This window comes from Terrabacter aeriphilus (genome assembly GCF_039542985.1).
Lineage (GTDB): Bacteria > Actinomycetota > Actinomycetes > Actinomycetales > Dermatophilaceae > Terrabacter > Terrabacter aeriphilus.
In genome coordinates this window covers 1-44,529 of record NZ_BAABIW010000022.1, presented here as the reverse complement: position 1 = coordinate 44,529, position 44,529 = coordinate 1, and the positions used below count along the sequence as shown (strand labels likewise).

The 44,529-nt window shown below is 72.6% G+C and carries 44 protein-coding genes and 1 riboswitch; of the genes, 17 read left to right on the top strand and 27 right to left on the bottom strand.

The features are described 5' to 3' along the window. Positions 1-980: 980 nt before the first annotated feature. Together ABD979_RS16825 and ABD979_RS16820 are read left to right on the top strand one after the other, a co-directional pair. On the top strand, positions 981-2,132 hold the full coding sequence (locus ABD979_RS16825; protein WP_345508664.1) for a methyltransferase domain-containing protein: 1,152 nt from the start codon (positions 981-983) through the stop codon (positions 2,130-2,132). Further along, positions 2,129-3,328 (top strand): DUF2332 domain-containing protein, encoded by a 1,200-nt coding sequence (locus ABD979_RS16820; protein WP_345508663.1) that lies wholly within the window; start codon positions 2,129-2,131, stop codon positions 3,326-3,328. Before ABD979_RS16825 ends, ABD979_RS16820 begins: the two co-directional genes overlap by 4 nt. Positions 3,329-3,381: 53 nt before the next feature. On the opposite strand, the gene ABD979_RS16815 is transcribed toward ABD979_RS16820, so the two are convergent. Genes ABD979_RS16815 through ABD979_RS16805 form a run of 3 tightly spaced genes read right to left on the bottom strand, consistent with a single transcriptional unit; the run spans position 3,382 to position 7,263 of the window. Then, positions 3,382-4,569, bottom strand: a complete 1,188-nt coding sequence (locus ABD979_RS16815) for a Fic family protein (protein ID WP_345508662.1) — start codon at positions 4,567-4,569, stop codon at positions 3,382-3,384. A 59-nt stretch (positions 4,570-4,628) separates the two neighbouring features. Continuing rightward, a complete protein-coding gene (locus tag ABD979_RS16810) occupies positions 4,629-6,587 on the bottom strand; it encodes an alpha-amylase family protein (RefSeq protein WP_345508661.1) in 1,959 nt (652 codons plus the stop codon). 55 nt (positions 6,588-6,642) lie between these two features. Then, the gene (locus tag ABD979_RS16805) at positions 6,643-7,263 is read right to left on the bottom strand and encodes an L-threonylcarbamoyladenylate synthase (RefSeq protein ID WP_345508660.1); all 621 of its coding nucleotides are present in this window, start codon (positions 7,261-7,263) and stop codon (positions 6,643-6,645) included. Between the two features lie 174 nt (positions 7,264-7,437). On the opposite strand from ABD979_RS16805, the gene ABD979_RS16800 reads away from it, so the two are divergent. Next, complete coding sequence (locus ABD979_RS16800) at positions 7,438-7,812, top strand: GNAT family N-acetyltransferase (protein WP_345508659.1); 375 nt, start codon at positions 7,438-7,440, stop codon at positions 7,810-7,812. A gap of 62 nt (positions 7,813-7,874) precedes the next feature. Here ABD979_RS16800 and ABD979_RS16795 read toward each other — a convergent pair whose 3' ends face one another. From ABD979_RS16795 to ABD979_RS16785, 3 genes are all read right to left on the bottom strand, one after another. After that, a complete protein-coding gene (locus ABD979_RS16795) occupies positions 7,875-9,062 on the bottom strand; it encodes a Tle-like phospholipase domain-containing protein (protein ID WP_345508658.1) in 1,188 nt (395 codons plus the stop codon). 93 nt (positions 9,063-9,155) lie between these two features. Next, on the bottom strand, positions 9,156-9,848 hold the full coding sequence (locus ABD979_RS16790; protein WP_345508657.1) for a CE1759 family FMN reductase: 693 nt from the start codon (positions 9,846-9,848) through the stop codon (positions 9,156-9,158). After that, on the bottom strand, positions 9,845-10,939 hold the full coding sequence (locus ABD979_RS16785; protein WP_345508656.1) for an LLM class flavin-dependent oxidoreductase: 1,095 nt from the start codon (positions 10,937-10,939) through the stop codon (positions 9,845-9,847). Before ABD979_RS16785 ends, ABD979_RS16790 begins: the two co-directional genes overlap by 4 nt. Before the next feature lie 100 nt (positions 10,940-11,039). Here ABD979_RS16785 and ABD979_RS16780 point away from each other — a divergent pair, with 100 nt between their 5' ends. Next, positions 11,040-11,813, top strand: a complete 774-nt coding sequence (locus tag ABD979_RS16780; RefSeq protein ID WP_345508655.1) for a TrmH family RNA methyltransferase — start codon at positions 11,040-11,042, stop codon at positions 11,811-11,813. A gap of 175 nt (positions 11,814-11,988) precedes the next feature. On the opposite strand, the gene ABD979_RS16775 is transcribed toward ABD979_RS16780, so the two are convergent. Beyond that, entirely contained in the window at positions 11,989-12,525 is a 537-nt protein-coding gene (locus tag ABD979_RS16775) for a DUF1697 domain-containing protein (RefSeq protein WP_345508654.1), read from the bottom strand. Positions 12,526-12,527: 2 nt separating this feature from the next. Continuing rightward, entirely contained in the window at positions 12,528-13,379 is an 852-nt protein-coding gene (locus ABD979_RS16770) for a PhzF family phenazine biosynthesis protein (RefSeq protein WP_345508653.1), read from the bottom strand. A gap of 71 nt (positions 13,380-13,450) precedes the next feature. Between ABD979_RS16770 and ABD979_RS16765 the strand changes: the two genes are divergently transcribed. After that, entirely contained in the window at positions 13,451-14,080 is a 630-nt protein-coding gene (locus ABD979_RS16765) for a histidine phosphatase family protein (protein WP_345508652.1), read from the top strand. A gap of 39 nt (positions 14,081-14,119) precedes the next feature. Here ABD979_RS16765 and ABD979_RS16760 read toward each other — a convergent pair whose 3' ends face one another. From ABD979_RS16760 to clsA, 11 genes are all read right to left on the bottom strand, one after another. Continuing rightward, complete coding sequence (locus ABD979_RS16760) at positions 14,120-15,607, bottom strand: glutamate-cysteine ligase family protein (RefSeq protein WP_345508651.1); 1,488 nt, start codon at positions 15,605-15,607, stop codon at positions 14,120-14,122. A gap of 118 nt (positions 15,608-15,725) precedes the next feature. Beyond that, positions 15,726-18,698: an aminomethyl-transferring glycine dehydrogenase gene (gene gcvP, locus ABD979_RS16755; protein WP_345508650.1), complete on the bottom strand. Its 2,973-nt coding sequence runs from the start codon at positions 18,696-18,698 to the stop codon at positions 15,726-15,728. A gap of 78 nt (positions 18,699-18,776) precedes the next feature. Beyond that, a riboswitch (glycine riboswitch) is annotated at positions 18,777-18,876 on the bottom strand. Positions 18,877-18,951: 75 nt separating this feature from the next. Then, positions 18,952-19,536, bottom strand: a complete 585-nt coding sequence (locus tag ABD979_RS16750) for a MerR family transcriptional regulator (protein WP_345508649.1) — start codon at positions 19,534-19,536, stop codon at positions 18,952-18,954. Between the two features lie 168 nt (positions 19,537-19,704). Continuing rightward, on the bottom strand, positions 19,705-20,295 hold the full coding sequence (locus ABD979_RS16745) for a bifunctional nuclease family protein (protein WP_345508648.1): 591 nt from the start codon (positions 20,293-20,295) through the stop codon (positions 19,705-19,707). A 49-nt stretch (positions 20,296-20,344) separates the two neighbouring features. Continuing rightward, the gene (gene ftsR, locus ABD979_RS16740; protein WP_345508647.1) at positions 20,345-21,082 is read right to left on the bottom strand and encodes a transcriptional regulator FtsR; all 738 of its coding nucleotides are present in this window, start codon (positions 21,080-21,082) and stop codon (positions 20,345-20,347) included. Continuing rightward, positions 21,079-21,543, bottom strand: a complete 465-nt coding sequence (locus tag ABD979_RS16735) for an FHA domain-containing protein (RefSeq protein WP_345508646.1) — start codon at positions 21,541-21,543, stop codon at positions 21,079-21,081. The genes ftsR and ABD979_RS16735 overlap by 4 nt, the downstream gene beginning before the upstream one ends. A gap of 120 nt (positions 21,544-21,663) precedes the next feature. Beyond that, complete coding sequence (gcvH, locus tag ABD979_RS16730) at positions 21,664-22,053, bottom strand: glycine cleavage system protein GcvH (protein ID WP_345508645.1); 390 nt, start codon at positions 22,051-22,053, stop codon at positions 21,664-21,666. Between the two features lie 178 nt (positions 22,054-22,231). Continuing rightward, the gene (locus tag ABD979_RS16725) at positions 22,232-23,071 is read right to left on the bottom strand and encodes a DUF881 domain-containing protein (RefSeq protein ID WP_345508644.1); all 840 of its coding nucleotides are present in this window, start codon (positions 23,069-23,071) and stop codon (positions 22,232-22,234) included. A gap of 2 nt (positions 23,072-23,073) precedes the next feature. Then, positions 23,074-23,406 (bottom strand): small basic family protein, encoded by a 333-nt coding sequence (locus ABD979_RS16720; RefSeq protein ID WP_345508643.1) that lies wholly within the window; start codon positions 23,404-23,406, stop codon positions 23,074-23,076. Then, positions 23,403-24,353, bottom strand: coding sequence for a DUF881 domain-containing protein (locus ABD979_RS16715; protein WP_345508642.1), 951 nt, complete (start codon positions 24,351-24,353; stop codon positions 23,403-23,405). Before ABD979_RS16715 ends, ABD979_RS16720 begins: the two co-directional genes overlap by 4 nt. Positions 24,354-24,442: 89 nt before the next feature. Beyond that, positions 24,443-25,054 carry a cardiolipin synthase ClsA gene (clsA, locus tag ABD979_RS16710; RefSeq protein WP_345508641.1) on the bottom strand — a complete coding sequence of 204 codons (612 nt, stop codon included), beginning with the start codon at positions 25,052-25,054 and terminating at the stop codon, positions 24,443-24,445. A gap of 166 nt (positions 25,055-25,220) precedes the next feature. Between clsA and ABD979_RS16705 the strand changes: the two genes are divergently transcribed. Continuing rightward, positions 25,221-26,567: a YibE/F family protein gene (locus ABD979_RS16705; RefSeq protein ID WP_345508640.1), complete on the top strand. Its 1,347-nt coding sequence runs from the start codon at positions 25,221-25,223 to the stop codon at positions 26,565-26,567. Between the two features lie 40 nt (positions 26,568-26,607). After that, the gene (locus tag ABD979_RS16700; RefSeq protein WP_345508639.1) at positions 26,608-27,399 is read left to right on the top strand and encodes an acyltransferase; all 792 of its coding nucleotides are present in this window, start codon (positions 26,608-26,610) and stop codon (positions 27,397-27,399) included. A gap of 37 nt (positions 27,400-27,436) precedes the next feature. Here ABD979_RS16700 and ABD979_RS16695 read toward each other — a convergent pair whose 3' ends face one another. Both ABD979_RS16695 and argE read right to left on the bottom strand, forming a co-directional pair. After that, the gene (locus ABD979_RS16695; protein WP_345508638.1) at positions 27,437-28,720 is read right to left on the bottom strand and encodes an MFS transporter; all 1,284 of its coding nucleotides are present in this window, start codon (positions 28,718-28,720) and stop codon (positions 27,437-27,439) included. Between the two features lie 66 nt (positions 28,721-28,786). After that, positions 28,787-29,998, bottom strand: coding sequence for an acetylornithine deacetylase (gene argE, locus ABD979_RS16690; RefSeq protein WP_345508637.1), 1,212 nt, complete (start codon positions 29,996-29,998; stop codon positions 28,787-28,789). A 73-nt stretch (positions 29,999-30,071) separates the two neighbouring features. On the opposite strand from argE, the gene ABD979_RS16685 reads away from it, so the two are divergent. The 6 genes from ABD979_RS16685 (at position 30,072) to trhA (ending at position 37,299) form a co-directional block, all read left to right on the top strand. Beyond that, positions 30,072-31,196, top strand: a complete 1,125-nt coding sequence (locus ABD979_RS16685; RefSeq protein WP_345508636.1) for an Lrp/AsnC family transcriptional regulator — start codon at positions 30,072-30,074, stop codon at positions 31,194-31,196. A gap of 145 nt (positions 31,197-31,341) precedes the next feature. Then, entirely contained in the window at positions 31,342-31,746 is a 405-nt protein-coding gene (locus ABD979_RS16680; RefSeq protein WP_345508635.1) for a hypothetical protein, read from the top strand. A gap of 139 nt (positions 31,747-31,885) precedes the next feature. Then, positions 31,886-32,908: a 3-oxoacyl-ACP synthase III gene (locus tag ABD979_RS16675; RefSeq protein WP_345508634.1), complete on the top strand. Its 1,023-nt coding sequence runs from the start codon at positions 31,886-31,888 to the stop codon at positions 32,906-32,908. A 23-nt stretch (positions 32,909-32,931) separates the two neighbouring features. Beyond that, positions 32,932-35,517, top strand: coding sequence for an alpha/beta fold hydrolase (locus ABD979_RS16670; RefSeq protein ID WP_345508633.1), 2,586 nt, complete (start codon positions 32,932-32,934; stop codon positions 35,515-35,517). Next, complete coding sequence (locus ABD979_RS16665) at positions 35,514-36,521, top strand: NAD-dependent epimerase/dehydratase family protein (RefSeq protein ID WP_345508632.1); 1,008 nt, start codon at positions 35,514-35,516, stop codon at positions 36,519-36,521. The genes ABD979_RS16670 and ABD979_RS16665 overlap by 4 nt, the downstream gene beginning before the upstream one ends. A 100-nt stretch (positions 36,522-36,621) precedes the next feature. Then, positions 36,622-37,299: a PAQR family membrane homeostasis protein TrhA gene (gene trhA, locus ABD979_RS16660; protein WP_345508631.1), complete on the top strand. Its 678-nt coding sequence runs from the start codon at positions 36,622-36,624 to the stop codon at positions 37,297-37,299. Positions 37,300-37,330: 31 nt separating this feature from the next. On the opposite strand, the gene ABD979_RS16655 is transcribed toward trhA, so the two are convergent. Further along, the gene (locus tag ABD979_RS16655) at positions 37,331-38,020 is read right to left on the bottom strand and encodes a TetR/AcrR family transcriptional regulator (RefSeq protein WP_345508630.1); all 690 of its coding nucleotides are present in this window, start codon (positions 38,018-38,020) and stop codon (positions 37,331-37,333) included. Between the two features lie 288 nt (positions 38,021-38,308). Here ABD979_RS16655 and ABD979_RS16650 point away from each other — a divergent pair, with 288 nt between their 5' ends. Both ABD979_RS16650 and ABD979_RS16645 read left to right on the top strand, forming a co-directional pair. After that, positions 38,309-38,941, top strand: a complete 633-nt coding sequence (locus ABD979_RS16650; RefSeq protein WP_345508629.1) for a sigma-70 family RNA polymerase sigma factor — start codon at positions 38,309-38,311, stop codon at positions 38,939-38,941. An 84-nt stretch (positions 38,942-39,025) separates the two neighbouring features. Then, positions 39,026-39,223 carry a sigma factor-like helix-turn-helix DNA-binding protein gene (locus ABD979_RS16645; RefSeq protein ID WP_345508628.1) on the top strand — a complete coding sequence of 66 codons (198 nt, stop codon included), beginning with the start codon at positions 39,026-39,028 and terminating at the stop codon, positions 39,221-39,223. A 105-nt stretch (positions 39,224-39,328) separates the two neighbouring features. Here ABD979_RS16645 and ABD979_RS16640 read toward each other — a convergent pair whose 3' ends face one another. The 4 genes from ABD979_RS16640 to ABD979_RS16625 all read right to left on the bottom strand — a co-directional run bounded on the left by ABD979_RS16640 (position 39,329) and on the right by ABD979_RS16625 (position 41,527). Then, positions 39,329-39,829 carry a DUF4383 domain-containing protein gene (locus tag ABD979_RS16640; protein ID WP_345508627.1) on the bottom strand — a complete coding sequence of 167 codons (501 nt, stop codon included), beginning with the start codon at positions 39,827-39,829 and terminating at the stop codon, positions 39,329-39,331. A gap of 181 nt (positions 39,830-40,010) precedes the next feature. Then, positions 40,011-40,604, bottom strand: coding sequence for a DUF3618 domain-containing protein (locus tag ABD979_RS16635; protein WP_345508626.1), 594 nt, complete (start codon positions 40,602-40,604; stop codon positions 40,011-40,013). Next, positions 40,558-40,983: a phage holin family protein gene (locus tag ABD979_RS16630; protein WP_345508625.1), complete on the bottom strand. Its 426-nt coding sequence runs from the start codon at positions 40,981-40,983 to the stop codon at positions 40,558-40,560. The genes ABD979_RS16635 and ABD979_RS16630 overlap by 47 nt, the downstream gene beginning before the upstream one ends. Beyond that, the gene (locus tag ABD979_RS16625) at positions 40,940-41,527 is read right to left on the bottom strand and encodes an ANTAR domain-containing protein (RefSeq protein WP_345508624.1); all 588 of its coding nucleotides are present in this window, start codon (positions 41,525-41,527) and stop codon (positions 40,940-40,942) included. Before ABD979_RS16625 ends, ABD979_RS16630 begins: the two co-directional genes overlap by 44 nt. Positions 41,528-42,226: 699 nt before the next feature. Here ABD979_RS16625 and ABD979_RS16620 point away from each other — a divergent pair. Then, positions 42,227-42,448, top strand: a complete 222-nt coding sequence (locus ABD979_RS16620; protein ID WP_345508623.1) for a hypothetical protein — start codon at positions 42,227-42,229, stop codon at positions 42,446-42,448. Positions 42,449-42,615: 167 nt separating this feature from the next. Further along, entirely contained in the window at positions 42,616-43,671 is a 1,056-nt protein-coding gene (locus tag ABD979_RS16615) for a GNAT family N-acetyltransferase (RefSeq protein ID WP_345508622.1), read from the top strand. 28 nt (positions 43,672-43,699) lie between these two features. Here the strand turns inward: ABD979_RS16615 and ABD979_RS16610 are convergent, their stop codons facing one another. Further along, entirely contained in the window at positions 43,700-44,080 is a 381-nt protein-coding gene (locus ABD979_RS16610; protein WP_345508621.1) for a hypothetical protein, read from the bottom strand. Positions 44,081-44,529: the final 449 nt, after the last annotated feature.

Genomic DNA, 44,529 nt, shown 5'->3' with positions numbered 1-44,529 from the left:
TCTTCGCCGCGCTGCTAGCCTCCGAAAGTCCGTCCTTGTTGCGACGTTGACTAGAACCCGCCCCGTCGATCAGGGGTCAGTTTTCACCCGACGTCGACAGCGTCACGCCTCTGCGTTTCGTCGTCGGCACGAGCATCCAGAGCACCATCGGGATTGAGGGTTGCGAGGGATATCCCGCGAACTCGCACTACATGACCCCAATGCAATTCAGTTGGACGGGAAGCGACGCGCAAAGCGGAATGAGGGACTTCCAAGTTCAAGAGGTGTTCGGAGAGGCACAAGAACTTGCCCTGACCAGCGCGGGTCCTGGGAGCTACGGAGTGTTCGGTCAAGACACCACGTCGCCTTGCGGGGGTGGCGACGTGGGGTCACGCTTCAGAGTCGTGGCGCGAGACAAGGCGGGCAACTCGGCGTCCTCAGCAATGACCGCCTTCAACACGGCCTTGGTGTGGCAAGAGGATGGCACGGGCGTGTGGCATCAACCTCTGGGCGTGGCGAAGACCGGGGTGTGGAAGTCGTCACCCTGCTCGTGCTCAGACGCCCAGCGCACCTGGTACTCGACGTCATCCGGTAGCTCCATCAAGTACTACCTTCCATCCGTGTCCGCCAGCGCAGATGTCGCGATCGTCATGGGGAAGAACAGCAACCGGGCTCCAGTCGCTCTCAGCATCGACGACGGCCCGGTGCAGATCGTGGATACGTACTCACCTACGCCCGCCAATCGGGTCGTTGTCTGGCGGGCGTCGATGTCGCCCGGGGCCCACACGCTGACGGTCACTAACTACGCAACGTCCGCATCGATGCGAAACCGCATCGATGTCGATGCCGTCATGGTCGCGCCTGGGTGGAGTCCTCAGCCATAATTCCAAGCTCCAACGAACGCCGATAATCGAAATTATGTCACTATGCCGATCCGGAGGCTCCCCTCGTCGTCTACCGGTGGCGCTAGAACGACCGATCTCGCCGTAGCCTTGGGCGCGATGCAGTGTGACTACTTCGACTCCCGCCGGTGCCGCTCGTGCACCCTCATGAACGTGCCGTATGCCGTGCAGCTCGCCGACAAGCAGGACCGTGTCGCGCAGGCGCTGGCCGACGTCGCACCCGACGGGATCTGGCTCGAGCCGTTCGCCAGCGCCGAGTCCGCCTTCCGCAACAAGGCCAAGCTCGTCGCCGGCGGCCGCGCGGGCGCCGTGACCCTGGGCATCCTCGACCCCGAAGGCCAGGGCGTCGACCTGCGCGCGTGCGGCCTGCACGAGCCGGAGCTGCAGGCGCTGATCCCCCGGGTCGCCGACGTCGTCGACGCGCTGGGCCTCGAGCCCTACGACGTGCCCTCGCGGCGCGGCGAGCTCAAGCACGTCCTACTGACGCGCTCACCCGCCGGCGCGGTGATGCTGCGGCTCGTCCTGCGCTCCCGGCGCCACCTCGCGCTGCTCGAGTCGCGCCTGCCGCTCGTGCTCGAGCAGCTGCCGGAGGTGACCGTCGCGTCGGTCAACCTCCAGCCCGAGCACAAGGCCGTCCTCGAGGGCGACACCGAGATCGTCCTGACGCCTCGCGACGTCCTGACGATGCCGGTCAACGGGCTGGCCCTCAACCTCCGGCCCAACAGCTTCTTCCAGACGAACACGGCCGTCGCGGCGGGCCTCTACCGCCAGGCGCAGGACTGGATGCGCGAGTCGACGCCGGATGCGGTGCTCGACCTCTACTGCGGCGTGGGCGGATTCGCGCTCCACGCCGCGCAGGCCGGCGTCCGGCAGGTGCTCGGTGTCGAGCTCTCCCCCGACGCCGTGCGCAGCGCGGAGCGGACGGCCGGCCAGCTGCAGCTCGCACCCGGGGCCCGCGTGCGGTTCCGGGTCGGTGACGCCACCGACTTCTCGACGCTCGAGCCCGACCTGCTCAGCGGCGCTGCCGCGACGGTCGTCGTCAACCCGCCCCGACGCGGCATCGGGCCACAGCTCGCCGGCTGGCTCGAGGGCTCCGACGCCCAGCGCGTCGTCTACTCGAGCTGCAACGTCACGAGCCTCGCGCGCGACCTCGCAGCGATGCCGTCGTTCACGACGCGGCAGGGCCGCCTCTTCGACATGTTCCCGCAGACCGCGCACCACGAGGTCATCGTGCTGCTCGAGCGCCGATGAGCGCCCCCTCCCCCGCCGCCGGCGCCGTCGAGCGGGCCGACCGCCTCGCGCGGATCCGACGTCGCTTCGGCGAGTTCGCGACCGAGTACGCCGAGCTCCCCCTCTACGCGGCGCTGTGCCGGCAGCTGTCGGAGGACGACGATGCGGCGTCACTGTTGCTCTCGGCCCGGTCGGGTCAGGCGCGACCGGTGCTGTGGCTCGCGGCCGTGCACGACCTCGTGCTGAAGCATCCCGATTCGCCTGCTGCACAGTGGTATCCGAGCGTCGTCGGTTCTGGGGCGATCCCGGAGGGTGACCCGTGGCCTGACGTCCGGCAGTTCGCCCTGGCGCACCGAGCCGAGCTGGAGGCGTGCATCGCCACGCACGGCACGCAGACCAACGAGGTCAACCGCTCGGTCTACGTCGCGCTCGGCCTGGCCCTCGCCGTCGCGGACGTGCCCGACCGCCCGGTCGCCCTGCTCGAGCTCGGCGCGAGCGCGGGACTGCTGCTCGGCGTGGGGCGCTACGCGGTCGAGCTCACGACCGCGGACGGCCGGGAGGGTTCGCGCCCTGTCCTCCTCGGCGACCCCGGCTCGACGGTGCGCGGCTCGGGGGTGGACCGTCACGGCGTGGCCCGCCGTCTCGTGGACCACGGCGTCGGCCTCCCCCGCGTCGTGGCGCGCGTCGGCCTGGACCTGGCGCCCGTCGACGTGGCTGACGACGACGCCGTGCGCTGGCTCGAGGCCTGCCTGTGGCCCGACGTGCCCGGTCGGGTCGAGCGGTTCCGGGCGGCCCGGGCGCTGCTGCGCGAAGACCCGCCCACGCTGGTGGCCGGTGACATGGTCGACGACCTGCCTGCAGCGCTGGCCCGGGCGGCTGACGGCGCCGGCCCGGACGGTCACGTCGTCGTGCTCACGTCATGGGCGCTGACCTACCTCGACCCCGCGCGGCGCGCCGACGTGCTCGAGCGCCTCGGGGACGTGGCAGCACACGGACGCGCGCTCAGCTGGCTCAGCGCCGAGCCGCCGAACTGCGTGCCGGGTCTCGTCACCCCGACCGAGAGCCTCGAGGGCAACACCGTGCTCGGGCTGCACCGGTGGCGTGACGGTCAGGCGCTCGAGCCCGTGGTGCTCGGCTCGTGCCACCCACACGGCGCGTGGGTCGACGTGTCCCCTGATGTCGTGGAATCGACTGTCCTGCAACGTTCTTCGCGCTGAACCGCCCCGGCGGGCACGCGTGCCACTCGGCCGGCCCGCCCGGCTCGCCCGGGTCACCGGCGTCGGCGGCCCAGCCCTGCGGCATACGCGTCGAGGGCCCGGAGGACGTCGGGCGCCCGGTAGACGCGGTTGCGCCGGTGGCCCGTCGACTCGAGCAGGATGCCGTCGTCGACGAGCCGACGCAGCGCCGCCTGCGCGGTGGGGGCCGACACCCCGAGCTCGCGCACGACGACGCGCGCCGTGACGACGGGCTGGCGCACGAGCAGGTCGAGCATCGTGCGCGCGGCGGAGCCCGCCCGGGCCTGCACCTGCTCGTCCCAGCCGGTGCGCACGGCTCGCAGCTCGCCGACGAGGTCCTGGCCGATGACGGTGCCGTGCCGCGCGGCGGTCGCCACGCAGCGCAGGATCGGCTCCGCGTCCCCGGCCCGGTAGGCGCCGAGGGCCGCGAAGTAGTCGTCGCGCACGGCGAGCAGGCCCGCCGAGATGGGGACGGTGACCCGGTGGATAACGCCCGTGTGGAGCAGCACGGAGTGCAGCAGGGCCCGTCCGGTGCGCCCGTTGCCGTCGGTGAACGGGTGGATCGTCTCGAACTGGGCGTGGGCGAGGGCCGCCTGCGCGAGCGGCGGCAGGTCGTCCCGGTCGAGGAAGGCGACGAGGTCGGCCATCAGGGCCGGCACGTCGGCGGCGACCGGGGGCACGAAGTCGGCGTCCGCGGGGTGGAGCGGCGAGCCGCCGACCCAGACCTGCTCCTCGCGCCAGCGTCCGGGGCGGTGCTGGCTCTGCTGGGCCATGAGGGCGCGGTGCATCGCGAGGACGGCCTGCTCGTCGAGCCGCCCGGCCAGCTCGAGGGCGGCCTGCATGGTGCGCACGTTGGCGAGGATGACGGAGGCGTTGGCCCGGTGGCCCTCGCCGATCTCCGCCTCGGCGAGGGCCCGTGCGGACGACGTGAGGTTCTCGATCTGCGAGCTCGCCGCGCTCTCGGAGCGCAGCAGCACGGAGGCGAAGGGGGCGATCTCCCCCGCGCCCCCGGCGTCGAAGGCCGCGAGCAGGCGCGTCGCCTCGTCGAGGTCGGCGGCGAGGTCGCCCGAGAGCGTGAGCCCCGCCTCGGCGACGGGCCGCACGACGGCGGCCTCGTAGGTGCGCGGTTGGGCGCGGCGGGCACGGCGGGACACCTCGAGGAGCCCCTCGACGGGGCGCCACTCGAGGGTGCGCGTGCCGAGGGCCGGCCATGCGGTAGCCATGCGCCGACCACCTCCTTGGTAAAGGTTACCGCACAACCTTGACCAAGAACCGTGGTGCGTCAGGTGTGCGGCACCCGGGACGGGGCCTCGACGACCCACCACGCGGCATACGGGCTCAGCGCCGCGCGACCGTCGGGGCCGCCGAAGACGGGGTGCCCGCCCAGCGCGTCGTGCGCGTGGGTGATGCCGGCGCCGTGGACGTGCCGCAGGTCGACGGTCTGCCACGAGGCGGTCACGTTGTAGACGCACACCATGGGCCCGCTCGGGTGGGTGCGCACGACGACGAGCACGCCGTCGTCGCTCTCGCGCACGACCGTCGTCTGGGCCGAGGCGTGCAGCTGGGGCAGGCTCGCGCGCACGGCCGCGAGGTGGCGCAGTCCGCCGAAGACCTTCCCGGCCGTCGTCGTCAGGTCGTGCCGGCGGGCGGCGAGCGACCAGTCGATGCGCTCACGGTGCGCCCAGCGGTTGTCGTCCTCGTGGCCCGGCTCGTCCTGCCAGTGCGGGTCGTTCGGCAGGCCGAGCTCGTCGCCGCTCCACACGACGGGGATGCCGCCCCACCCGGCCACGACGGCGTGCGCGAGGAAGAGGCGGGCCAGGCCGAGGCCGACGCCGACCTCGTCGTGGCGGGTCTCGGCGTCGGAGAGCCCCGTCAGGGCCGCCGCCGTGCCGCTGATCCGCTTGTCGCCGGTGGCCGGGTTGTGCTGGAAGACGAGGCCGTGCGCCCACGAGCCGGGCTGGTCGCCGGCGTACCAGTCGGAGAGGAAGCGGCGGTGCGCGTGACCGTCGAGCCCGGCGGTCGCCGCGTCGCCGTCGTCGATGGCCCACCCGATGTCGTCGTGGCAGCGGACGTAGCAGATCCACGTGCCGCTCGGCGGGGTCGCGGGCAGGGCCGACAGCGCGACCTTGGTCAGGCCGGTACTGCCCGTCGCGAGCATCGACCACACCTGCACCATGAGGCTGTTGTGGTACGCGAGATCGCTGACCCGGCCGGCGTGCTCGCCCTGGCCGAGGTACTGCACGAGGTCGCGCGGACCCACGATGGCCTCCGCCTTGAAGGCGAGCGCCGGGCAGGCGATCCGGGCGACCGCGCGCAGCGCCTGCGTCACGGCGTGCACCTCCGGCTGGTTCTGGCAGTTGGTGCCGAGGCGCTTCCAGGTGAAGGCGATCGCGTCGAGGCGCAGCACCTCGACGCCGAGGTTCGCGAGGTGCAGCACGATGTCGGCGTACTCGACGAGGACGTCGGGGTTGGACCAGTTGACGTCCCACTGCCACTCGTTGAAGGTCGTCCAGACCCAGCCCTCGAGCTCGTCGTCCCACGTGAAGTTGCCCGGTGCGAAGTCGGGGAACACCTCCGGGAGGGTGCGCTCGTAGGCGTCGGGCATGACGCGGTCGGGGTAGACGTGGAAGTAGTCGCGGTAGTGCTCCTCCCCCGCCCGGGCCCGGGCCGCCCAGTCGTGCTCGCGGGCCACGTGGTTCAGCACGAGGTCGAGCACGAGCGAGATGCCCTCTCCCCGAAGGTCGCCCGCAAGGCGCTCGAGGTCCTCGGTGGTGCCGAGGTCGGCGCGCACCGTGCGGTAGTCCTGGACGGCATACCCCCCGTCGTTGTCACCGTCGCGTGGGCGCAGGAGCGGCATGAGGTGCAGGTAGCTGACACCCAGCTCGCGCAGGTAGTCGACGCGTGACCGCATCCCGTCGAGGTCACCGGCGAAGCGGTCGGTGTAGCAGGCGTAGCCGAACATCCCCGGCTGCTGCAGCCAGTCGGGGCGCAGGAGGCGTCGCTCGTCGAGCCGGCGCAGCTCGGCAGGGCGCGCCGTGAAACCGGCCACGGCAGAACCGACGAGGCGCCGCGCGAGCGCCGACACGTCGTGCTCGGGATAGAGCACGCGCAGGGCAGCGACGAGGTCGTCGAGCCATCGTTCGAGCCGGAGCTCGAGCGTCTCGCGGTCGGCGTCGTCGAGGCTCGCCAGCAGCGATCCCATCGACTCGGTCGTCGGTGCGGCGTCCTCGCCTGGGGTCATGGCCCGATTGAACAGCACCAGCGGCCGTCGCGACAGGGTGTCCGACGACGTGTCGCTACTCGAACGGCGTCGGGTCGCCGGCACCGACGCGCGTGACCACCGGGTAGCCGTCCGAGAAGTCGACGACGGTCGTCGGCTCGAGACCGCACTCCCCCGAGTCGATGACGGCGTCGACGACGTGGTCGAGCTGCTCCTTGATCTCCCAGCCCTCGGTCATCGGCTCCTCGTCGTCAGGCATGAGCAGCGTGCTCGACAGGATCGGCTCGCCGAGCGCCCGGAGCAGCTCGCGCACGACGGGGTGCTCGGGGATGCGCACGCCGACGGTCTTCTTCTTGGGGTGCAGCAGCCGCCGCGGCACCTCCTTGGTAGCCGGCAGGATGAAGGTGTACGGCCCCGGAGTGACGGCCTTGATGGCCCGGAACACCGAGTTGTCGAGGTGCACGAACTGCCCGAGCTGGGCGAAGTCGGCGCAGACGAGCGTGAAGTGGTGCCGGTCGTCGAGCTGGCGGATGCGCAGGATGCGCTCCTTGCCCTCCGGGTTGTCGAGCGAGCAGCCGAGGGCGAAGCACGAGTCGGTCGGGTAGGCGATGAGCCCTCGCGAGCGCAGGATCTCGACCGCCTGGCCGATCGCGCGCGGCTGGGGGTCGACCGGGTGCACGTCGAAGTACTTCGCCATGCCCACACCCTGCCACGCGCAGGCCCCGATGATGAACCTGCCGATGACGCTGCCGATGGTGCTGCGCCTGACGGGGTGATCACCCCCTCTGGCGCAGCACCATCCGCGGCTCCATCCGCGGCGCCCCAGGCCGCGGGGGTTGAGCCGGCGCGGGGCGTGCGCGAGGGTGGGGGCATGAGCGAGGACGCGGACGGCATACGCGTCGTCGACGTGCCGGAGCGCGAGCGCTTCGAGCTGCGCGACGGCGACCACCTCATCGGGCTGGCGACCTACGCCGTCGTGCCCGCCGACGACACGGGCGGCGGCGAGCGCGTCGTCTTCTTCCACACCGAGGTGGCCGAGGCGCGCGAGGGTCAGGGCCTCGCCGGGCGCCTCGCCGCCGCCGCGCTCGACTCCGCGGTCGCCGCGGGGCGGGTCATCGTGCCGGTGTGCCCCTACGTCACCGCCTACCTCGAGCGTCACCCGGAGCCGTATGCCGGCCACGTCGCCGCCCCGACGCCGGCAGACCTGCGCGCCGCCGACGAGGCGGCCCGTCGGGCCGGGGCGTAGGTCGAGGGCATCGGGCGACCGAGCGCCGACCCGGGGGCGGGCGAGCCGGCAGACGGGCTCGGTCAGTGCTTGCCGAAGTACTCGCTGGCCTCCATGGCCTCGATGACGGACGGGGCCTGGTGCTGCCCGATGGCGTAGCTGCCGACGTCCCACACGGTCTCGGCCGCACCGATGACCGGGCTGACGAGACCCCACGGCGATGAGTGCACCTCGAGGGCCTCGGCGGGGTCGAGCGCGATCTGGGTGCCGAGGGCGTTGGGCAGGACGTTGTCGCCGAGCCCCGGCACGTGGTCGGTGAAGGAGCCGAGCGGGTTCTGCAGCGTCGTCAGCACCTCGCCGCGCACGTGGTAGTTGCGCACCTGGTCGGGCGTGATGCCGGGCGCCTGGTGCCCGACGACGGCCGCGGCGACGACCGTGTTGGGGTGCACCCCGGCGGCGTTGAAGGTGACGGCCGGCACGTCGGTCGCGACCGAGGCGGTGCTCGCGAGGCCGCCGCCGAGGGAGTGCCCGGTCAGCACCATGTTGTCGCTGCCGACGGCCGTGGCGAGGTGCTGCGCGAGCGCGATGGCCTGCACGTGCTGCGAGCTCAGGCCCCCGACTCCCTGCTGCGCGTTGGCCGCCCAGTCGTCGATGCTCGACGGGTCGGTGCCGGCGAAGGCGAGGACGTAGTTGCCGTCGGCGTCCCGGTAGATGTTGGCGGCGAACCCGCCCGGGCCGTCGAGCGCGGACGGGTCGATACCGAGGGCCTCGAGCTCCGAGGCGTCGAGGGGCGAGAAGTCCTCGGTGCCCGTGCCGTCGTAGACGCCCTGCGCCAGCTCGGCCAGCTCGAGGTCGATCTCGTGCGGCTTGGTGCCGCGCAGCCCGTCGGCGAAGGGCGGCGGCGCGGTGGCCTCGCCACCGAGCGGTGCGGCGCCGCCGAGACCGAACGGGAAGAGCGTGCCGGGCGCGAGCGGCCCACCCGGTGAGCCGGGCCCGCCCGCGGCGCCGCTCGTCGCACGCTGGCCCCGGGCGTTCTCCGACAGGCGCGACGACATGCGCTCGAGGGTCGACCCCAGCGCGGTCAGCGCCGTCGAAGTGGTGCGCCAGTCGGCCTGCGCGGCCTCGGCGTCGGCCCCGCCCCAGGAACGCCCGATGACCGCCAGCGCCCGGGTCCCGGTGGCCCGGATCGTCTCGACCTCCCCGGCACACGCGGTGAGCTCGCGGGCGACGCGGTCGAGGGCTTCCGGGTCAGCACCCTTGCGGTAGAGCACGAGGTTCCTCCTGTCGACGGTCCGCCCACCGTAGGTGCTTGCGTCGGACCGGTCCATGGGGAGCACTCCCCCTCGGCTCGTGGTGCCGCCCGATCAGGCGCGCAGGTCGCTCAGCATCGAGGCGAAGGGCGTGACGTCGTCGAACGGGTCGACGTGCGCGGCCCGGGGTGAACCGTTGACCAGGGCGGCGAACGCCCTTCCCGCGCGGTCGATCCGCTCGCCCAGGCGGCCCGCCTCGACGCTGCCCCAGTCCTCGCTCGCCGCGAAGACGGCCACCGGGGCGACGAGGGCTCCGAGGTGGGCGAAGAGCGGCCGGAGGGCGTGGTCGATCGCGAGCGAGTGTCGCGCCGTGCCGCCCGTGGCGCCGAGCAGCACCGGGGTGTCGCGGAGGGCGTCCTTGTGCAGCACGTCGACGAGCATCTTGAACAGCCCGCTGTACGAGGCGGCATACACCGGGGTGGCGACGACGACGGCGTCGGCCTCGGTGATCGCGTCGATGCGCACCTGCAGGTCGGGCGAGGCGAAGCCGGTGAGCACGTTGTTGGTCAGGTCGTGCGCGACGTCGCGCACGTCGACGACCTCCACGACGACCTCGACCGGCCCACTCGACCCGTCCGGCCCACCCGACCCGTCCGGCCCACCCGGACCGCCGCCGCTGCCACCCCGGGCGGGGGCGGCGGCGGTCAGCGCGCGCACGGTCGCCTCGGTGAGGCGGTCGGCGAGCAGGCGGGTCGACGACGGCTGGGTGATCCCGGCCGTGATGACGGCGAGGTGGAACGTGGTCATGGCACGAGCTCCTTCTCGGGAGAGGTGGCGGCGAGCTGGCTCGCGTGGGTCGGGGCGTCCGGCACGTGGGTCGGCTTGAGGGCGGCGAACTCCTTGCGCAGCACGGGCACGACCTCCTCGCCGAGGATGTCGAGCTGCTCGAGCACCGTCTTGAGCGGCAGGCCGGCGTGGTCGAGCAGCCACAGCTGGCGCTGGTAGTCACCGGCGTACTCGCGGAAGCCGAGCGTCTTCTCGATGACCTCCTGCGGGCTGCCGACGGTCAGCGGCGTCTGGCTCGTGAACTCCTCGAGGGACGGGCCGTGGCCGTAGACGGGGGCGTTGTCGAAGTAGGGGCGGAACTCACGCACGGCGTCCTGGCTGTTCTTGCGCATGAAGACCTGGCCGCCGAGCCCGACGATTGCCTGGTCGGCACTGCCGTGGCCGTAGTGCTCGAAGCGCCGGCGGTAGAGCGCCACCATCTGCTTCGTGTGGCTGGCGGGCCAGAAGATGTGGTTGGAGAAGAACCCGTCGCCGTAGTAGGCCGCCTGCTCGGCGATCTCGGGGCTGCGGATCGAGCCGTGCCACACGAACGGCGCGATGCCGTCGAGCGGGCGCGGCGTGGAGGTGAAGCCCTGCAGGGGCGTGCGGTACCTGCCCTGCCAGTCGACGACGTCCTCGCGCCACAGCCGGTGCAGCAGCGCGTAGTTCTCGATGGCGAGCGCGATGCCGTCGCGGATGTCCTTGCCGAACCACGGGTAGACCGGGCCGGTGTTGCCGCGGCCCATCATGAGGTCCATCCGGCCGTTGCTCAGGTGCTGCAGCGTGGCGTAGTCCTCGGCGATGCGCACCGGGTCGGTGGTCGTGATGAGCGTCGTCGACGTCGAGAGGATGAGCCGCTCGGTCTGCGCGGCGATGTAGGCGAGGGTCGTCGTGGGCGCGGACGGGATGAACGGCGGGTTGTGGTGCTGACCCGTCGCGAAGACGTCGAGCCCGACCTCCTCGGCCTTCTTGGCGATGGCGACCGTGGCCTCGATGCGCTCGTGCTCGGTCGGCGTGCGCCCCGTCGTCGGGTCGGTCGTGACGTCCCCGACGGTGAAGATCCCGAACTGCATGTTCCCCAGCTCCTCATGTGATTGACGATTCAATCATGCCGAACACCCGGGGGTCCTCCCCCATTCCCGCGGCCCGGCGCGCCCGTGGGATCCTGACGCGGTGACCCCCGAGCCGACCCCCGGAATCTCGCCCAAGGACCGTTTCATCACGGTCTACGGCCGCAACCCCGTGCACGAGGTGCTCCTCGACGACGACGTCCACGTCGACAAGGTCGTCATCGCCGACGGGGCACGCGGCAGCGGGCTGCGCGAGATCCAGCAGGCCGCCCGCCGCCGGGGCGTCGAGGTGGCCTACGCGAGCGCCGAGCGGGTCAAGAAGCTCGCGGGCAACGGTCGCCAGGACCAGGGCGTCTTCGCCGACGTCGTGGCGCCCCGGATGCGTCCGCTCGAGGTCGCGCTCGCGGGCGACGTCGCGTCGCTGCGCGCCGTGCTCGTGATCGACGGGGTGACGACGCCCGCCAACGTCGGCATGATCCTGCGCTCCGCGACCGCCGCCGGGGTCGACGGCATCGTCGTGCCGCGCAAGGGCGTCGCCTCGCTCGACCCGCTCGTCGTCAAGGCGTCGGCCGGGGTCGCGTTCCGGGCGCCCATCCTCAAGGCGTTCACGGCGGCCGAGGCCGTCGCCGACCTCAAGGGCGCCGGCTTCCACGTCGTCGGCCTCGACGCCGACGGCGACGACGACCTCTTCGCCGCGCACCTGCCCGAGCCGGTGGCCTTCGTCCTCGGCAGCGAGACGGCCGGGCTCACCCCCGAGGTCGCCGACCTCGTCGACACCTGGGTGTCGATCCCGATGGCATCCGGCGTCGAGTCGCTCAACGTGTCCGCCGCCGCCGCGGTCGTCTGCTTCGAGCTCGTGCGCCGCGCGCGCCTCTGACCCCGAGCAGGTATGCCGTCCGCCCGCCTTCTGGGTCCGACGGACCGCCACGAGGTGTGCCGTCCGCGCCCGGCACGCGGGACGGCGCGCTCCCCGCGTTGGTCGTGGCGGTCCGACGGGTCGCCGGCGACCGCCCCAGCAGACGGCAGGTGCGGTGCGGTGCAGGCGGGTGGGGTCAGGTCCACTTCTCGGCGAGCGCCCGCACGACCTTGAGGTCGCGGGCCGTGCCGGTGGCGCCGGTGAGGCGCTCGAGCCGCGCGTTGGTCAGCTTGGCCTGGTGGGCGGGCTTGGTGAGGAGGAGCAGCACGTCGGGGTCGAGCACGACGACCCGCTCGCCGTCCTCGTCCCAGGCCTCGAGCGCCGACCGCCCCGGGCCGGAGAGCCCGCCGGTGGTGAACGTGACGTAGCGCCGCGCGTCCGGGCCGAGCGGGGAGGACGCCTGCTCGGCCTGCTCCGCGGTGCGGCGCAGCTGCGTCGGGGTGCGCACGACGACCGGCACGTCGAAGCCGAACTCCTCGGAGATGACCTCGCGGAGGCGGGCCTCCACCCTGGCCGCGCTGCGCAGGGTCGTCGTCACGCGGACGTTGCCGCTCTGGATGTGGGTCTCGACGTCGGTGAACCCGCTGCTGGCCAGGTGCTCGCGCAGGCGCGCCATCTTGACCCAGCGCTGCCCGACGTTGACCGCACGCAGGAAGGCGACGAAGGTGGGCACGATCAGGCCCCCGCCGCGGCGCTGCCGCGGCCGACGCGCTCGACCCGGCCGCCGACGTGCACGCCGCCGTCGGCGTCGATCTCGAGCTGGAGGCGGGACGGCCGCCCGACGGCCGTGCCCTGGCTGATCTCGACCGACACGTCGCGGGCGCCCTGCGCGACCATCCACCCGCCGAGGTTCGCGCAGGCAGAGCCGGTCGCGGGGTCCTCGAGCACGGCCTGGCCGGAGGTGAAGAAGAGGCGCGCCTCGATCGTCTTGGGACCCGTCCACGCCCAGACGTAGACGTGCGGCGGTCGTCCCGGCGAGGTCATGTGCTCGGCCATCGCGTGCGCGTGCGGGTCGCACGCGCGCACCGCGTCGGCGTGGTCGAGGCGCACGACGAGCTGCTCGACGCCCGCGTCGACCCACGCGGCGTCAGCGCGCACGAGGGCGCCGCCGTCGATGCCCAGCGCGCCGGCCAGCTCGGCCTTGCTCGCCGTCACCGCCCGCAGCGACGCGGCGGGGGCGGCGAGCTGCCAGCCGTCGTCGGTGCGCACCACCGGGATGCGTCCGGCCGGCAGCTCGAGGTGCACGAGCGGCGCCGCACCGTGCAGTCCCGAGACGACCTCGGCCGTGCCGAGGGTGGGATGCCCCGCGAAGGGCATCTCGTGGTCGGGCGTGAAGATGCGGACGTCGGCGTCGGTGCCGTTCCGGCTCGTGACGAACGTCGTCTCGCTGAGGTTGAACTGCCGGGCCCACGCCTGCATCTCGGCGTCGGTCAGCCCGGCGGCGTCGGTGAAGACGCAGAGCGGGTTGCCCGAGAAGGGGTCGCCGGCGATGGAGAAGACGTTGAGCAGCTCGAAGGGCAGGTCCATGGCCCGAGTCTGCCGGAGCGGCGTGCCGGACGGGAGGGACCCGCACGGGTCCGCGCCGCTAGATTGGCGCCATGGCCTCCCCCGACGGCGTCGTGCCCGGCAACATCTACCTCTTCCGGCACGGCGAGACCGAGTGGTCGCTGTCGGGGCAGCACACCGGGACCACCGACCTGCCGCTGCTGCCGGACGGCGAGGCGGCGGCGCGCGAGCTCGCCGACGTGCTGCGCAAGCACCGCTTCGAGCGCGTCCTCGTCAGCCCCCTGCAGCGGGCCAAGCGCACCGCGGAACTCGCGGGCCTCGGCGACTTCGAGGTGGAGCCGCTGCTGCGGGAGTGGGACTACGGCGCCTACGAGGGCATCACGACCCAGCAGATCAGCGAGGAGGTCGGCCACCCCTGGGAGGTCTTCGTCGACGGGGTGGCGCCGGGCGTCACGCCGGGCGAGACGATCGAGCAGGTCTCGGCCCGCGCGCAGGCCGTCATCGACAAGGTCTGGCCCGACCTCGAGCACGGTGACGTCGCGCTCTTCGGCCACGGGCACGCGCTCCGGGTGCTCACGGCGACCTACCTGCGGGTCGACCCGCGCTTCGGGCAGCAGCTGATCCTCGACGCCGGGTCGATGAGCGTGCTGACCCACCACCGCTCGACGCGCTGCCTCGGGATGTACAACCTGTCCCCCTGGCGCCTCTACTCCGAGGACTGACGGTCACTCGACGGGTCGGCCACCGCGATCGGCACCGCCTCAGGCGTCGGGGAGCTCCCAGGTGTGCACCGGCTCGTTGGCCTGCATGCCCTCGATGTAGTGGCGCAGCATCTCGCGCAGGGCGGCGTCCCGCGTCAGGCCCCGCGACTCGAGGCGGGCCACGCACTCGGTCTGCCACGAGGCGCCGTTGACGCCGCGCAGGCAGCGCTGCTCGATGATGGTGAGGAACCGGTCGCGCACGGCGGACGAGACGCCCCAGCGCTCGAGCCCCTCGTGGGCCATGGGCAGCAGGCGGCGCAGCACGAGCTCGGTCGCGGGCACCTCGCCGAGGCCGGGCCAGTACGTGCGGGCGTCGATGCCGAGCCGGGCGCCCTCCTCGAAGTTCGCCTCGGCAGCCGAGAAGCTCATCCGCGTCCAGACCGGGCGGTCCTCCTCGGCGAGCACGCGCATCGTGCCGTAGTAGAACGCGGCGTTGGCCATGACGTCGGCGATGCTCGGGCCGGCCGGCAGGACGCGGTTCTCGACGCGCAGGTGCGGGCGGCCGCCGACGATGTCGTAGATGGGCCGGTTCCACCGGTAGACGGTGCCGTTGTGCAGGCGCAGCTCCTTGAGCTCGGGCACCTCGCCCCGCTCGAAGACCTCCTCGGGCTCCTCGTCGTAGAGCTCGGGCAGGAGCGCCGGGAAGTAGCGGACGTTCTCCTCGAAGAGGTCGAAGATCGAGGTGATCCACCGCTCGCCGAACCAGACGCGGGGCCGCACGCCTTGGTTCTTCAGCTCGACCGAGCGGGTGTCGGTGGCCTGCGTGAAGAGCGGGATGCGCGTCTCGGCCCAGAGCTGCTGGCCGAGGAAGAAGGGCGAATTGGCCCCGAGCGCGAGCTGCGGCCCGGCGAGCACCTGGGCCGCGTTCCAGTGGTCGGCGAAGGCGTCGGGCTGCACCTGCAGGTGCAGCTGGATCGACGTGCACGCCGACTCGGGCGCGAGGCTGTCGGAGTAGCGCGCGATCCGCTCCCCCGTCGGCCCCTCGAGCTCGAGCCAGACGTCCTCGCCGCGGGCGTCGAGCACCGCGTTGTTGAGGGCGGCATACCGGATGTTCTCGCTGATCCAGTCGCCCTCGAAGTGCTCGGGCATGACGGTCGGCAGGATGCCGATGGCGACGATGCCGGCGTGCGCCTCGGCGGCCTTCTCGGACGCCCGGTTGAGCGACTCGCGCAGCAGGCCCTCGAGCTCGATCGCGGAGTCGCCGGGCAGCGGCCGGGGGTGGACGTTGAGCTCGATGTTGTAGCGCGCGAGCTCGGTCTGGTAGTCCTCGTCGGCGATCTGCTCGAGCACCGTCTTGTTGTCGAGCTTCGGGCTCAGGTCCTCGTTGACGAGGTTGAGCTCGATCTCGAGCCCCGTCATGGGACGGTCGAACTCGAACTCGCTCTTGCCGAGCATGCGTTCGAACACGTCGAGGTCGCGGCGGACCTTCTCGCGGTACTGCTGCCGCTGCTCACGCGTGTACCTGGCCTGCTCGACGTCGGCTCCCACGTGAGGAGACAACCACACTCGGGGGCCGCGCGCGAGGGGCGCGCACACCGTGGTCGGCGGACCGGTCCCCGCGGGGCCCCGAGGGGACCCCGCGGACGACCGTCGCCGGGGCGCCGGCTCAGCTCTCGAAGGCCTCCGGCGGCGGGCACGAGCAGACGAGGTGACGGTCGCCGTACGCGCCGTCGATGCGGGCGACCGGCGGCCAGTACTTGTCGGCCGCGTGCACGCCGACGGGGAAGGCGGCGTCGGTGCGCTCGTAGGGATGGGTCCACTCGCCCGCGATCGCGAGGGCCGTGTGCGGGGCGTGGCGCAGCATGCTGTCGGCGACCGCGACCTCGCCCGCGCGGATGGCCTCGATCTCGCCGCGGATGGCGATCATCGCGTCGCAGAACCGGTCGAGCTCGTAGAGGTTCTCCGACTCGGTCGGCTCGACCATGAGCGTGCCCGCGACGGGGAAGCTCATCGTCGGGGCGTGGAAGCCGTAGTCGACGAGGCGCTTGGCGATGTCGTCGACGGTGACGCCGGTCTCGGCCGTGATGGCCCGCACGTCGAGGATGCACTCGTGCGCCACCAGGCCGTCGTGGCCGGCGTAGAGCACCGGGTAGTGCTCGCGCAGCCGGGCCGCGATGTAGTTGGCGCCGAGCACGGCCATCTGCGTGGCGTGCCGCAGGCCGGCGCCGCCCATGAGCCGCACGTAGGCCCACGAGATCGGCAGGATGCTGGCCGAGCCGTAGGGAGCGGCGGAGACGGGGCCGACGCCGGACTCGGGGCCCGCCTCCGGGGCCAGCGGGTGGTTCGGCAGGTGCGGCGCGAGGTGCGCGCGCACCGCGACCGGCCCGACGCCGGGGCCGCCACCGCCGTGCGGGATGCAGAAGGTCTTGTGCAGGTTGAGGTGGCTGACGTCGGCGCCGAACGTGCCGGGCTGCGCGAGGCCGACGAGCGCGTTGAGGTTCGCGCCGTCGACGTAGACCTGGCCGCCGGCGTCGTGGACGAGCTCGCACAGCTCCGTGATCGTGTCCTCGTAGACGCCGTGGGTCGAGGGGTAGGTCACCATGATCGCGGCGAGGTCGTCGCGGTGCGCCTCGACCTTGGCGCGCAGGTCGTCCATGTCGACGGTGCCGCCGGCGGCCGTCTTGACGACGACGACCTTGAGGCCCGCCATGACGGCCGACGCGGCGTTCGTGCCGTGCGCGCTGGCCGGGATGAGGCAGACGCGGCGGTGCCCCTCGCCGCGGGCCTGGTGGTAGGCGTGGATCGCGAGCAGGCCGGCGAACTCGCCCTGCGAGCCGGCGTTGGGCTGCAGCGACACGGCGTCGTAGCCGGTGATCTCGCAGAGCCAGGCGGAGAGCTCGTCGATGAGGCCACGGATGCCCTCGGTCTGGTCGGCCGGCGCGAACGGGTGCAGGTTCGCGAACTCCGGCCAGGTGACGGCCTCCATCTCGGTCGTCGCGTTGAGCTTCATCGTGCACGAGCCGAGCGGGATCATGCCGCGGTCGAGTGCAAAGTCGCGGTCCGAGAGCCGGCGCAGGTAGCGCAGCATGGCGGTCTCGGAGTGGTGCGAGTGGAAGACGGGGTGCGTGAGGAACTCGGACGTGCGGGTCAGTGCCGCGGGGATGCCGGGCGTCACGCCGTCGCCCTGGCCGGATGCGTCTCCCCCGTCGCCCGCGGGGGTGTCGAGGCCGAAGGCCGCCAGCACGGCGGCGACCGTCGCCGGGGTGGAGGTCTCGTCGAGGCTGAGCGACACGCGGTCGGCGTCGACGCGCCACACGTTGATGCCGCGGTCGGCGAAGGCCGTCGTGACGTCGGCCGCGCGTCCCGGGACGACGACGGTGAGCGTGTCGACGAACGCCGTCGTCTCGACGTCGAGCCCGCCGGCGACGAGCGCGGCGCGAAGGTCGGCGGTGAGGCCGTGCACGCGGCGCGCGATGGCCACGAGGCCGGCGGGACCGTGCCACACGGCATACATACTCGCCATGACGGCGAGGAGCACCTGCGCGGTGCAGATGTTCGACGTCGCCTTCTCGCGGCGGATGTGCTGCTCGCGGGTCTGGAGCGCGAGGCGGTAGGCCTGCTGGCCCTGCGCGTCGACCGAGACGCCGACGAGACGACCGGGCAGCTGGCGCTCGAGGCCGCGGTGCACGGACATGTAGCCGGCGTGCGGGCCGCCGAAGCCCATCGGCACGCCGAAGCGCTGGGCGCTGCCGACGGCGATGTCGGCGCCCCACTCCCCCGGGGCGGTGACGAGGGTGAGGGCGAGCAGGTCCGCGCAGGCGGTGACGAGGCCACCGGCCTCGTGGACGGCGGCGGTGAGCGCGGTCCAGTCGACGAGCTGGCCCGAGGCGTCGGGGTACTGCACCATCGCGCCGAAGACGGCCCGGCCGTCGGCGGCGGCGGACAGCGAGTCGGCGTCCGTCACCTCGCGCAGGTCGGCGACCGCGAGCGGCAGGCCGAGCGCGTCGGCGCGCGTGCGCATGACGGCGATGGTCTGCGGGAAGAGGCGCTCGTCGACGAGCAGGACCGCGTCCGCGGCGGACTTGCTGGCGCGCCGCATGAGCGACATCGCCTCGGCGGCCGCGGTGGCCTCGTCGAGCAGCGACGAGCCGGCGACGTCCAGACCCGTCAGGTCGGTGACCACCGTCTGGAAGTTGAGCAGCGCCTCGAGCCGGCCCTGCGAGATCTCCGGCTGGTAGGGGGTGTAGGCGGTGTACCAGGCCGGGTTCTCGAGGACGTTGCGGCGCACGACGGGCGGGGTCACCGTGCCGTAGTAGCCGAGGCCGATGAGCGAGGTGAGCACGGTGTTGCGGGAGGCGAAGTCACGCAGCTCGTCGATGACCGCGCTCTCGCTGGCGGCGGCGTCGATGGCGAGCAGCTCCGTCGAGCGGATGGCGCCGGGGATGGCCCGGTCGCACATGGCCTCGAGGCTCGGCTGGCCGACGACCTCGAGCATCCGTGCGACGTCCTCGCCGGCGGGGCCGACGTGGCGGCCGACGAAGTCGGCGAGTGCCGCACCAGGTGCCTGCGGGGCGGCCGACGGGTCCGACGGGGACGGCGTGGTGGCGGTGTCCTCGGTGGCGAGGTGGTCGATCGACATGCGGGCTCCTGACGGGATACGAGCGGACGACACACGCTCCCCGTCTGTCGAGACCCGGACGGGTGTCTCCAGAGGTGCCTCACCCGCGTGGTCCTGGCGCCTGAGAGGTTCCGGGGATGTTGCCCCTTCGGCGCCTCGCAGGTGCGCTGCACCCCGAGGACTCTCCCACGCAGGGTCGATCGGCAGACCCGAATCTACCAGCCGGATCCGGGGACGGCGGCGGCAGAGCCGCTGACGTCAGGTGGGAGGACGCTCAGGCGAGGCGTCGGGCCTGGCGTCGGGCGGTGAGCTCGTCGCCGGGGTGCTCCGCCGGAGCCTCCTCCTCGGCGCGCTCGCTCGGCAGCTGGGCCAGCTCGCCCTCGACCTCGCGCCACACGCGCCCGACGGCGATGCCGAACACGCCCTGACCGCCCTGCACGAGGTCGATGACCTCGTCGGCGGAGGTGCACTCGTAGACCGAGGCGCCGTCGCTCATCAGCGTGATCTGCGCGAGGTCCTCGACCCCGCGCTCACGCAGGTGGCCGATGGCCACGCGGATCTGCTGGAGGGAGACCCCGGTGTCGAGCAGGCGCTTGACGACCTTGAGCACGAGGATGTCGCGGAAGCCGTAGAGGCGCTGCGTGCCCGAGCCGGTGGCGCTGCGCACGGACGGCTCGACGAGGCCGGTGCGGGCCCAGTAGTCGAGCTGGCGGTAGGTGATGCCGGCCGCCTTGCAGGCCGTGGGCCCGCGGTAGCCGGAGTCCTCGGCGAGGACGGGCAGGTCGTCGGTGAACAGCAGGCCCTGCGACGCGACGGGCAGGGCCCGACCGGCGTCGCGCGCGTCATCGATGGCGGCCATGCCGTCCTCCTCTGCTCAGGCTGGGCGTCGCGTGGTGCGTCCGCGCAGACGACATGACGAGAACTACAGTCACGTCGTTCTGCTGACGGTAGGCCGCAGCGCCCCTCCGGTCAATCACCGGGGCCGGGCCGCCCCGGCGTGTCGCACGAGCGGCCGCCACCTTCAAGGTCAGCTAGAGGGTGAGGGAGGGTGGGGGCCCGCTCCAGGCTGACCGGGCTCCCCTTCGCCCGCACCGTCGTCCCCGGCGTCGTGCTTGGTGTCGTGCTCGGTGTCGTCCTCGGTGTCGTCCGGCGCCGGTGCCTCGAAGTCCTCCGCGGACACGTGGTCGAGGAACTCCTTGAAGCGCTCGACCTCGTCGTCCTCCTCGGAGGACACGACGATGGCGGCCTCGTCGAGGATGGCCGTCTCGACGAGCACCTTGGCGCCGGTGCGCAGCGCCAGGGCGATGGCGTCGCTCGCCCGCGAGCTGATCTCGGCGTGGCCGTCGATGATGAGGGCGGCGTGGAAGACGGAGTCCTTGAGGGCCACGATGCGCACCTCGGTCAGCTCGTGACCGAGCACCGAGAGGATGTCGCGCATGAGGTCGTGGGTCAGCGGTCGCGGTGGCACGACGCCCTGCTGCGCGTACGTGATCGCGGCGGCCTCGGCCGCACCGATCCAGATCGGCAGGTAGCGACCGCCGTCGCGCTCACGCAGCAGCACGATCGGCTGGTTCGTCGGCATCTCGACCCGGACGCCCAGGACATCGACCTCTCTCACTCCTCCACCGTACCCCGGCCTCGGAGCCGGGCCGCACGCAGCGGTGAGGTCAGCGGGTCAGGCCGGCGCGGACGAGCGCGACGTGCAGCGCGATGCACGCGGAGGCGATCTCGGCGGCCCGCTCCTCGCGCGTGCCGGTGACCCGTCGCGTGGCGAGCACCTGCTCGACGAGGCCGATCTCGCGGTCGGCGGCCGTGCGGAAGGGGCGCAGGTGGCGCGCCTCGAGACCGTGCTCGCCGAGCTGGTGGGCGGCGGCGGCGATGGCGAGCGACTCGTGGCCGAAGTGGCCGTCGGCGTCGGGCTGGAGCAGCCCGTAGGTCTCGAGCGCGTGCATCGTGTCGCGGTCGATGCCGGTCGCCTCGCGCAGCTCGGGCCCGGTCAGCACGACGTCGCGGCGCGCGAGCAGGTCGGCGGCCGCGGGCACTTCCGGGTCCGGGGTCGGGGCGGGCGGCCGGGGGCGGCCGTCACCCGGGCCCTCACCCGGGGCGTCACCGGGGTCGGAGAGCCCGCGGTCGAGGGCGTCGAGCGCCTCACGGATCACCTTGAGCGGCCAGTAGCGGTCGCGCTGCGCGGTCAGCACGTAGCGCAGGCGCCGGACGTCGCCCTCGGTGTAGGTGCGGTAGCCGGATGCCGTGCGGTGCGGCAGCACGAGGCCCTCGGTCTCGAGGAAGCGCAGCTTGGAGGCCGACACGTCCGGAAAGTCCTCGGACAGCTGGGCGAGGACCTTCCCGATCGTGAGGCGCTTCTCCCCCGGCGGTGTCGCGGGGTCCGGTGCAGCGGGGGTCATGCGGGGGCGTGCTGCGCGGCTCCGGCCGAGTAGTAGACGAGGCGGAACTTGCCGATCTGCACCTCGTCGCCCTGCTGGAGCGGGGCCTCGTCGATGCGCTCGCGGTTGACGTAGGTGCCGTTCAGCGAGCCGGCGTCGCGCACGAGGTAGCCGCCGTCGTGCGCGACGAACGTCGCGTGCTTGCGCGAGACCGTGACGTCGTCGAGGAAGATGTCGGAGTCGGGGTGACGGCCGGCGGCCACCTGCTCGTCGTCGAGCAGGAAGCGGGCGCCGGTGTTCGGGCCTCGCAGCACGACGAGCAGCGCGGTGCCGGGCCGCAGGGCCTCGATGGTGGCCTGGTCCTCGGCGCTCAACCCGCGCGGGGCGGTCGCGTCGACGTGGTCGGCGTCCGGTGACGGCACGCCCTGGAACCGCATGGTGCGGGGTTCGACGTTCATGTCGTCGGGCTGGTCGCTCGACATGCGGTCCTCCTCTTCGGGGTGGTCGGAACGGGGTCCGTCCACTCTAGTTGACCTGGGGGTGGCGGGACCCGCCACACAGTGCCCTGCGCCGGTGCGGAGCAGGGCTGGGGCGTGACGGTGTCAGGACAGCGAGGCGGTGTACGCCGCGGAGTCCATGAGCGCGTCGACCGAGGAGGCGTCGGCGAGGCGCAGCTCGAACATCCAGCCCTCGCCGTAGGGGTCGGAGTTGATCAGCTCGGGCGAACCGTCGAGGGCCGCGTTCGTCGCGGTGACCTCTCCGGCGAGGGGCGCGTAGACGTCGCTGACCGACTTCGTCGACTCGACCTCGCCGCACGAGTCGCCGGGGGCCAGGGTGTCGCCGACCGCGGGCAGCGAGACGTAGACGACGTCGCCGAGGGCGTCCTGGGCGAAGGACGTGATGCCGATGCGGACCACGCCGTCCTCACCGACGCGGACCCACTCGTGGTCGCTCGTGTAGCGCAGGTCGGAGGGGTAGTCCAGGTCGCTCATGTCGCTCCTTCGTCGGTGGACGACCCCGCTCGGGGGCCGCGGTGGCTGCGGTGGCTTCGCGTCGCCGGTGCCGACGTCGATGCGTCGGCACCCGAGAGCATGCCATGCCCCTGCCGTCCGCGCAGGAAGTGGTGGCCCGTGTCGTGTCGCGTGCTCCGGGCACCGGTGCCCGGAGCGCTCACTCGACCGGCTTCGCGTGCGTCATCGGCGCGGGTCGGTGCGTCGAGGTGATCTCGATGCGGTCGAGCTCGGTGACGGTCGCGTTGGCGCCCTTCTGGCGCACCGACTCGACGATGCCGCCGGGGATCGTCATCGCCGAGGCGAGCGTCTTCGAGTCGCCGATGACGCGGATGACGATGGGCCTCGTGATCGGCACGCCGTCGACGAGGATGTCGCCGTCGCGGGCGCCGATGAACGTCGAGGCGACGACGCGCACGCCGCCGACGTCGATGGCCTCGGCCCCGGCGTCGCGCAGCTCCTGGATGATGTCGAGCACGAGCGGGGCGTCGACCTGCTGGTCGGGGTCGCTGATCCGCAGCGTGATGCCGGGCCCGGTCGTCGCGACGGTGCCGGCCAGGATGCCGAGGGTGTCGACACGCTTCTCGGCCTGTGCGAGCGCCTCGCCCGCGGTGCCCGTGCCGCTCTTGAGCCGGTCGCGGGTCACCTCGAGCTCGCGCACCTGCTGGTCGAGGCGGGAGGACCGGCTGGAGATGTCGTCGAGCACGCGGACGAGGTCGCTCTGGCTCAGCTGGTCGAGGCCGCGCTCGTTCGTCAGCTGCACCTGGGCAGCGATGCCGGCCCCGAGCAGGATCGCGAGCACGCCGCCCAGCACGTTGGCCCGGGTGGCGCGCGGGCTGCTCATCCGGCGCAGGCGGGTCCAGGCGGCCTTCCCCTCGACCGACACGCCGCTCTTCGCGGCGAGCGGCCGGCCACCGGGGCCCGTCGGGTCCGGCGCGCTCGCCGCAGCGGCGGCCGGCTCCTGCGAGTCGTGCCGGTCGTGCTGGTCGTCGGGGCCCATGGTCACGCCCTGAAGAGGTGGCGGCGGATCGAGGCCACGTTGGAGAAGATCCGCACGCCGAGCACGACGACGACGCCGGTCGAGAGCTGCGACCCGACGCCGAGCTGGTCGCCGAGGAAGACGATGAACGCCGCGACGACGACGTTGGACAGGAACGAGACGACGAAGACCTTGTCGTTGAAGATCCCGTCGAGGATCGCGCGGATCGCGCCGAAGACCGCGTCGAGGGCGGCGATGACGGCGATCGGCAGGTAGGGCTGGAGCCAGATCGGCACCGACGGGTCGAGGAAGAGGCCGACGGCGAGCCCGGCCAGGAGTCCGAGGAGGGGGATCACGGCGCGCCCTCCCCGCCGGTGGCCGAGTCGCTCGGCGAGCGGGTGGACGTGCCGGTCGTGCCGGTCGTGCCGGACGCGGCCCGACCCGACGGGAGCGGGTCGGTGCTCGTGGCCGACGGGCTCGCGGGCGCGAGCGGCCGCGCCACCTCGAGCCGGGCCGCGGCGTCGCCGGGGACGGTGAGGGTGTCGCTCGAGGCGAAGATCGACCTGATCTTGAACTCCTGGGTCAGCTGGGAGAGGTAGACGCCCGCGAAGGAGGGCTCGAAGAGCTGCTGCATCGCCTGGGGGTCGCCGAGGACGGTGATGACGTAGGGCCGCGACAGGGGGCGGAAGTCGACGACGATGGCCTGGCCGGCGAAGCGGATGGCGGCGGTCGCGCTCAGCCGGTGCCCGTTGATCGAGATGGCCTCGGCCCCGGCGCCCCAGAGTCCGTTGACGACGATCTGCAGGTCGGCCGAGGTGACTCGTCCCTGCTCGAAGCCGCTGCTCGGCCGGTTGCCGGCGTCGGCGTCGGCGACGGCCGAGGCCGCGTCGTCGACCGTCAGCGTCAGCCCCGGTCCGCGCAGCGGCACCGCCGCCGCGTCGACCTCGAGCTGCTTGATCTGCCCGCTGAGGTCGCCGCCCCCCGCCTGCTGCAGCTCGAGGGCCTCGTAGTCGCGCACCTGACGGCCGAGCACGGCGGCCTTCGCCTCCTGCTCGGTGCTGTGCGCCTGGAGGGCCTCGATGCGGGTGACGAGGGTCGCCTTGGCGGCGGCCGCGGCCGTCGGCTTGGGCCGAAGCGACTGCGCGGCCACGGCGAAGAGGAAGCCGACGAGCACCGCGAGCACCACGACGACGACCGACCGCGTCGAGGTGGCGCGGGGCAGTCCCTCCGCCGCGCGCCGGTCGGCCGCCTCCTGGTAGCCGGGGTCGAGCGGGCGCTCCATCATGGTCGTCAGCAGCGTCATCGACGCGTCGGGCCGGCGGCCTCCCGAGCCCTCCCGGCCACCGGGACCCTCGGCACCACGGGGACCACCGGCACCGTTGCCGCCGTCCATCATGTCGTCGCCACCCGCGGCGGGCCGCCACGCAGCACGAGACGGGCGTGGACGGCATACAGGATCGCGGCGAGCCAGTAGAGCGCGACGCCCCACCACGCGAAGCCCCAGCCGACGGGGCGGGCGACGTGGCCGAGCCAGTCGTCCCGGTGCGCGAGGAGCAGCAGCGGGAAGGCGTAGAGCAGGTTGAAGGTCGCGGCCTTCCCGACGAAGTGCACCGGCAGGCCGAGCTGGCCGCGGGTGCGCAGGAAGGCGAGCATGACGACCATGACCGCCTCGCGGGCGAGCAGCACGACGACGAGCCAGACGGGGATGAGCTCGCGCCAGACGAGGCCGAAGAGCGTGGCGAGGATGTAGAGGCGGTCGGCGATCGGGTCGAGGAAGCCGCCGAGGCGGCTCTCCATGTCGAAGGCCCGCGCGATCTTGCCGTCGAGGTAGTCGGTGACGCCCGAGACGAGCAGCAGGAGCAGGGCGAGGCCGTCGCGCTCCGAGAGGATGGCCCAGAGGAACACCGGCATGCCGAGCAGACGCAGCACCGACAGCGCGTTGGGGATCGTCACCCACCGCTCCGACACGACGTGCTCGCGCTCCCCCACCGTCTGCTCGTCCACGGCGGTCAGCCTAACGGGAGGGCACGAGGGCGCAGGCGCGCGCCGCGCATCGATCCGGACACGGGGAACCCTCCGGTGCTCTCGTGACCCCCACGTCACCCCCACGCCCCGACGGCTCCCGCGCACCGGCCGAGCCGGTGACGGTCTGCTCTGACACACTCGGGCCATGCCCGGCGGACACGGACACGGACACGGACACGCGCACGGACACGCGCACTCGACCCCCGAGGGGCAGGACCCGGTCCGGGTCGGCGCCGTGGCCCGCACGGCGCTCACCGTGCTGCTCGTGCTCGCGGCCGCCGCGACGGTCTTCGGCCTCGTGCGCTACTGGCCCGACGGCTCCGCCGGGACGACGCGCGTGGGCACCAGCGACTTCGCGGCCCCGGGCGTCACGTTCCCGCTCGGACAGGTGCGCGAGGTGCTGCCGGCGTGCGCGGACGGGCAGGAGGGGCAGGAGGGGGCCGAGGGCTCCGACCCCGACGCGCCCACCTGCGGCGCGCTCGTCGTCCGGCTCGAGGCGCCGTCGGGTGGGGGCGGCGGGGCGCCGACCGTGTCGGTCCCCGTGTCGCCCGTCGTCACCGGCTCCGGCCTGCGCGCGGGCGACACGGTGCAGCTGCTGCGCACCCCGCCGGCCGGTGGCCAGCCCGAGACGTATGCCTTCATGCAGGTCGAGCGCGGCGCTCCCCTCGCGTGGATGCTAGCCCTCTTCCTCGTCGTCGTGGCCGTCGTGGCGCGGTGGCGGGGCGTGCTCGCCCTGCTCGGCCTCGGGGTCGGCGGGCTCGTCGTCGTGAAGTTCATGCTGCCGGCGCTGCTCGAGGGGCAGTCGGGCCTGCTCGTGGCCCTCGTCGGCTCGTCGGCGATCATGGTCGTCGTCCTCTACCTCGCCCACGGCCTGTCGGTGCGCACGAGCACCGCGCTCGCGGGCACGCTTCTCGGCGTCGGGGTGACGGCGGTGCTCGGGATCCTCGCGGTCGACGGCGCCCGGCTCAGCGGGGTCGGTGACGACGAGGGCGCCGCGCTCGCCTCGGTGGCGACCTCGCTCGATCCGCGCGAGCTGCTCACCTGCGCCATCATCGTGGCCGGCCTCGGGGTGCTCAACGACGTGACCATCACCCAGTCGTCGGCCGTGTGGGAGCTGCGGGCGGCCGCGCCCTCGATGGGCCGTCGGGCGCTCTTCCGGTCGGGCATGCGCATCGGCCGCGACCACATCGCCTCGACGATCTACACCATCGTCTTCGCGTATGCCGGTGCCGCCCTGCCGGTGCTGCTGCTCCTCTTCCTCTACGACCGGCCGCTGCTCGACATGCTGCAGACCGAGTCGCTGTCGGAGGAGATCGTGCGCACCCTCGCGAGCGCCATCGGGCTCGTGCTCGCCGTGCCGGCGACGACGGCCATCGCGGCGCTGACCGTCGGGGGCGCCGACCCCGCGGCGCCGGTCCGGGTGGCCGATCCCGCACCGGAGGAGGACACCCGCGCGGCTCGTCGGATGCGGCGCGAGGCCGCCGGTTCGTAGGCCTTTCAACCACCTCCCAGCCGACACTAGGCTCACGCCCATGAACCGTGTGACGACCCTCGAGGCGTACCAGGACGACCGGGGGAACCGCATCGAGTTCGACGGGCACGTGGACAAGCACGTGCGCATCAAGTTCCGTGGGTCGCGCAACGTGCTGCGCGTCACGGGCCCGGTCAACATCGCCGATCTGGGCATCGACTTCGACTGCGACGACGGCCTCGTCGAGATCGGTCCGAGTCGCGGCGTGCCTGCGCTGCGGGCCGCGATCCGCGTCGGTGACGGCTGCGCGGTCCGCATCGGGCGCAACGTCTCGATGACGACGACGGCGGCGATGTCGACGGCCGAGGGCTCCTCCATCACCATCGGCGACGACGTCATGATCGCCTCGGACATCCAGATCCGTGCCGACGACGGTCACCCCATCTTCGACGTGCGCACGGGCCGTCGCGCCAACCCCGCCCGGTCGATCGTCATCGGCAACCACGTGTGGCTCGGGCTCGGGTCGTGCGTGCTCGGTGGCGCGACGATCGGGAACGGCACGGTCGTCGGCATGCGGTCGATCGTCACCCGGCCGCTGCCCAACAACGTCATCGCGGCCGGATCCCCGGCGAGGGTCGTCAAGCGCGACGTCGCCTGGGAGCGCCCGCACCTGACCCTCGACCCGCCGTTCCGCAAGCCCACCGCGGCATCCGTGCGCAAGAGCGAGTACTGGGCGCTGACGGACGACGAGCAGAGCCGGCCGTCGCGCGGGCGGCAGCTGTATGCCGGTGCCCGCCGTCGCGTGCGTCGCGGGCTGAAGCGCGTGCGACGCCGGCTCCGCACCCGCGCCTGACCACCCGACCGCCTGACCGGGGACAGCGGGCCGCGGGTCAGCGGGCTGCGTAGCGGCGGCGCGCGAGGGTGAGCCCGGCGAGCGAGACGACGGCCACCGCCATGTAGTAGACGCTGGGCGCGTTGAGCGAGCCGGTCAGGTCGATGAGCCAGGTGAGCACGAGGGGCGCGATGCCACCCATCACCGTCACTCCGATGTTGTAGGCCGCCGAGACGCCCGTGGCGCGCACGTCGCTCGGGAAGAGCGTCGTCAGCAGCGCCGGCAGCGGGCCGAAGTAGAAGGCCATGATGAGCCCGAGCACGCCGATCGACAGGACGAGCACCGGCACGGTGGGCGAGGCGATGACGACCGCGAAGAGCGGCCAAGCGAGCACGAAGGCGCCGACGGCGGCCCAGAGCATCACCGTGGCCGGGCCCACCCGGTCGGCGAGCCGACCCACGAGCGGCACGCCGACCAGGGTGACGACGCCCGCCACGATGCCGCCGAGGTAGGCGGCGCTCGCGGGCACGCCGAGGTTCTTCACGGCATACGTCGGCATGAAGAGGATGAGGTAGACCGAGATGGTCGCGACGCCCACGCAGGCGGCCCCCGTCAGCACGCGGCCGAGGTGCGTCGTGAAGGTGGCGCGGACGGGCGCCTCGTGCGGCGTGCTCTCGGTGAACTCCTTGGTCTCGGAGAGGCGCGCACGGATGTAGAGACCGACCGGGCCGATGAGGCAGCCGATGGCGAACGGGATGCGCCAGCCCCACGAGTAGAGGTCCGCCCTGGACAGCTGCGTGAACAGGACGTAGCCGAACGCGGACGCCAGGAGCATCGAGATGCCCTGGCTCGCGACCTGCCACGAGGCGTAGTACGCCTTGCGGTGCGGCGCCGTCTCGACGAGGAACGTCGTCGCCGAGCCGAACTCACCGCCGGCGGAGAATCCCTGCACGAGGCGCGAGACGACGATGATGGCGCCGGCCCACGCACCGATCATCGCGTGCGTCGGGGCCGCGGCCATGAGCACGGTGCCGACCATCATGAGCAGCAGCGTCAGCGTGAGCGCCTTCTTGCGGCCGTGGCGGTCGCCGTAGCCGCCGATGAGCATGCCACCGAGGGGACGCACGAGGTAGGAGATCGCGAACGTCGCGAAGGTGAGGATCAGGCCCATCGAGCCGTTGCCCTCGGGGAAGAAGTTCTCGGCGATGACGATCGCGAAGGAGGCGTAGACGATGATGTCGAACCACTCGAGGGCGGCGCCGATCGAGCTGCTGAGGACGGCCTTGCGTGCCTCGGCGAGGCGCTCGGGGGTCACCTCGGTGGGGACGTCGGTGAGGGTCATGGTCTTCCTCCGTGGGCGGTGGTCGGTGGTGGGTGCTCGGTGGGCGGGCCGGGGTGGCGGCCGGGCTCAGGCGCCGAGGCGCGCCAGGAGCGCGCCGAGCAGCTCGTCGCAGCGGCGGATCTGGTCGAGCTCGACGAACTCGTCGGGCGCGTGGGCCTGGGCGATGTCGCCGGGGCCGCAGACGACGGTGGGGATGCCGGCGCGCTGGAAGAGGCCGGCCTCGGTGCCGTAGGCCACCTTCTCGTCGCTCGCGACGGCGCCGAGGCCCTCGACGAAGGCGATGACGTCCTCGTCGTCGGCCGTCTCGAGGCCGGGAGCCTGGGCGCCGATGGTGACCTCGACGCGGGCGGCGGGGTTCTCCTCGCGCATGGCCGCCTCGATGCGGCGCGCTTCGGCGCGGAACTGCTCGACGGTCGCGTCGACGTCGACGGCGCCGACCGCGCGGAACTCGAAGGTGACGGTGCACTCCGCGGGCACCGTGTTGACGGCGATGCCGCCCTCGATCTGGTTGACCGTGGCCGTCGTGAAGGGCACGTCGTAGTGCTCGTCGAACGGGCCCTCGAGACGGAACCGGTCGGCGGCCGCGCGGACGAACGCGACGAGGCGGGACGCATACTCGATCGCGTTGACGCCGTGGGGCGTGCGGGAGGAGTGCGCGGCGACGCCGTGGAAGGCGACCCGCACGAGGGTGAGGGCCTTGTGGCCGCGGATCACCCGCATGCTCGTGGGCTCCCCCACGATGCAGGCGCGGGGCCGCAGGTCGCGCCGCACGATCTCGTCGACGAGCGACACGGCCCCGACGCAGCCGACCTCCTCGTCGTAGGAGAGCGCGAGGTGGACCGGCTCGCGCAGCTCGGTGGCGGCGAGCTGGGGCAGCGCGGTGAGCACGGAGCCGATGAAGGCCTTCATGTCGCACGTGCCCCGGCCGTAGAGCCGGCCGTCACGCACCTGCGGGGCGAAGGGCTCGCTCGACCACTCCTGGCCGTCGACGGGCACGACGTCGGTGTGCCCCGACAGCACGATGCCGCCGGTCACCGAGCCGTCCGCGGCGGGGAAGGTCGCGAGCAGGTTGGCCTTCGCGCCGGTCTCGTCGTGCACGAGCACGGGCTCGATGCCGTGCGCGCGCAGCTCGGTCGACACGAGCTCGATGAGCGGCAGGTTGCTCTCCCGGCTCGTCGTGTCGAGCTCGACGAGGGTCGTGGTCCAGGCGAGGCCGGCGGGGTCCGTCGGGTCGTCCTGGATGGTCTGGTCGGCGTCTCGGGCGCTCGCGAGCGACATGCGTGTCTCCGTGGGTCGGGGTCGGGCGCGTCGGCGGTTGTCGTGCCGGCGCCAGGCAGCGAGGATGTCAGCCATGCCACGTCGACACGTCACCACGCAGGATCACGCGACGCGTGCTGAGATCGTGCAGGATTCCGTCATCGCGACCGACGAGCTCGACCTGGCCGTCGTCAACTGCCTCCAGCTGCAGCCCCGCGCTCCGTGGACGCTCGTGGGCGCCGCGCTCGGGGTCGACCCGGTCACCGTGGCGCGGCGCTGGCAGCGCCTGTCGGATGCCGGCATCGCCTGGGTCGCGGGGCGCGCGAGCGGGCAGGGCCGGCCCGAGTCGTGCCTCGCGGTCGTCGAGCTGTCGTGCAGCGCGGGCGAGACGCTCGCCATCGCCGAGCGCGTGACCGAGCTGCCGCACGTGCTCAGCGTGGAGCACACGAGCGGCCCGCGTTCGCTGACGATCCTCGTCGAGGTGCGCGACCTCGCCTTCCTCTCGCGCTTCCTGCTCGAGTCGGTCGGGCCGGTGCCCGGGGTCGTGGCGACGAGCAGCCACGCGGTGACGAAGATCTACTCGATGGGTGACCACTGGCAGCTGCACGTGCTCGACGCGGCGCAGCGGGCGGTGATGCTGCGCGGCACGCGGCCGCGGGTCGACGGCCTGACGTCCGAGCAGGCCGACCTCTCCCGCCCGTACGACGAGGTCGACCGCCAGGTCGTGCTCCTGCTCGGTGAGGACGGCCGGATGCCCGTCGCCACCATCGCCGCGCGCGCCGGGCTCAGCGAGAGCACCGTGCGCCGCCGGCTCGCCAACCTCGTGGGCACCGGGCGGGTCGTGCTGCGCTGCGACATGGCCCTGCCCGACTCGGGCTGGCCGATCATCAGCTGGCTGTGGGCGCACGCCGACGCCGGCGACATCGATGCCATCGCCACGACGCTGGGCCGCCTGCCCGGCATCCGGGTGTGCTGGCGCATCTCGGGCGGCCACTCCAACCTCATGCTCGCCCTGACCGCCCACTCCCTGCACGAGCTCTCGATCGTCGAGGCACGCCTCGCCGACGAGGTGCCGCGCATGACGATCAACGACCGGTCGATGGTGCTGCGCTCGATCAAGCGGATGGGCCGGGCCCTCGATCTCGACGGGCGCAGCATGCGCGCGGTGCCGCTCGACATCTGGGCCGACCCCGTCGCGTGGCGGGCCCCGGCCCGCTGACGGGCCGGGACGGCCGTCGAGTGCACGGTCCCGCGCCGGGGCGACGGCGGAGCCAGGGGCCGGATCCTTTGTCGTGACAGCAACCTCCGGGTCGCGGCTGTGCCAACCTTGTCGAGGAGGGACGCGACGAGAGCGAGGGGCGAGCATGGTCCAGTGGGACTTCTCCGCGGACGTCGACCGCCTCCTCCGACTGGCCGAGTCCGGGCAGGCGCCGCGATCGATGTCGCAGATGGTCGACGCCACCAGGGCCGTCGTGCGGCCGGATCGGTCGGACCCGGCCCGGTTGCAGTCGTGGCTGGTCGCCAACGCCGAGGCGCTCGTCGGCCAGCAGCTGCTGGCGGCCTCCGTCCACGCCCAGCCGTCGCCGCTCACCGACCTGCCGCGGGTCCTGCACGAGTGGCGGGCACGCGCCGACAACCCCAGCGCCTCCGCAGCAGTCTCCTGGCTCAAGGAGGAGTACCCGGCGCTGCTGAGGGCCTGGCTGCTGGCTCGTGTCGAGGACCTGGTCGCCGCCGAGCTGGCCCCGGACGGCGACCGACGAACCTCGTAGGACCACCAGCGGGCTCCGAGACCGGGCACGGCGGCACGCCCGGTCTCGTCGTGCCCGGAATTCGCCGTCGCGGCTCGGCGTGGTCGAATGAGGGACGACGAAACGTGGTCACCGAGCCACACCTGACGAGAGGGTCCCGATGAGCGGAAACGCGACGTACCGACACACGCAGGCCGCGGTGCTGTCGATCTGCGCCGTCGATGCCCCTGTGGTGGTGACGTCGGACGAGATGGACCAGCGGCTGGGCACCACCTACGACCGCGTGGGCCTCAAGCCCGGCATGCTCGCCCGGCTCGCCGGCATCCACGAGCGGCGCTGGTGGCCCGAGGGCGTCAGCTTCACCGAGGGCGCGGCGACCGCCGGCGCCAAGGCCCTCGCGGAGGCCGGCGTCGACCCCTCCCGGGTCGGCCTCATGGTCAACACGAGCGTCTCGCGCGAGCACCTCGAGCCGTCGATGGCGGTGCAGATCCACCACGCTCTCGGCATGCCGACGTCCTGCCTCAACTTCGACCTCGCCAACGCGTGCCTCGGCTTCGTCAACGGCATGCAGCTGGCCGCCACGATGATCGACTCCGGGCAGATCGACTACGCCCTCGTCGTCAACGGCGAGAGCTCGCGGCACACCCAGGAGGTGACCCTGAACCGCCTCGCGGGCGAGGACGCCACGGCCGAGGACGTGCTGTCGCAGTTCGCGACCCTGACCCTCGGCTCCGGCGCCGCCGCCATGGTGCTCGGCCGGGCCGACGCCCACCCGCAGGGCCACCGCATCGTCGGTGGCATCTCCCGCGCGGGCACCGAGCACCACGACCTCTGCGTCGGTGACCTCGAGTGGATGCGCACCGACACGCGAGGTCTGCTCGAGGCCGGCATCGCCCTGTCACGTGCTGCGTGGGACGAGGCGCGCGCCGAGTTCGACTGGTCGGACATGGACCGCTACATCGCCCACCAGATCTCGCAGGTCCACGTGCGGGCCATGTGCGAGGCGCTGGGCATCCCGCCGGAGCGGCTCCCCCTGACCTTCCCGACGCGGGGGAACATGGGGCCGGCGGCCGTCGCCTTCACGCTCGCCATGGAAGCGGACTCGCTCGTCGCCGGCGATCGCGTGCTGATGATGGGTGTCGGCTCGGGGCTCAACGTGTCGTGCCTCGAGATCGCCTGGTGACACCGCCGGCAGCGACCCCGGCCGTGGACTGGCCGGGGGTCGACCCCGCGTGGTCGCGTCGGGTCGTCGCACCCGATGCCGACGGCACGCCCCGCACCTGGCACCTGCTCGACAACGGCGCCGAGCCGGAGCGCGGCACCCTGCTCTGCGTGCACGGCAACCCGACGTGGAGCTACCTGTGGCGGCGCGTCATCGCCGCCGCCCCTCCCGGCTGGCGCGTCGTCGCCGTCGACCAGCTCGGCATGGGCCTGTCCGAACGCACGGCGCCGCGCACGCTGGCCCAGCGGGTCGATGACCTCGCCAACCTCACCGAGGTGCTCGGCGTCACCGGTCCCGTCGTCACCCTCGCCCACGACTGGGGCGGCCCCGTGTCGCTCGGCTGGGCGCTCGCGCACCGGGAGCAGCTCGAGGCGGTCGTGCTGACCAACACCGCCGTGCACCAGCCCCCGACCGCCGCGGCCCCGTCGCTCATCCGGATGGCCCGCACCGAGGGGGTGCGTCAGGCCGTCTGCGTCGGCACCCCGGTCTTCGTCCGTGCCACCACGGCGCTCTCCCGCCCGCCGCTCCCCCGTGCGGTCCGTGACGCGTTCGCCGCGCCGTATGCCACCCGGGCCGCCCGGCGCGCCGTCGGTGACTTCGTGGCGGACATCCCGCTCGACCCGTCGCACCCGAGCGCCGCGACGCTCGACGCCGTCGCCGAGGGCGTCACCGGCCTCGACGTGCCGGCGCTGCTGCTGTGGGGTCCGCGTGACCCGGTGTTCTCGGACGTCTACCTGCGCGACCTCCGAGCCCGTATGCCGCACGCCGACGTGCACCGGTACGAGAAGGCCTCGCACCTCGTCATCGAAGACGCGCCACAGCTCGCTGGGGATGTCTGGAAGTGGCTCGGTGAGACCGTGCCACAACGGAACTCGTCCGATGAGGCCGGGTCGTCACTGTCGGCTCCGTCTCGCGGTCCGGTCGGTTCCGCCGAGACCGGTGGTGGGGACGCCGGCGACGCTGCGCCGCCGCTGTGGGCGGCGCTGTCCGCCCGGCTCGGTGACGACGCCACAGCCGTCGTCGAGCTCGGGGGCGCCGGTCGACGCGTGTCCTTCGACCACCTCGAACGCACCGTGCATGACCTGGCCGGCGGGCTGGTGGCCACCGGCGTGCGTCCCGGTGACCGGGTCGCCGTCCTCGTCCCGCCCGGCGCCGATCTCACGGCTGCGGTCTACGCGTGCTGGCGTGCCGGCGCCTCGGTGGTCGTCGCCGACGCCGGGCTGGGGGTGGCCCGGATGGGTCGCGCCCTGCGGGGCGCCGCGCCGGACCACGTCATCGGCATCGCCAAGGGGCTGCTCCTCGCGCGAGCGATGCGCGTGCCGGGGCGCCTCGTCGCCGCGGGGCGGCTCGACCGCGCCACCCGTCGGGCGCTCGGCGCTCCGCTCGGCCTGGCCGACCTCGTGCGCCTGGGCCGTGGGCGACCGCTCCCGCCGACCCCCTCCGACGACGACGAGTGCGCCGTCCTCTTCACGTCCGGTGCGACGGGTCCACCCAAGGGTGTCGTCTACCGCTACCGGCAGGTGCGTGCGCAGCTCGACGCGCTGCGCACGGCATACGGGCTCACCGGCGACGACCGTCTCGTCGCGGCGTTCGCGCCCTTCGCGCTCTACGGTCCGGCGCTCGGACTCGCCTCGTCGGTCCCCGACATGGACGTCACGGCGCCGGGCACCCTGACCGCGGTCGCGCTCGCGGACGCCGTGTCGGCCGTCGGCGGCACCGTCGTCTTCGCCTCCCCCGCAGCGCTGCGCAACGTCGTCGCGACCGCTCACGAGCTGACGCCGCAGCACCGCGCGGCGCTCGACGGCATCCGGCTGCTCATCTCCGCCGGGGCGCCCGTCCCCCTCGGGTTGCTGCGTGAGGTGCAGGCGCTCGTGCCGCAGGCGGAGCTGCACACGCCCTACGGGATGACCGAGGTGCTGCCGGTGACCGACGTGTCGCTCACCGAGCTGGAGCACGCCGGCGAGGGCGAGGGAGTCTGTGTCGGAAGGCCGCTCCCCACCGTGACAGTCGGCATCAGCGCCTTCGACGATGCCGGCGCCGTAGAGGCCGAGCCGACCGATCGCCCCGGGGTGGGCGGCGAGGTGCTGGTGCGCGCCCCGCACGTCAAGGACCGCTACGACCAGCTGTGGGCCACCGAGCGCGGCAGCAGTCGCACGTCCGGCTGGCACCGCACGGGCGACGTCGGCCACCTCGACGAGCACGGACGCCTGTGGGTGGAGGGCCGGCTCGTGCACGTCGTCCGCACGGCGTCCGGGCCCGTCACGCCGGTCGGGCCCGAGCAGCGGATCGAGCGCCTCGACGGGGTGTCGACGGCCGCGGTCGTCGGCGTCGGGCCGGCCGGCACGCAGCAGGTCGTCGCCGTCGTCGTGCCCTCGACGGGTGCCCGTCCCGGACTCGCCGGGCCGGACCTGGCCGCGGAGGTCAGGGGTGCAGCCGGCGTGCCGGTGGCGGCGGTGCTCGTCGCGGGCGAGCTCCCCGTCGACATCCGCCATGCCTCGAAGATCGACCGGGCACGGGTGTCCCGATGGGCCGCCGGGGTGCTCGAGGGCGGTCGGGTGGGCAGCCCGTGAAGGTCCTCGTCACGGGGGCGAGCGGCCTGCTCGGTCGCCTGACCGCCGAGGCCCTGGCGGCCCGAGGCGACGACGTGACCGTGCTGCAGCGTCGTCCGTCGGGGCTGCACCTTCCGGAGGTGCTCGGCGACGTCGCGGACCCGTCCGCCGTGGCGGAGGCCGTACGGGGGCACGACGCCGTCGTGCACCTGGCCGCCAAGGTCGACGTCGTGGGACGGTGGCGTGAGTACGAACGCGCCAACGTGCAGGGGACGACGAACATCGTGCAGGCGTGTCGGGCCGCGGGCGTCGGCCGGCTCGTGCACGTGTCGTCACCGTCGGTGGCCCACACCGGGACGGCCATCGTCGGTGCCGGAGCCGATCCCGCGGACCCGCGGCGGGCTCGCGGTCACTACGCACGCAGCAAGGCGATGGCCGAGCAGGTGGCGCTCGCGGCGGACGGCGGAGCCCTGGCGGTCGTCGCCGTGCGCCCGCACCTCGTCTGGGGTCCCGGCGACACGCAGCTCATCGCACGGATCGTCGAGCGGGCCCGCGCCGGAAGGCTCCCCGTCGTCGGCTCCGGCGCCGCCCTGATTGACAGCACCTACGTCACCAACGCCGTCGACGCCCTCGTGGCCGCCCTGGACCGGTGCGACACGGCCCGCGGTGCGGCCTACGTCGTGAGCAACGGCGAGCCGCGTCCCGTCGGCGAGCTCATCGGCGACATCTGCCGCGCCTCGGGCGTCGGCGCGCCGACGCGCCACGTGCCCTACCCGGTCGCCGCGCTCGCGGGCGCTGCCGTCGACGCCGTCTGGGCAGCCCGGCTCGCCCTACCCGCGCTGGCTCCCCCCAGCACGCCGCCGCTCACCCGCTTCCTCGCCGAGCAGCTCGCGACGGCGCACTGGTTCGACCAGCGCCACACCCGGGCCGCGCTCGGGTGGACGCCAGGGGTGACGCTCGACGAGGGCCTCGCCGAGCTCGCCCGGGCCGGCCGTGGGGCGATTGGGCGACTCACTGCCTCGTGACCTGGAGGTCGTGGCCGCCGGCGGCCACCGACGACGCCGGCGGCCTCTGGCATCCTTGGGCCGAAGGTGGTGTCGACGAGGCGAGGGAGCGGTGCGTCCGATGGATGGGGCTCCGAGAAGCAAGGACGGCAGCGTCCACGTCACCGACGAGCGCTTCAACACCGCCTCGCACCTCTTCGGCGCCTGCCTGGCCGTGGCGGGATCCGGGCTCCTGATCACCCAGGCCGCCGTGCTCGGGGACCCGTGGAAGATCGTCGGGATGAGTGTCTACGGGCTGTCGCTCGTCGCGCTGTTCGTCTTCAGCACCCTGCACCACGGTCTCGACCGGACCCCTCGCACCAACGAGGTGCTCCGCACGCTGGACTACGACGCGGTCTTCCTGCTCATCGCGGGAACGGTCACCCCCATCGTCCTCGTGCTGCTCCGAAACCCTTACGGCTGGGCCGTTCTCGGCGCGGTCTGGGTCATCGCCGTCCTGGGCATCACCGTGCGGTCGATCTGGCGCCAGGTGCCGAAGTTCGTCACGAACACCCTCTACATGGCGCTGGGTTGGATCCCCGTCCTGCTCGTGGCGTCCGACCTGCGGATGCCGCCGGCCGGACTGGCGCTCATGGCGGCGGGTGGGCTCGTCTACACCCTGGGCTTCGTCGTCTTCGTGGTCGAGCGGCCCAATCCGCGGCCGGGGGTGTTCGGGTTCCACGAGCTGTGGCACCTGCTCGTGCTCCTCGCCGCCGTCCTGCACTTCGTGGCGATCTACCTCTTCGTGCTGCCGTCCTGAGGGGACGCGGCCGAGGGGCCGCGCGGGCCGCCTACTGGCTGAGCTCGAGGTCCAGCCGTTCGAGGAGGTGCTCGAGCGACTCCTCGAAGTCGGCGTCGACGTGCTCCGCCTCGAGCTCCGCGGCGAGTCGGACCACGATGGGGAACTCCCCGAGGTCGAGGCGCGCGTCGGTGTTGGGCACGGCGGCCTCGCCTTCGTCGAGCGGGACGCCGGGGGGCGAGAGCTCCGCCCCCCGGGCGGCCGACTCCAGCAGCAGGTGCCCGATGAGGAAGCTCGTGAAGACCCGGTAGGTGCGCACCGCCTGCTCCTCCGTGAACCCCCGGGAGAGCAGGCCGCCGAGGAACTCCTCCACGACCCGCATGCTGCGCAGCGGCGGCCGGAGCCACGGCGCAGCCGGGTGGCGGGTGGCGATGAGCGGGAAGGCGTTCGGGTGGTCGAGCGCCAGACGCCGCACGTTGTGTGCCATCCACTGCAGGAAGGCCTGCCACCCGTCGAGCGGTTCCATCTGATGGCCGGGATCGATCTGCAGCGTGGAGACGAGTCGGTCGACCACGCCCTCGAGCAGGTCCTCCCGTCCGTTGACGTACCGGTAGATCGCCATCGCCTCGACACCCAGGCGCGCCCCCAGGCGGCGCATCGTCAGGGCGTGGACGCCGTCGGCGTCCACCATCACGATCGCCTCGTCCAGGATCCGCTCCCGGGTGAGTTTCGTCTGGGACACGTTTCTCCTCGTCCGACCGACAGCCTGTGACGCCGATGCGCGGCGTCCTCATCCTGCTCATGCCCTCCGCTCGCCGCGCTCAACCGCGGAGGGGTCCGCGGGCGACCATCGTGCGGACGGCTTGTGCTGCCACCCGAGCGCACCTAGTGTGGGAGAACGGTGTTTACGACGTAAACAGAATGCGCCTGCGCTTCTGGCCGTCCCCCACTCGTGCTGCCTCCCAGGACCCCTTGTCAGGCCACACACCGGTCAAATCGTGGCCGTGCACGTCCAGCGGAAGCCCTCCTCATGACAGCAGTCAGCCCACCCCGGACCCGTCCTCGTAGCCTGAGATCCCATGGGGCGACGACCGACACGGTCAGCCCGGTCTCCCCCGACGCCCACGACCCCGACGCCCGGCGGCACCACTACGCGCCGACCCCGCAGGAGGCCCGCGCGCTGATCGCGACCTGGCGTCGCGACGAGGACCCGTCGAGCCGGGCGCAGGCGCTCGACACGGTCGTCCGCGGGCACCTTCCGCTGGCCCACGGGCTGGCCCGTCGCTATCGCTACCGTGGCATCGAGCAGGAGGAGCTCGAGCAGGTGGCGGCGCTCGCGCTCCTCAAGGCCGTCCACCGGTACGACCTCGGTGCGGCCACGCCGTTCGGTGCCTTCGCGACGCCGACGATCACCGGGGAGCTGCGTCGTCACTTCCGGGACCACGGGTGGCTCGTGCGACCGCCCCGCGCGCTTCAGGAGCAGCGTCAGGAAATGGCGAGGCTCCGGAGCGACCTGACCGCCCGGTGGGGACGCGAGCCGGAGGACGACGAGCTGGCGGCGGCGCTGGGTGTCGACATCGAGGTGCTGCGTCAGGTCCGCATCGCGGACCAGAACCTTCGGCCGGCCTCGCTCGATGCGCCGGCGTCCTCGGCGGCGTCCTAACCGGCGTCGACGCAGACCACTCTCCTCGAGATTGTCGGCTCACGACACCAGCCCGCCGGTCCCGACCACGACGAGCGGCTCGTCGTGCGTGATGCCGTCGGGGAGCTCCCCCTCCTGCAGCAGCAGCTCATCCACCTGCGCTTCACGCAGGAGCTGACGCAGCGCGAGGTCGCCGACCTCCTGCAGCTGACGCCGATGGCTGTGAGCCGCCTGCAACGTCGGGTCCTCGACGCCCTCGCCGAACGCCTGCTCTCGCTCGCACCCGGGTCGCCGTCCGCCTGACCGCAGCTCCGACGCACGCGAAGAGGGCCGGGTCGTTCGACCCGGCCCTCTCCTGCGACGGCAGCACGTCGATACCTCCGACGTCCTGAGGTCGGTGCGCGTCGGTCAGACCGAGCTGTCGGCACCGCTCTTCGACACCGCCGTGTCGTGACCGCTGTCTGCGGCACGGTGAGCGGTGCGGCTCAGCAGCACACCGATGGCGATCATGCCGAGGCCCAGCACGAGGTGCAGCCAGTTGTCGGCGCTGTTGAGCGGCACGAAGTTCGCGGCGCTGTCGTGGTCGACGACGAGGCCGTACACCCAGAGCAACAGGTAGATGGCGCCGCCGCCGATGAGGTAGGCGCGCGAGGAGGACCAGCGGCGTGAGGACACCAGCCCGGCAACGCCGAAGAGGAGGTGGACGAGGTTGTGCAGCCAGGAGACCATGAAGATCCCGAGGAGCAGCGCCATGGACTCGTGGCCCATGCCGTCCATCCGGTCGTAGTCGGAGGTGAGTCCGGGGACGAAGCCGGCGACGCCGACGATGAGGAAGACGATGCCGACCGTACGAGCGGCCTTCTGCACCATGCTTGTCCGGTCATCGGTGTGTGTGTCGGTACTGCTCATGTGGGTTCTTCCGATCGGAAAAAAGGTGCGTGTCGTCCGGTGCGGACGGCGAGGGGACTGCGTGGTGCGCCGGTCCCACGGAGACGTACCCGGGCGACGACGGGCGAGACATCGCCACGGGGTGGGGAGCCGCGATGGCGAGGGACCGGCGCAGGTCATCCGGTCCCCCGCCCACGCAGGCTCAGTCCTGGGACCGGTCCCGCACCGAGTCGGCGGAGTCGGTGGCACTCCCACGGACGACGTCGATCGCCTGCTGTCCGTCCTGCTTGACGTCCGACACGGCGCTGCGCGCTGTCTCGCGGACTGCCTCGGCAGCCTTGTGGACGGGCTGCTCGAGATGATCGGCGGAGTCGCTCGCAACGCTCTTGGCGACGGTCTGCACCTCGTTGATGACGGGGGCGGCACGATCCTTCACCTCATGCGAGAGCCGGCGTTCATGGGTGGAGGCAGGCAGGAGCGAGGCGGGGAGCCATCCCGCGCCGAGTGCGATCATGCCTGCGGCCCAGGGCTTTCCGCGGGCCCGCTGGGTGAGCGAGTCTCCTGCATGGGCTGCGGAGTCCCCGGCGCCGTGGACCATCCCAGCGGTCCGTTCGCCCGCGCCGGAGGCCGTGCCCATGACGCGGTCGCGGACGGAGGCCTCGCGGTCCCTGACCCTGTCGGCCTGACGGTGCGCGAGGTGGCTGGGGCTCACGGACTCACCGAGGGCGTTGACGTCACGGCTCAGCCGCTCACGGGTGCGCTCGATGTCCGCGCGGATCGCGTCGGGGTCGTTCATTGTCGCCCTGGATCTGTCTCGTGGTGCATGGGCCGATCATCGTGAGAACCGCAGCGACGATCTCCCAGACGGCCATGACGACGACGGCGGCCCATCCCCTGCTCTCCAGCGAGCTCGAGAGCCACTCCCACACGGCGAGGGAGAGGAACAGCACGGTCATCCATGCGGCGACGGCTGCGCCTCCGAACATCTCGGGGGCCTTGCCAGCCCTGTTCGCCGACTCTCGCGCTTCGGCCTTGGCGAGCGCGGGTACGTCTCTCCCCCGGCCCTGTCCGACGGGGCCAGGACTCGTCCTGCCGTCCCCGGGAGCCAGGTAGTGCCACGAGGGGTGGACCTCAGTGGGTGACTGCTTTCGGGCTCGGGGCCAGGGCGCCGCCAACCGCGCCAGAGGGCAGGAGCTCGCTGACGTCGCCGGTGCGCACGAGGTCGTCCGCGATCGACTGGACCTTGCGGTTCGTGTCCTGGCTGACGCGCCGCAGCACCTCGAAGGCTTCTTGTTCGTCGACCTTGTGCGCGGCCATGACGATGCCCAGGGCGGCCCCGATGCGCCGTGACGTCCGGAGGGCCACCGCGAGGTTCTCCGCGTGCTTCCGGTCGAGGACTCCGTCCTGCACCAGCCGAGTCACGACCTCGTGGTCGACGTCGACTCGGGTGGCGAGCGCGACCACATCTCGACGGTCGTCGTCGGCCGCGGCTTCGCTCGCGTCCGCTCGCCGGCTCGCCTGGTCCGCTCGAGCCTCGCTCGCGTCGGCGCGCCGGCTGAGCTCGTCGGTGCGACCCAGGAGGTCGTCGATGTCTGACTGGCCTGCGGAGACCCGATCCCGCAGGTCCTCGATGTCGGCCTCGTCAGCGGTGACGCGCGCCGCGAGCTCCTCGAGGTCGGTCACCAGACGGACGTCGGTCTTCGCTGGCTCATCGCTCATCCGGCCATTATCCCGGGCCATCCACCGATCAGTCGACGGCTGGGAGGACGGAGACCGAGCGTGTTGGGTTCCCGGCCCCGCCCCGACGTCACGGCGGCCGTGCTCCGCCCGCTCCTGCGCACCAGGAGGTGAGAACCCTGGCACCAGGGGTGTGAGGGGCACGAAAGACGAAGCAGGCGTCGGTGGGACTTCTCGACCGACATCGAAGACCTCCTGCGACGGACAGGGGCGTCGCAGGGCGTGGGTGCTGGCCCGGGTCGAGGACCTCATCGCCGCCCAGACCGCTGCGGACAGCCACCGACCAACCCCGGGGCCGGGGCCGGGGCAATCGACCCGTCGACGTGGCGCCACCGCGTCGGGCACCGATCGAGGCTGCAGACCTCGAGCACGGCCGCGGGGCTGGCGGCGCCTCCGACGTGGGGAGGTGAGGCGCTGCCAGCGTCGCGCATCGCGAACGTCTGCCGGCGTCGGGGTGTGGGAGGGACAACCGGCAGCTCCCTGGAGTCCGCGACACGCGCGGACCGTCGCCATTCAACCGCCTCCTGCGGTCGTTGTAAGACGATTCCGCGAAAAGCCCACTCGGGGAAGAAAAGTGACACCGCCCGATCCCCTCACGGCGTCCCGCAGGGCCGACCGGGCCACCGCGAGCTGCAGCTCGGGTACTCGTCCCGGATCCACCCCGGAGCGGTGAAGATGCCCATGCAGATCATCGCCATGACCCACAGGACGAACAGGAAGGCGCCGCCGCCGAAGACGATCGGTGGCCACCGCGACTCCGAGGTCTCGGACGAAGACCAGGCGTTCCCGACCGTTCCCTTTCCTTCCCTGGCCTCTGCCTCAGGGGTTCGCAGGTTGCCTGTCACCTGCCCGCGACGAATCGAGGCGGGAATGCTGCGCCAGCGTGCCTCCGCGTTGCCATGACCGCCATCCCGTCCCCGCAGTCCCGGGCCCAGTGGTCCACGACCGCGACGGTGGCCACCACACTGCCTGCTGGACGTGACTTCGATGGGCCCGCTACCCGCACACCGAACGTGTGACGCCGTGCCCGCCCCTGCCGGTGCGGCGCGGAGGGGTGGGAGAGTGGGCCCATGCGTGAGCTGCCGGTGACTCTCGACCTCCCCCGCCCGTGGACCGCGCGGGTCCCTGACGCCGACGACACGGCCGCGGTCAGCGCCCTGCTCGCCGAGCACCAGCGCGCGGCCAGGGGGTCTTCGGGCGTCGATCCCGAGGCCGTGCTCGGTCAGCTCGCCGGGATCGGGTCGTGGACGCGTCGGCAGGCCCTCGTGCACGACCCCGCGGGCGCGCTCGTCGCCTGGTTGTCGGTGCACGACCGTGCGGCCGGGCGGACCGTGCTCGAGGTGACGGTCGCGCCGACGCTCCCCGACGCGGACGCGACGGCGCTGGCGGCCGCCCTGTTCGCCTCGGGGCGTCGCTACGCCGTGGACATCGCCGCGATGCGTGGTTTGCGCTCGACGTTGCTCGACTCGGGCGCCTACGCCGACGACCCGCGCCAGCAGGCGTGGCTCACGGCTGCAGGGTACGAGTGCACGCGCACGTGGTTGCAGATGACCCGGCCGGTCACCCCCGAGGAGGCCACGAGCGTGCCGGGCCCCCGTCAGGGCGTCACGGTGCGCCCCGTAGAGCAGCACGACGACGGACTGCCCATGGCCGTCGACCTCCAGGCCGTGCACCGCGTGCTCGAGGAGTCGTTCCAGGACCACTTCAGCAGCTACCGCGAGAGCTTCCCGGAGTTCGTCATGCGCCTGCGGGAGACCCCCGGCCACCGCTGGGACCACTGGTGGCTCGCCACGGTGCAGACCGACGACGGCGAGCTGCCCGCCGGCGCGGTCGTGTCCACGGTGCTGCCGCCCGACGCCGACGGCATCGAGGGCAACTACATCGACTACATCGGAGTGCACCGCCGGGCCCGCGGTCGCGGCGTGGCCAAGGCGCTGCTCCACCGTGTCATAGCCGAGGCCGCGGGCCAGGGCCGCAACCGAGTCGGGCTCGAGGTGGACGCCGACTCACCAACCGGTGCAGATGCTCTCTACGCGGCGATGGGGTGGGTCACGGACTACCGCACGCAGTCCTGGCACCAGCACCTCGAGGTGCCGGTGCCAGGACAGGAGACGAGTGGCGCCTGACCGCGTCGGTCGGGCCGCGCGAGGCTGATCAGGATGTGAAGGAGACGGACCTGCAGCCTGTGAGCGTCCGCATCTGCATGGCCGCTGACCACGTCCTGTCGCACACCGTCATGACGACGCTCACGCCATCGGTGACCCCACCCTCTGACTCGCAGCCGTTGAAGGCGTTGTAGCCACCCCAGGCCCGTCCACCCCCTTGCAGGGAGGCATTCGCCCCGTCGCCGTCCCCGCTGACCATGTCGCACATGACGATCCGGTCGGTTGAGTCGTCGTACCAGCCGTAGGCGTTCCCGCTGGCCGAGAACAAGGTGTGGTCTGCTGCCCGGGCCGGCGCGGCCATCGTCAGCACCGTCACGGATGCCGTGGCCGCGGCGACGGCGACGGAGGCGAGCTTCGAGGCATGCTTCATGTGCTTCTCCCTGTGGTTGGTCGCAGGGGCTGGTGCGCCCCCGACGAAGGAACGAATCAATACAAAACGCGCGCATCGTTCGCGGGGAGCCTATCCCCACAGGAAGTCGCGGTGCTGAGGCCGGGGCGCCGTTCCGGGCTGGGTCCGGCGATCCGGCGCGGGTCCCTCGACAGACCGAGGTACCGAAGCCGCAGCAGGGTCGGGAACGCGATGAGCCGGACCCACGTTCGGTGGATCCGGCTCGTTCCGATGTCGTGCGACATCACTGGGTCGGGCTGACAGGATTTGAAACTGATTCCGGGCCGAATCAGCGACCGCCCCTGACCAGCCACTTTGCCCATCACTGGTACTCTGACCTGCAGCGATGCGGATCTTCGTAGGAAGTTGAGTCCCCGATAGTGGTGTAGCGCGGTCGCCGAGTTCGTCCCCCGTCGTGGACGCAGGTGCGG

Coding starts and splice junctions, on each gene's coding strand:
- ABD979_RS16825 (WP_345508664.1), top strand. CDS start 981: ATGCAGTGTGACTACTTCGACTCCCGCCGGTGCCGCTCGTGCACCCTC.
- ABD979_RS16820 (WP_345508663.1), top strand. CDS start 2,129: ATGAGCGCCCCCTCCCCCGCCGCCGGCGCCGTCGAGCGGGCCGACCGC.
- ABD979_RS16815 (WP_345508662.1), bottom strand. CDS start 4,569: ATGGCTACCGCATGGCCGGCCCTCGGCACGCGCACCCTCGAGTGGCGC.
- ABD979_RS16810 (WP_345508661.1), bottom strand. CDS start 6,587: ATGACCCCAGGCGAGGACGCCGCACCGACGACCGAGTCGATGGGATCG.
- ABD979_RS16805 (WP_345508660.1), bottom strand. CDS start 7,263: ATGGCGAAGTACTTCGACGTGCACCCGGTCGACCCCCAGCCGCGCGCG.
- ABD979_RS16800 (WP_345508659.1), top strand. CDS start 7,438: ATGAGCGAGGACGCGGACGGCATACGCGTCGTCGACGTGCCGGAGCGC.
- ABD979_RS16790 (WP_345508657.1), bottom strand. CDS start 9,848: ATGACCACGTTCCACCTCGCCGTCATCACGGCCGGGATCACCCAGCCG.
- ABD979_RS16785 (WP_345508656.1), bottom strand. CDS start 10,939: ATGCAGTTCGGGATCTTCACCGTCGGGGACGTCACGACCGACCCGACG.
- ABD979_RS16770 (WP_345508653.1), bottom strand. CDS start 13,379: ATGGACCTGCCCTTCGAGCTGCTCAACGTCTTCTCCATCGCCGGCGAC.
- ABD979_RS16765 (WP_345508652.1), top strand. CDS start 13,451: ATGGCCTCCCCCGACGGCGTCGTGCCCGGCAACATCTACCTCTTCCGG.
- gcvP (WP_345508650.1), bottom strand. CDS start 18,698: ATGTCGATCGACCACCTCGCCACCGAGGACACCGCCACCACGCCGTCC.
- ABD979_RS16750 (WP_345508649.1), bottom strand. CDS start 19,536: ATGGCCGCCATCGATGACGCGCGCGACGCCGGTCGGGCCCTGCCCGTC.
- ftsR (WP_345508647.1), bottom strand. CDS start 21,082: ATGACCCCCGCTGCACCGGACCCCGCGACACCGCCGGGGGAGAAGCGC.
- ABD979_RS16735 (WP_345508646.1), bottom strand. CDS start 21,543: ATGTCGAGCGACCAGCCCGACGACATGAACGTCGAACCCCGCACCATG.
- gcvH (WP_345508645.1), bottom strand. CDS start 22,053: ATGAGCGACCTGGACTACCCCTCCGACCTGCGCTACACGAGCGACCAC.
- ABD979_RS16725 (WP_345508644.1), bottom strand. CDS start 23,071: ATGGGCCCCGACGACCAGCACGACCGGCACGACTCGCAGGAGCCGGCC.
- ABD979_RS16715 (WP_345508642.1), bottom strand. CDS start 24,353: ATGACGCTGCTGACGACCATGATGGAGCGCCCGCTCGACCCCGGCTAC.
- ABD979_RS16705 (WP_345508640.1), top strand. CDS start 25,221: ATGCCCGGCGGACACGGACACGGACACGGACACGCGCACGGACACGCG.
- ABD979_RS16700 (WP_345508639.1), top strand. CDS start 26,608: ATGAACCGTGTGACGACCCTCGAGGCGTACCAGGACGACCGGGGGAAC.
- ABD979_RS16695 (WP_345508638.1), bottom strand. CDS start 28,720: ATGACCCTCACCGACGTCCCCACCGAGGTGACCCCCGAGCGCCTCGCC.
- argE (WP_345508637.1), bottom strand. CDS start 29,998: ATGTCGCTCGCGAGCGCCCGAGACGCCGACCAGACCATCCAGGACGAC.
- ABD979_RS16685 (WP_345508636.1), top strand. CDS start 30,072: ATGCCACGTCGACACGTCACCACGCAGGATCACGCGACGCGTGCTGAG.
- ABD979_RS16680 (WP_345508635.1), top strand. CDS start 31,342: ATGGTCCAGTGGGACTTCTCCGCGGACGTCGACCGCCTCCTCCGACTG.
- ABD979_RS16675 (WP_345508634.1), top strand. CDS start 31,886: ATGAGCGGAAACGCGACGTACCGACACACGCAGGCCGCGGTGCTGTCG.
- trhA (WP_345508631.1), top strand. CDS start 36,622: ATGGATGGGGCTCCGAGAAGCAAGGACGGCAGCGTCCACGTCACCGAC.
- ABD979_RS16650 (WP_345508629.1), top strand. CDS start 38,309: ATGACAGCAGTCAGCCCACCCCGGACCCGTCCTCGTAGCCTGAGATCC.
- ABD979_RS16640 (WP_345508627.1), bottom strand. CDS start 39,829: ATGAGCAGTACCGACACACACACCGATGACCGGACAAGCATGGTGCAG.
- ABD979_RS16635 (WP_345508626.1), bottom strand. CDS start 40,604: ATGAACGACCCCGACGCGATCCGCGCGGACATCGAGCGCACCCGTGAG.
- ABD979_RS16625 (WP_345508624.1), bottom strand. CDS start 41,527: ATGAGCGATGAGCCAGCGAAGACCGACGTCCGTCTGGTGACCGACCTC.
- ABD979_RS16620 (WP_345508623.1), top strand. CDS start 42,227: ATGCAGATCATCGCCATGACCCACAGGACGAACAGGAAGGCGCCGCCG.
- ABD979_RS16615 (WP_345508622.1), top strand. CDS start 42,616: ATGCGTGAGCTGCCGGTGACTCTCGACCTCCCCCGCCCGTGGACCGCG.
- ABD979_RS16610 (WP_345508621.1), bottom strand. CDS start 44,080: ATGAAGCATGCCTCGAAGCTCGCCTCCGTCGCCGTCGCCGCGGCCACG.